The organism is Streptomyces fungicidicus (genome assembly GCF_003665435.1).
Taxonomy (GTDB): Bacteria; Actinomycetota; Actinomycetes; order Streptomycetales; family Streptomycetaceae; genus Streptomyces; species Streptomyces fungicidicus.
Genome location: NZ_CP023408.1, coordinates 283,252 through 339,542 on the forward strand (window position 1 = coordinate 283,252; position 56,291 = coordinate 339,542).

The 56,291-nt window shown below is 75.0% G+C and carries 53 protein-coding genes and 1 pseudogene (2 of these 54 only partly in view); 22 read left to right on the forward strand and 32 right to left on the reverse strand.

What is annotated here, in order from left to right; translation table 11 throughout:
- Both CNQ36_RS31510 and CNQ36_RS31515 read right to left on the reverse strand, forming a co-directional pair.
- Positions 1-38, reverse strand: the 5' portion of a protein-coding gene (locus CNQ36_RS31510) for a hypothetical protein (RefSeq protein ID WP_040905481.1). 493 nt of this gene lie to the left of the window's left edge; the window shows 38 of its 531 coding nt (coding positions 1-38); the start codon lies at positions 36-38; the stop codon falls past the left edge of the window.
- 166 nt (positions 39-204) lie between these two features.
- Positions 205-1,197 (reverse strand): fibronectin type III domain-containing protein, encoded by a 993-nt coding sequence (locus CNQ36_RS31515; protein WP_121548980.1) that lies wholly within the window; start codon positions 1,195-1,197, stop codon positions 205-207.
- Between the two features lie 421 nt (positions 1,198-1,618).
- Here CNQ36_RS31515 and CNQ36_RS31520 point away from each other — a divergent pair, with 421 nt between their 5' ends.
- Complete coding sequence (locus CNQ36_RS31520; RefSeq protein WP_420857179.1) at positions 1,619-2,470, forward strand: glycoside hydrolase family 75 protein; 852 nt, start codon at positions 1,619-1,621, stop codon at positions 2,468-2,470.
- Positions 2,471-2,482: 12 nt separating this feature from the next.
- On the opposite strand, the gene CNQ36_RS31525 is transcribed toward CNQ36_RS31520, so the two are convergent.
- Genes CNQ36_RS31525 through dhaK form a run of 3 tightly spaced genes read right to left on the reverse strand, consistent with a single transcriptional unit; the run spans position 2,483 to position 4,546 of the window.
- Positions 2,483-2,893: a PTS-dependent dihydroxyacetone kinase phosphotransferase subunit DhaM gene (locus tag CNQ36_RS31525; RefSeq protein ID WP_121548982.1), complete on the reverse strand. Its 411-nt coding sequence runs from the start codon at positions 2,891-2,893 to the stop codon at positions 2,483-2,485.
- Positions 2,886-3,503: a dihydroxyacetone kinase subunit DhaL gene (gene dhaL / locus CNQ36_RS31530; protein ID WP_121548984.1), complete on the reverse strand. Its 618-nt coding sequence runs from the start codon at positions 3,501-3,503 to the stop codon at positions 2,886-2,888. The genes CNQ36_RS31525 and dhaL overlap by 8 nt, the downstream gene beginning before the upstream one ends.
- A gap of 50 nt (positions 3,504-3,553) precedes the next feature.
- Positions 3,554-4,546: a dihydroxyacetone kinase subunit DhaK gene (dhaK, locus tag CNQ36_RS31535; protein ID WP_004922162.1), complete on the reverse strand. Its 993-nt coding sequence runs from the start codon at positions 4,544-4,546 to the stop codon at positions 3,554-3,556.
- A gap of 242 nt (positions 4,547-4,788) precedes the next feature.
- Between dhaK and CNQ36_RS31540 the strand changes: the two genes are divergently transcribed.
- The 5 genes from CNQ36_RS31540 to CNQ36_RS31560 are packed head-to-tail and all read left to right on the forward strand — an operon-like array spanning position 4,789 to position 9,553.
- Positions 4,789-5,949, forward strand: a complete 1,161-nt coding sequence (locus CNQ36_RS31540; RefSeq protein ID WP_420857180.1) for an NAD(P)/FAD-dependent oxidoreductase — start codon at positions 4,789-4,791, stop codon at positions 5,947-5,949.
- On the forward strand, positions 5,946-6,200 hold the full coding sequence (locus tag CNQ36_RS31545; protein WP_121548988.1) for a (2Fe-2S)-binding protein: 255 nt from the start codon (positions 5,946-5,948) through the stop codon (positions 6,198-6,200). Before CNQ36_RS31540 ends, CNQ36_RS31545 begins: the two co-directional genes overlap by 4 nt.
- Positions 6,193-7,656: an FAD/NAD(P)-dependent oxidoreductase gene (locus tag CNQ36_RS31550; RefSeq protein WP_121548990.1), complete on the forward strand. Its 1,464-nt coding sequence runs from the start codon at positions 6,193-6,195 to the stop codon at positions 7,654-7,656. The genes CNQ36_RS31545 and CNQ36_RS31550 overlap by 8 nt, the downstream gene beginning before the upstream one ends.
- Complete coding sequence (locus CNQ36_RS31555) at positions 7,653-8,549, forward strand: dihydrodipicolinate synthase family protein (RefSeq protein ID WP_121548992.1); 897 nt, start codon at positions 7,653-7,655, stop codon at positions 8,547-8,549. The genes CNQ36_RS31550 and CNQ36_RS31555 overlap by 4 nt, the downstream gene beginning before the upstream one ends.
- Before the next feature lie 2 nt (positions 8,550-8,551).
- Complete coding sequence (locus tag CNQ36_RS31560; RefSeq protein WP_121548994.1) at positions 8,552-9,553, forward strand: proline racemase family protein; 1,002 nt, start codon at positions 8,552-8,554, stop codon at positions 9,551-9,553.
- A gap of 123 nt (positions 9,554-9,676) precedes the next feature.
- Here the strand turns inward: CNQ36_RS31560 and CNQ36_RS31565 are convergent, their stop codons facing one another.
- The 4 genes from CNQ36_RS31565 to CNQ36_RS31580 form a co-directional block, all read right to left on the reverse strand.
- Positions 9,677-10,384, reverse strand: coding sequence for a GntR family transcriptional regulator (locus tag CNQ36_RS31565; RefSeq protein ID WP_121548996.1), 708 nt, complete (start codon positions 10,382-10,384; stop codon positions 9,677-9,679).
- A 121-nt stretch (positions 10,385-10,505) separates the two neighbouring features.
- A complete protein-coding gene (locus CNQ36_RS31570) occupies positions 10,506-10,742 on the reverse strand; it encodes a BON domain-containing protein (RefSeq protein WP_240659563.1) in 237 nt (78 codons plus the stop codon).
- Between the two features lie 404 nt (positions 10,743-11,146).
- Positions 11,147-11,356, reverse strand: coding sequence for a hypothetical protein (locus CNQ36_RS31575; RefSeq protein WP_040905476.1), 210 nt, complete (start codon positions 11,354-11,356; stop codon positions 11,147-11,149).
- Between the two features lie 132 nt (positions 11,357-11,488).
- A complete protein-coding gene (locus CNQ36_RS31580; RefSeq protein WP_240659564.1) occupies positions 11,489-12,205 on the reverse strand; it encodes a hypothetical protein in 717 nt (238 codons plus the stop codon).
- Positions 12,206-12,388: 183 nt separating this feature from the next.
- Between CNQ36_RS31580 and CNQ36_RS31585 the strand changes: the two genes are divergently transcribed.
- The 6 genes from CNQ36_RS31585 to CNQ36_RS31605 all read left to right on the forward strand — a co-directional run bounded on the left by CNQ36_RS31585 (position 12,389) and on the right by CNQ36_RS31605 (position 18,560).
- Entirely contained in the window at positions 12,389-13,288 is a 900-nt protein-coding gene (locus CNQ36_RS31585) for a universal stress protein (RefSeq protein WP_121548998.1), read from the forward strand.
- 100 nt (positions 13,289-13,388) lie between these two features.
- Positions 13,389-14,225: a universal stress protein gene (locus CNQ36_RS31590; RefSeq protein ID WP_121549624.1), complete on the forward strand. Its 837-nt coding sequence runs from the start codon at positions 13,389-13,391 to the stop codon at positions 14,223-14,225.
- A 45-nt stretch (positions 14,226-14,270) separates the two neighbouring features.
- Complete coding sequence (locus tag CNQ36_RS34880; RefSeq protein ID WP_163013450.1) at positions 14,271-14,408, forward strand: hypothetical protein; 138 nt, start codon at positions 14,271-14,273, stop codon at positions 14,406-14,408.
- Positions 14,409-14,431: 23 nt separating this feature from the next.
- Positions 14,432-17,251: a cation-translocating P-type ATPase gene (locus CNQ36_RS31595; RefSeq protein WP_338058027.1), complete on the forward strand. Its 2,820-nt coding sequence runs from the start codon at positions 14,432-14,434 to the stop codon at positions 17,249-17,251.
- Positions 17,248-17,907 carry a potassium channel family protein gene (locus CNQ36_RS31600; RefSeq protein ID WP_121549000.1) on the forward strand — a complete coding sequence of 220 codons (660 nt, stop codon included), beginning with the start codon at positions 17,248-17,250 and terminating at the stop codon, positions 17,905-17,907. The genes CNQ36_RS31595 and CNQ36_RS31600 overlap by 4 nt, the downstream gene beginning before the upstream one ends.
- A complete protein-coding gene (locus CNQ36_RS31605; protein WP_121549001.1) occupies positions 17,904-18,560 on the forward strand; it encodes a potassium channel family protein in 657 nt (218 codons plus the stop codon). Before CNQ36_RS31600 ends, CNQ36_RS31605 begins: the two co-directional genes overlap by 4 nt.
- Positions 18,561-18,575: 15 nt before the next feature.
- Here CNQ36_RS31605 and CNQ36_RS31610 read toward each other — a convergent pair whose 3' ends face one another.
- The 5 genes from CNQ36_RS31610 to CNQ36_RS31630 all read right to left on the reverse strand — a co-directional run bounded on the left by CNQ36_RS31610 (position 18,576) and on the right by CNQ36_RS31630 (position 22,432).
- Entirely contained in the window at positions 18,576-19,571 is a 996-nt protein-coding gene (locus CNQ36_RS31610) for an Acg family FMN-binding oxidoreductase (RefSeq protein WP_121549003.1), read from the reverse strand.
- 8 nt (positions 19,572-19,579) lie between these two features.
- The gene (locus CNQ36_RS31615; protein WP_121549005.1) at positions 19,580-20,047 is read right to left on the reverse strand and encodes an Hsp20/alpha crystallin family protein; all 468 of its coding nucleotides are present in this window, start codon (positions 20,045-20,047) and stop codon (positions 19,580-19,582) included.
- A 61-nt stretch (positions 20,048-20,108) separates the two neighbouring features.
- The gene (locus CNQ36_RS31620) at positions 20,109-20,393 is read right to left on the reverse strand and encodes a DUF1876 domain-containing protein (protein WP_004922130.1); all 285 of its coding nucleotides are present in this window, start codon (positions 20,391-20,393) and stop codon (positions 20,109-20,111) included.
- Positions 20,394-20,405: 12 nt separating this feature from the next.
- A complete protein-coding gene (locus CNQ36_RS31625) occupies positions 20,406-21,791 on the reverse strand; it encodes a nicotinate phosphoribosyltransferase (protein ID WP_121549626.1) in 1,386 nt (461 codons plus the stop codon).
- Between the two features lie 35 nt (positions 21,792-21,826).
- Positions 21,827-22,432, reverse strand: coding sequence for an Rv1733c family protein (locus CNQ36_RS31630; protein ID WP_121549007.1), 606 nt, complete (start codon positions 22,430-22,432; stop codon positions 21,827-21,829).
- Positions 22,433-22,708: 276 nt separating this feature from the next.
- Here CNQ36_RS31630 and CNQ36_RS31635 point away from each other — a divergent pair, with 276 nt between their 5' ends.
- The 3 genes from CNQ36_RS31635 to CNQ36_RS31645 all read left to right on the forward strand — a co-directional run bounded on the left by CNQ36_RS31635 (position 22,709) and on the right by CNQ36_RS31645 (position 26,263).
- On the forward strand, positions 22,709-23,575 hold the full coding sequence (locus CNQ36_RS31635; RefSeq protein WP_121549009.1) for a universal stress protein: 867 nt from the start codon (positions 22,709-22,711) through the stop codon (positions 23,573-23,575).
- A gap of 55 nt (positions 23,576-23,630) precedes the next feature.
- Positions 23,631-25,112, forward strand: coding sequence for a bifunctional aminoglycoside phosphotransferase/ATP-binding protein (locus CNQ36_RS31640; RefSeq protein ID WP_121549627.1), 1,482 nt, complete (start codon positions 23,631-23,633; stop codon positions 25,110-25,112).
- 104 nt (positions 25,113-25,216) lie between these two features.
- Complete coding sequence (locus CNQ36_RS31645; RefSeq protein ID WP_121549011.1) at positions 25,217-26,263, forward strand: alcohol dehydrogenase catalytic domain-containing protein; 1,047 nt, start codon at positions 25,217-25,219, stop codon at positions 26,261-26,263.
- A gap of 30 nt (positions 26,264-26,293) precedes the next feature.
- On the opposite strand, the gene CNQ36_RS31650 is transcribed toward CNQ36_RS31645, so the two are convergent.
- The 5 genes from CNQ36_RS31650 to acsA form a co-directional block, all read right to left on the reverse strand.
- Positions 26,294-26,539, reverse strand: coding sequence for an acyl carrier protein (locus CNQ36_RS31650; protein WP_040905474.1), 246 nt, complete (start codon positions 26,537-26,539; stop codon positions 26,294-26,296).
- Positions 26,536-27,900 carry a 2-oxo acid dehydrogenase subunit E2 gene (locus CNQ36_RS31655; RefSeq protein WP_121549013.1) on the reverse strand — a complete coding sequence of 455 codons (1,365 nt, stop codon included), beginning with the start codon at positions 27,898-27,900 and terminating at the stop codon, positions 26,536-26,538. Before CNQ36_RS31655 ends, CNQ36_RS31650 begins: the two co-directional genes overlap by 4 nt.
- 2 nt (positions 27,901-27,902) lie before the next feature.
- Positions 27,903-28,895: an alpha-ketoacid dehydrogenase subunit beta gene (locus CNQ36_RS31660; RefSeq protein ID WP_121549015.1), complete on the reverse strand. Its 993-nt coding sequence runs from the start codon at positions 28,893-28,895 to the stop codon at positions 27,903-27,905.
- A complete protein-coding gene (pdhA, locus tag CNQ36_RS31665; protein ID WP_206278603.1) occupies positions 28,892-29,836 on the reverse strand; it encodes a pyruvate dehydrogenase (acetyl-transferring) E1 component subunit alpha in 945 nt (314 codons plus the stop codon). Before pdhA ends, CNQ36_RS31660 begins: the two co-directional genes overlap by 4 nt.
- A 153-nt stretch (positions 29,837-29,989) precedes the next feature.
- On the reverse strand, positions 29,990-31,780 hold the full coding sequence (gene acsA, locus CNQ36_RS31670; protein WP_121549017.1) for an acetate--CoA ligase: 1,791 nt from the start codon (positions 31,778-31,780) through the stop codon (positions 29,990-29,992).
- 378 nt (positions 31,781-32,158) lie between these two features.
- Between acsA and CNQ36_RS31675 the strand changes: the two genes are divergently transcribed.
- Positions 32,159-33,040, forward strand: a complete 882-nt coding sequence (locus CNQ36_RS31675) for a universal stress protein (protein ID WP_121549628.1) — start codon at positions 32,159-32,161, stop codon at positions 33,038-33,040.
- 36 nt (positions 33,041-33,076) lie between these two features.
- Here CNQ36_RS31675 and CNQ36_RS31680 read toward each other — a convergent pair whose 3' ends face one another.
- From CNQ36_RS31680 to CNQ36_RS31700, 5 genes are all read right to left on the reverse strand, one after another.
- A complete protein-coding gene (locus CNQ36_RS31680) occupies positions 33,077-33,331 on the reverse strand; it encodes a LapA family protein (RefSeq protein ID WP_163013451.1) in 255 nt (84 codons plus the stop codon).
- A 51-nt stretch (positions 33,332-33,382) separates the two neighbouring features.
- A complete protein-coding gene (locus CNQ36_RS31685; RefSeq protein ID WP_121549019.1) occupies positions 33,383-34,264 on the reverse strand; it encodes a universal stress protein in 882 nt (293 codons plus the stop codon).
- Between the two features lie 24 nt (positions 34,265-34,288).
- Positions 34,289-35,170, reverse strand: coding sequence for a universal stress protein (locus CNQ36_RS31690; RefSeq protein WP_121549021.1), 882 nt, complete (start codon positions 35,168-35,170; stop codon positions 34,289-34,291).
- Between the two features lie 221 nt (positions 35,171-35,391).
- Complete coding sequence (locus CNQ36_RS31695) at positions 35,392-35,904, reverse strand: flavodoxin domain-containing protein (RefSeq protein WP_121549023.1); 513 nt, start codon at positions 35,902-35,904, stop codon at positions 35,392-35,394.
- A gap of 36 nt (positions 35,905-35,940) precedes the next feature.
- On the reverse strand, positions 35,941-36,624 hold the full coding sequence (locus CNQ36_RS31700) for a DUF4389 domain-containing protein (RefSeq protein WP_121549025.1): 684 nt from the start codon (positions 36,622-36,624) through the stop codon (positions 35,941-35,943).
- A gap of 203 nt (positions 36,625-36,827) precedes the next feature.
- On the opposite strand from CNQ36_RS31700, the gene CNQ36_RS31705 reads away from it, so the two are divergent.
- On the forward strand, positions 36,828-37,700 hold the full coding sequence (locus CNQ36_RS31705; protein WP_121549630.1) for a universal stress protein: 873 nt from the start codon (positions 36,828-36,830) through the stop codon (positions 37,698-37,700).
- A 57-nt stretch (positions 37,701-37,757) separates the two neighbouring features.
- A complete protein-coding gene (locus tag CNQ36_RS31710; RefSeq protein WP_121549027.1) occupies positions 37,758-40,157 on the forward strand; it encodes a glycoside hydrolase family 65 protein in 2,400 nt (799 codons plus the stop codon).
- A 38-nt stretch (positions 40,158-40,195) separates the two neighbouring features.
- Here CNQ36_RS31710 and CNQ36_RS31715 read toward each other — a convergent pair whose 3' ends face one another.
- Positions 40,196-42,559 carry a heavy metal translocating P-type ATPase gene (locus tag CNQ36_RS31715; protein ID WP_121549631.1) on the reverse strand — a complete coding sequence of 788 codons (2,364 nt, stop codon included), beginning with the start codon at positions 42,557-42,559 and terminating at the stop codon, positions 40,196-40,198.
- Between the two features lie 244 nt (positions 42,560-42,803).
- On the opposite strand from CNQ36_RS31715, the gene ppdK reads away from it, so the two are divergent.
- Both ppdK and CNQ36_RS35065 read left to right on the forward strand, forming a co-directional pair.
- A complete protein-coding gene (gene ppdK / locus CNQ36_RS31720; RefSeq protein WP_121549028.1) occupies positions 42,804-45,500 on the forward strand; it encodes a pyruvate, phosphate dikinase in 2,697 nt (898 codons plus the stop codon).
- Between the two features lie 462 nt (positions 45,501-45,962).
- Positions 45,963-47,915, forward strand: a complete 1,953-nt coding sequence (locus tag CNQ36_RS35065) for a PAS domain S-box protein (RefSeq protein WP_176119071.1) — start codon at positions 45,963-45,965, stop codon at positions 47,913-47,915.
- Positions 47,916-47,946: 31 nt separating this feature from the next.
- Here the strand turns inward: CNQ36_RS35065 and CNQ36_RS31735 are convergent, their stop codons facing one another.
- The gene (locus tag CNQ36_RS31735) at positions 47,947-48,774 is read right to left on the reverse strand and encodes a CBS domain-containing protein (RefSeq protein WP_240659565.1); all 828 of its coding nucleotides are present in this window, start codon (positions 48,772-48,774) and stop codon (positions 47,947-47,949) included.
- Between the two features lie 71 nt (positions 48,775-48,845).
- Positions 48,846-49,178 (reverse strand): annotated as a pseudogene (locus tag CNQ36_RS35885) (hypothetical protein); the annotation flags it as partial.
- Between the two features lie 47 nt (positions 49,179-49,225).
- Between CNQ36_RS35885 and CNQ36_RS31745 the strand changes: the two are divergent.
- The gene (locus tag CNQ36_RS31745; protein WP_420857176.1) at positions 49,226-50,116 is read left to right on the forward strand and encodes a universal stress protein; all 891 of its coding nucleotides are present in this window, start codon (positions 49,226-49,228) and stop codon (positions 50,114-50,116) included.
- 134 nt (positions 50,117-50,250) lie between these two features.
- Here the strand turns inward: CNQ36_RS31745 and CNQ36_RS31750 are convergent, their stop codons facing one another.
- From CNQ36_RS31750 to CNQ36_RS31765, 4 genes are all read right to left on the reverse strand, one after another.
- Positions 50,251-50,595 (reverse strand): hypothetical protein, encoded by a 345-nt coding sequence (locus CNQ36_RS31750; RefSeq protein WP_121549030.1) that lies wholly within the window; start codon positions 50,593-50,595, stop codon positions 50,251-50,253.
- 10 nt (positions 50,596-50,605) lie between these two features.
- Positions 50,606-52,339, reverse strand: a complete 1,734-nt coding sequence (gene ctaD, locus CNQ36_RS31755; protein WP_121549032.1) for an aa3-type cytochrome oxidase subunit I — start codon at positions 52,337-52,339, stop codon at positions 50,606-50,608.
- Between the two features lie 406 nt (positions 52,340-52,745).
- A complete protein-coding gene (locus CNQ36_RS31760; protein WP_121549034.1) occupies positions 52,746-53,522 on the reverse strand; it encodes a polysaccharide deacetylase family protein in 777 nt (258 codons plus the stop codon).
- A 47-nt stretch (positions 53,523-53,569) separates the two neighbouring features.
- A complete protein-coding gene (locus tag CNQ36_RS31765) occupies positions 53,570-54,472 on the reverse strand; it encodes a DMT family transporter (RefSeq protein ID WP_121549036.1) in 903 nt (300 codons plus the stop codon).
- Positions 54,473-54,712: 240 nt separating this feature from the next.
- Here CNQ36_RS31765 and CNQ36_RS31770 point away from each other — a divergent pair, with 240 nt between their 5' ends.
- Positions 54,713-55,855 (forward strand): MGDG synthase family glycosyltransferase, encoded by a 1,143-nt coding sequence (locus CNQ36_RS31770; RefSeq protein ID WP_420857177.1) that lies wholly within the window; start codon positions 54,713-54,715, stop codon positions 55,853-55,855.
- Between the two features lie 35 nt (positions 55,856-55,890).
- Here the strand turns inward: CNQ36_RS31770 and CNQ36_RS31775 are convergent, their stop codons facing one another.
- On the reverse strand, positions 55,891-56,291 hold the final stretch of the coding sequence (locus tag CNQ36_RS31775; RefSeq protein WP_121549037.1) for a ribonuclease BN. 412 nt of this gene lie beyond the right edge of the window; only the last 401 of its 813 coding nucleotides appear in the window; its start codon lies beyond the right edge, outside the window; it ends in the stop codon at positions 55,891-55,893.

Consider the following 56,291-nt stretch of genomic DNA (forward strand, 5'->3'; position numbering starts at 1 on the left):
GCCGGGCCGGAGCGGAGCAGGGTCGTGGAGTTGCGCATGTGGACTGCCTTCCGGCGGCACGGCCGGCGGAACATCCCTTGCGCCGCCGAGGTCGGGGAGCGCCCGTGCTGCCACGATGCCAGCCAACGGGCAGCCGGAGCGGCCCGCACTCCGGCGGCATCCGGGCAGGTGACGCCTTCCTCCGGGCGGCCGACGCGGGCCGGTTCAGCCGCCGCCCGTGGTCACCGCGCGCTCCGCCGAGAAACCGCCCCAGGTCCCGTCCGGCAGCATCGCCCGGATCCGCACCCGGTGGGTGACGCCCGGCTCCCGGCCGGCGTAGAAGCGGTACGTCGCCCGGTCGCGGGGTGCGTCACCGCCGTAGACGAGCGAGGTGGCGACACGGCCGTCCAGGCGCACCTCGTACTCCGTGACCACCCCGTCGACGCGCGGCGGCACCCAGTCCAGGACGAGGTAGTAGGCGCCGTCGGACTCCTCGCTCGCGGCGCGGAATCCGGTGGGCGAGGTGGCCCGGCCGTCCGCGCCGCCGGCGGTGGTGAGCCGGACGGCGGAGCCGGCCGGGGAGAGGTTGTCGGCCGCGTCCCGGGCCCGGACGGTGAAGGCGTAGCGGGTGCCCGGCCGCAGCCCCGTCACCACGGTGGCCGTCTGGTTCCCGCCGACACTGTGGATCTTCGTCCCGCCCTGGTAGACGTCGTACGACACCACGCCCCGGTCGTCGGTCGCGGCGGACCACGACAGCTGGGCCGCCCGGCTTCCGGCCGCCCGGCCCCTCAGGTCCGCCGGGCGGGTGGGGGCGGTGTCGTCGGCCGCGGCCGCCGCGGGCGTCGTCGCCCGCACCTCCCGGCTGCGCGGGCCGAGCCGCCCGTCGCGGTCCCGCGCCCGCACCGTGAAGACATGGCGGGTCCCGGGCCGGAGCCTGGTGACGTCGACCATGTGCTCCGAAGCGGGTACCTCCCCGACCTTCGTGCCGCCCCGGTACACCTCGTAGCGGCTCACCCGGGCGTCGGCGGCCGCGTTCCACATGACATGGACGCTGGTGGCGCTGCCGGCCTCGGCCGTGACACCGGTCGGCGCACCGGGCGGCCGTTCGCCGCCGTCCTCCTCGTCCGCTCCGCCCCAGCGGCACGAGGCGAGCAGCAGGAGGATCCCGCAGAGCGCGAGAAGGCGACGCGGGGACACGGCTGGGGGAACGCCACGCACGAGACTGCCTCCCGGGGCGGCACACGGGGACGCCGGAACAATGGTCCGTACCAATATGATGCCGCTGACGCGCTCACATCAAGAGGCTGGGTGCCTGGGAGTGTGCGGGCGGGTTACGTATCCTGAAGTCGTAACGGGTCGAACCGCCCATGGAGGCAAGGGAGTTCGGGCCCGAGGCGCGGACCGCTGTCGTCGCGGATCCCGCGCCGGTGCGGGCGGCCGGGTGGCCCGGGTCGACGCGGACCCGGACCCCGGCCCCCTGTCGCGGCCGCGCGCGCGGTCGTGCGCCGTCCGGCCCTGTCGTGGCCGCCACGCCGCCAAATCGAGAGGAAATGGGGCAAAGTGCCCGTGAGCGTGCGTCCCTGTCCCCGACGAGAGGCCTCCCTTGACCGTCTCCCGCGTCCAGTCGCTCACCCTGGCCATGGCCGGAGTCGCCATGCTGGCCCCCTCGGCGCCCCCCGCCCCCTCGGAGCCGGCCACCGCGCCCCCCGCCCCGCTGCCGCCGGCCGCCGCGCCCCAGCCGGTCACCGCTCCCGTGATGTCCCCGCCGGCCGTCGCGCCGCCCGCGGTTCCAGTGCCCCCCGTTCTGCCCCCCGTCACCGCGCCCCCCGTCACCGCGCCCTCCACCCCCGCGGCCTCCGGCACCGCACCCGCGCCCCGCACCGAACCGGGCGCGCGGCGCGCGGACGCCGTCTCGGCCGCCGACCTGCTGGCCAGGGTGCGCACCTGCACCCCGGTCTCCCGGGGCCGCTACCGCAAGGACCAGGGCGCCAAGGCCACCGTCCCGGTGTGCGGGACCCGCGGCGCCGTGTTCTGGAAGGCCGACATGGACATCGACTGCGACGGCCGGCCCGGTCCCCGCTGCAACTCCGGGACCGACCCGTACTTCTCCGCCTCCACCGCCTACGCGCAGTCCGACGGACGGCCGCTGAGCTCCGAGGAGACCCCCTACGTGGTGGTGCCCGCGCCCAGTGACGTGTGGAACCACCGGTCCCACGGCGTGCGCGGCGGATCGGTCGTGGCCGTGGTGTACCGCGACCGGGTGCGGTACGCGGTCGTCGGCGACACCGGCCCCGCGGACATCATCGGCGAGGCGTCCCACGCCACGGCCGAGTCGCTGGGCATCGACCCCGACCCGCGGGGCGGCGGCACCTCCTCCGGAGTCACCTACATCGTGTTCGAGGACAGCCGGGTGACGCCCATCGAGGACCACGACGCCGCGGTGACGGAGGGCAAGCGCCTCGCCCGCCGGTTCGTGGACGACGCCGGCTGAACCGCCCGCCCCTCACACCTTCCGGTACGTGTACGCCTCCACGGCCGCCGCCTCCACCGCCGCCAGGTCCGCCCCCGTGGAGGCCGTGACCACCGCGGCCACCGCGCCCTCCACGAACGGCGCGTCCACCAGCCTGGTCCGCTCCGGCAGTTCGTCGCCCTCGGCGAGCAACGCCTTCACGGTGAGCACCGCGCTGCCCAGGTCGGCCAGCACGGCCACCCCCGCCCCGCGGTCGACCGACGCGGCCGCCGCGGCGATCAGCTCGGCGCTGGTGCCGAGCCCGCCGCCCTCGGTGCCGCCCGCCGGCGCCACGGGCACCGAGTCGCCGGCGCCCGACAGGCCCTTCGCCAGCTCCGCCACCGACGCGGCCACCGCCGCGCTGTGCGACACCAGCACGATCCCCACCGGCTTCGCGTCACTCACCGCCGGCCTCCGTCTCCGCCGAGGCGTCGACGAGCGCGGCGATCAGCAGCGCCGACGACGTGGCCCCCGGGTCCTGGTGCCCGATGCTGCGTTCGCCGAGATAGCTGGCCCTGCCCTTGCGGGCCAGCATCGGCGTCGTCGCCACGGCGCCCTCCTCGGCGGCGTCGCGCGCCGCGGCGAAGGAGCCACCGAGGGCGTCCACCGCGGGCACCAGCGCGTCGATCATCGTCTTGTCGCCCGGCGCGGCACCGCCGAGCTGCCGCACCGCGTCCACCCCGGCGCCCAGCGCCTCGGCCAGTTGCCCCCGCTCCACCTCGGCCGCCTCGCCGAGCGCCTTGCCGGTGCGGCGCAGCAGGGTCCCGTACAGCGGACCGGAGGCGCCGCCCACCGTCGAGATGAGCAGCCGTCCGGCCCGGGTCAGCACCGCTCCGGGCGTGGCGGGCGGCTCCTTGTCCAGCGCCTCGCGCACCGCCCTGAACCCGCGCTGCAGGTTGCTGCCGTGGTCGGCGTCCCCGATCGGCGAGTCGAGGGCGGTGAGCCGCTCCGCCTCGCGCTCCACGGACGCGGCGGTGGCGGTCATCCAGCGGCGGAAGAACTCGGCGTCGAGCACGGGCACTCCTTGCGTGGTAGGTACTCCTGAACCCATGACCCCAGCGTCTCTCACACGCCCCAGCGCAGCCCCGGCGTACGCACCGGCGCGTCCCACAGCCGCAGCAGTTCCTCGTCGATCTGGCACAGGGTGACCGAGGCGCCCGCCATGTCGAGGGACGTGACGTAGTTGCCGACCAGGACACGGGCCACCGGGACCCCGCGCTCACCCAGCACCCGCTGCACCTCGGCGTTGAAGCCGTACAGCTCCAGCAGCGGGGTCGCGCCCATGCCGTTGACCAGGACCAGCACCGGATTGCGCGGGGTGAGGTCCTCCAGGACCGCGTCGAGCGCCGCCTCGGCGATCTCGCCGGACGTCATCATCGGCCGCCGCTCCCGGCCCGGCTCGCCGTGGATGCCGATGCCCAGCTCCAGCTCCCCGTCGGGCAGGTCGAAGGTGGGGGTGCCCTTGGAGGGGGTGGTGCAGGCGCTCAGCGCCACGCCGAAGCTGCGGGAGTTCTCGTTCACCTGGCGGGCGATCGCCGCCACCCGCTCCAGCGGCATGCCCTCCTCGGCCGCCGCGCCCGCGATCTTCTCCACGAACAGCGTCGCGCCGGTGCCGCGCCGGCCGGCCGTGTACAGGCTGTCGGTCACCGCCACGTCGTCGTTGACCAGGACCTTCGCGACCTGGATGCCCTCGTCCTCGGCCAGTTCGGCGGCCATGTCGAAGTTGAGCACGTCACCGGTGTAGTTCTTCACGACGAACAGCACCCCGGCCCCGCTGTCCACCGCCGCCGCGGCCCGCAGCATCTGGTCGGGCACCGGGGAGGTGAACACCTCGCCGGGGCAGGCCGCCGACAGCATCCCCGGCCCCACGAACCCGCCGTGCAGCGGCTCGTGCCCCGACCCCCCGCCGGACACCAGGCCCACCTTCCCGGCCACCGGCGCGTCCTTGCGCACGATCACCCGGTTCTCCACGTCCACCGCCAGCTCGGGATGGGCGGCCGCCATCCCGCGCAACGCGTCCGCGACCACGGTCTCCGGGACGTTGATGAGCATCTTCATGGGTACCTCCTGGGTGCTGGGCAGGCGGGTGGCGCACAAGGCTCACGCGGGACTCGGGTGAAGTGCCCGCTGTCGGCAGTATCTGCCTTGCGGCAGCGAAGGTCACGCGGAAGGACGTCCGTGGGCGTACCCCGGCGGGCGATCGGCACACGTCACGCGGAAGTCGCCGTTGTCCTCGGGGTGGTCGGGTGTATACGCTCCTGCATGTCATGTGACATTGCACAGAGGGGGAGCCGTTGACCCTGAAGGTCGTCGTCGTGGGTGCGGGCGTCGTCGGAGCGGCCTGCGCCTTCCACGCCGCCTCGGCGGGCATGGACGTCACGGTCGCGGACCGGGGCCCCGTCGGCGCCGGCACGACCAGTCGCGGGGAGGGCAACGTCCTCCTCTCCGACAAGGAACCCGGCCCCGAACTCGACCTGGCGCGGCTGAGCCGCACGCTGTGGGACGAGGCCGGCCGGGAGCTCGGGCCGGACTCCTTCGAACTCGAGTCCAAGGGCGGTCTCGTCGTCGCGAGCGGCGCCGAAGGACTCGTGGCGCTCCGGGAGTTCGCCGCCCGGCAGGAGGCGGCCGGCGTCCGCGTCGAGCCGGTCGGCCACGTGCGGGAGATCGAACCCCACCTCGCGCCCGACGTGCCCGGGGGCGTCCACTACCCGCAGGACGCGCAGGTGCAGCCGGTCCTTGCGGCGGTCGCGCTGCTGCGGGCCGCCGTACGGCGCGGCGCGCGCCTGGTCACGGGCGAGGCCGTCGGCGCGGTGACCGGCAGGGACGGCCGGGTCACCGGCGTCCGCACGGCCACCGGCGAGGTGCTGCCCGCCGACGCCGTCGTCAACGCCGCAGGGACCTGGGGAGGCGAGGTCGGCCGGCGGCTCGGCGCGCCCGTCGAGGTGCTGCCGCGCCGCGGCTTCGTCCTGGTGACCGAACCGCTGCCGCCGATGATCCGGCACAAGGTCTACTCGGCCGACTACATCGCCAACGTCGCCTCGTCCGACGCCGGACTGGAGACCTCCTGCGTCGTGGAGGGCACGCGGGGCGGCACGATCCTCATCGGCGCCAGCCGGGAACGCGTCGGCTTCGACACCACGATGAACACCGCCGTGGTCGCCAGGCTCGCGGCGCAGGCGTGCCGCCTCTTCCCCTTTCTGCGCGGCGTCCATCTGATCCGCTCCTACCGGGGTTTCCGGCCGTACTGCCCCGACCACCTCCCGGTGATCGGCCCCGACCCGCGGGTGCCGGGGGTCGTCCACGCCTGCGGTCACGAGGGGGCGGGCATCGGCCTCGCCCCCGCGACCGGCGCGCTCGTCACGGCCCATCTGCTCGGCCGCCCCTGGCGCGGCGCCGACCCGGCCGCGCACACCGCCCTTCTCCCCGACCGCTTCCTCGCCCCCGGAGGTGCGCAGCAGTGAGCGAGATCGTCGTCGACGGCGAGCCCCTGCCGTTCGTCGAAGGCCAGACCGTCGCCGCGGCCCTCGTCGCGGCCGGCCGGGTCGCCTGGCGCACCACCCGCGTGGGGCGCCGTCCGCGCGGCGTGTTCTGCGGGATCGGCGTCTGCTTCGACTGCCTGGTGACGCTCGACGGAGCCCGCGGGCAGCGCGCCTGTCTGGTGCCGGCACGTCCGGGCATGACCGTCACGACCGAGGAGGGCGACGATGAGTGAACCCGCGGACCTCGTCGTCGTGGGCGCGGGACCGGCCGGCATGGCCGCCGCGGTCACGGCACTGGCCGGCGGACTGCGCGTGGCGCTGGTGGACTCCGGGACCGCCGTCGGCGGCCAGTACTGGCGGCACCCCCCGGAGCACGCGCGGACGGCCGTCCCGACCGAGGACCTGCACCACGGGCTGCGCCGGTACCGCGCCCTGTGCGCGGCGTTGTCGGCGGGCCGGGCCGACGGCCGGCTCGATCTGCGCCTGGAGCATCACGCGTGGTCCGCGGTCCGCGAGGACGACGGGTTCGCGGTCCACGCGGTCGACCGCCGCGCGGCGCCGCAGGAGACCGCCGTCGTCCTGCGGGCGCCGAGGCTCCTGGTGGCCACCGGCGCCTACGACCGTCAACTGCCCTTCCCGGGTTGGGACCTGCCCGGGGTGCTCACCATCGGCGGTCTCCAGGCGCTGCTCAAGGGCGGCGGCGTGGCGGCCGGCAGCCGGGTGGCGCTGGGCGGCACCGGCCCGTTCCTGCTTCCGGTCGCCGCCGGCCTCGCGGCCCGCGGCGTCGAGGTGGTCACGGTGTGCGAGGCGGCCCACCCGGGGGCGTGGCTGCGGCACCCCGGCCCGCTGCTGCGCAACCCCGGCAAGTGGGCGGAGGGCGCCGGGTACGCCGCCACCCTCGCGCGCCACCGCGTCCGGGTCCGCCCGCGCACGGCGATCGTCGCCGCGGAGGGCCGCGAACGCGTGACGTCGGTGCGAATCGCCTCGCTGGCGCCGGACGGCAGCCCGCGCCCGGGAACGGAGCGACGCGTCGAGGCCGACGCGGTCGGCGTCGGCTGGGGCTTCGCACCGCAGCTCGACCTGCTCGTCCCCCTCGGCTGTTCCCTCACGGACTCGGCGGACGGCAACGCGGTGGTCGCCGTCGACGGGGGCCAGCGCACCACCGTCCCCGGTGTCTACGCCGCGGGGGAGACCTGCGGCATCGGCGGGGCGGCCCTCGCGGTGCACGAGGGCCGGCTGGCCGCGCGGTCGGTCCTCGCCGACTCCCGCGCCACCCCCGTACCGGCAGGCGGGCGCGGGGCCGCGCCGCTCTCGGCGGTGGCCCGGCAACGCGCCTTCGCCCGGGCGATGGCCCTGGCCCACCCGATCCCTCCGGCCTGGTCCTCGTGGCTGACCGACACGACCGTCGTGTGCCGCTGCGAGGAGGTGACCGCCGGTGCGATCCGGGCCGCCCGCGCCGACGGCGCCCACGACCACCGGCAGGTCAAGCAGTTGACCCGGGCCGGGATGGGCTGGTGCCAGGGGCGGATGTGCGGGCCCGCCGTGCACTGCCTCACGGCACGGGGACGGGCGTACGAGCCCGCGGAACGGCTCGTCGCGACGCCCGTCACCCTCGGGGCGCTCGCCGACCTCGACGAGGCACCGCCGGCATCGGCGGACCACGGTGAAACCGACAAGGAGTGTTCATGAGCGAGACCCGCAAGCCCTGGCACGGCGTCATCGTCGCGACCAGCCTGCCGTTCCACGACGATCTCTCGGTCGACTTCGGCGCGTACGGCGAGAGCGTCGCCCGCCTCGCCGCGGAGGGGATGCACGGCGTCGCCCCGAACGGATCGCTCGGCGAGTACCAGACCCTCACCCACGAGGAGCGCGACCGCGTCGTGGAGACCGCCCTCGCGCACGCCCCCGAGGGTTTCACCGTCATGCCGGGCGTCGGCGCCTACGGCGGCCGCGAGGCCGCGCGGCACGCCCGGTTCGCCAAGGACGCCGGCTGCCAGGCGGTGATGTGCCTGCCCCCGAACGCCTACCGCGCCGACGACCGCGCGGTCCTCGAGCACTTCGAGCTGGTGGCCTCGGCCGGCCTGCCCGTCACCGCGTACAACAACCCCATCGACACCAAGGTGGATCTGCGCCCGGACCTGCTGGCCAAGCTGTACGCCGAGGGGTTCATCGTCGGGGTCAAGGAGTTCTCCGGCGACGTCCGGCGCTGCTACGAGATCTCCGAGAGGGCACCCGGCCTCGACCTCATGATCGGTACCGACGACACCGTGCTGGAGGTCGGCATCGCCGGAGCCAAGGGCTGGGTCGCCGGTTACCCGCAGGTCTTCCCCCGCGCCTGCCTCGCGCTGTACGAGGCGTCCGTCACGGGTGACCTGGAGACGGCGCTGCCGCTGTACCGGCAGCTGCACCCGGTGCTGCGGTGGGACAGCAGGACCGAGTTCGTGCAGGCCATCAAGCTGGGCCAGGAGATGACCGGCCGCCGGGGCGGCGTCTGCCGTCCGCCGCGACAGCCGCTCGCCCCGGAGACGGAGGCAGTCGTGCGCGCCGCCACCCAGGCCCTCGTCGACGCCGGGGTGAACTGACGATGCGCTCGACGGTCTGCTACCACGCCGTCGACTCGCACACCGAGGGGATGCCGACCCGTGTGATCACTGGGGGTGTGGGCGTCCTCCCGGGTGCGACGATGTTCGAGAAACGGCAGCGGTTCGTCGCGGAGCGCGACCACCTGCGCACCCTGCTCATGTGCGAACCGCGCGGGCACGCGTCGATGTCGGGGGCCGTCCTGCAGCCGCCGACCCGGCCCGACGCCGACTACGGCGTGCTCTTCATCGAGGTCTCCGGATGCCTGCCGATGTGCGGCCACGGGACCATCGGTGTCGCGACGGTCCTGGTCGAGACCGGCATGGTCGAGGTGACCGAGCCGGAGACCCTGGTACGGCTCGACACCCCGGCGGGACTGGTCACGGCCCGGGTGCGGGTGCGCGACGGCCACGCCGAGTCGGTGACCCTGGAGAACGTCGCCTCGTACTGCCACGCCCTCGACCAGGTCGTCGACGTGCCGGGATACGGGGCGGTGCGTTACGACATCGCCTACGGCGGCAACTTCTACGCCTTCGTCCGGACCGAGGACCTCGGCATCCCCTTCGACCGGGCGGAGAAGCAGCGGCTGCTCGACGCCGGACTGGCCGTCATGGACGCGGTCAACAAGCAGAATCCGGTGTCCCACCCGGAGAATCCGGAGATAGACGTGTGCCACCACGTCTATCTCGAGGCCCCCGGATCGACCGCGGAGCACTCACGGCACGCCATGGCGATCCATCCGGGATGGTTCGACAGGTCGCCCTGCGGCACCGGCACCAGTGCCCGGATGGCGCAGTTGCACGCCCGGGGCCTGCTGCCGGTCGGCCGGGACTTCGTCAACGAGTCGTTCATCGGGTCCCGGTTCGTGGGCCGTGTGAGGGGGGAGACGACGGTCGGGGGCCGTCCGGCCGTCCTGCCGTCCGTCACCGGCCGCGCCTGGATCACCGGCACCGCGCAGTACCTGCTCGATCCCACGGACCCCTACCCGGCCGGATTCACCCTCTGAGCGGTCGGCCCGGGGCGGCGCCGCCCCGGGCTCGGTTCCGGCCGTGCTCGCGACGGGACTTGGCCGTGCGGCGGGAGAACTGCCCGGCCGGCGGCAGAGGAGAACGAGGAGCGGCCGGAAGTCCTACCGGCCGCCGAGCCGGAGAGCCGGCTCCCGCTCCGCGGCGTCCGCCCGGCCGTCCGCCCACAGGCTGCGGACGTGCGCGAGATGGCGGCGCATGCACTCCTCGGCCTCGCGGATCCGGCCGGCCACCATCAGATCCAGCAGTTCGACGTGCTCCTGCGCGGAAGCGACCAGCCGCCCCGCCTCGTTGAGGCTGCCCAGCCCGAACAGACGGGAACGCTTGCGCAGGTCGGACACCACCTCGACGAGATGCCGGTTGCCCGCCAGGGCCAGCAGTTCGAGATGGAACCGGTGATCGGCCTCGAGGTACTTGAGGACGTCGTGCTCCTGGGCCGCGGTGACGATCCGCTGCGCCAGCGGACGCAGGGACTCCAGCTGTTGGACGGCTGCCGTGGCGGCGACGCGTCCCACCGTGGGGACCTCGATCAGGGTGCGGATCTCGGTGAACTCGTCGAGGTCCTGCTCCGTCATCTCCGTGACGCGGAAGCCCTTGTTGCGCACGGCTTCGACCAGTCCCTCCCTGGCCAGGTCGAGCATGGCCTCGCGCACCGGGGTGGCGGAGACGCCGAGTTCGGCCGCCAGGGTGGGCGCGGAGTAGACGACACCCGGACGGAGCTCGCCCGCGATGAGTGCGGCCCGGAGCGCGTCGGCGACCTGGTCGCGCAGATGGGTCTGGACGGAGATCGCCCGGGATTTGAGATGAGACATCCGTGCTCCCGCGTCCGACCAGCCGATGACCTCCCACCATACAATGTCACGTTGTCCCGGTGGACCGGGGATGTTCCCCTGCCTGCCGCGGCGGCACGGCCGTTGTGCGGCTGGGCCGCCCTCACGGAGTGTGGCCGACCCGGTCCTCGGCGCGGAGGTGGTTCGTCACGTCGACGACTCCGTCGACGCTCTCGGACAGGCGTACCGCGACGGGGATCAGGTCCGCCCGGGGCAGGGTGCCGCTGAGCGTCACCCGTCCGTCGGTGACCTGCACGGTGACGGCGCCGGGAGCCAGTCCGAGGGTCCGGGACAGGACGTCCGTCGTGATCTCCTCGCCGATCGTGAAGTCCCGCCGCACGAAGCGGGCGACTCGCCCGTATAGAGAGCGAGTTCGTCGTCCAGACGATGCAGGGACTCGGCCCTGGCCGCCTGGTGCGCGCCGAAGCAGAAGCCGTCCAGGGCTCCGGTGAGTGCTTCCAGGAGGAACGACTTGCCCTGTCGCAACCGCCCCGACACCACACCGAGGCCCGGTCCGGGACGGGTGTCGCACGCGAACGCGACGAGCGCCTCCCACTCGGCGTCACGGTCGAAGACCACCGGCGGCTTCGCGGGACGGGGAACGTCGGACGGTGCCACGGCTGCTCCCATCGGTCGGCAGCACTCCTGTCACCAGTACAACCCCGATACGGGGGCGCCGCGACACACGCGGCGGACCGGCCCGGCCACCACGCCGGGGCTGTCCCGCTTCCCCGCCGCCGGGCGCTACAGGTGCTGGGCGAGCAGGAGTTCGTGCGCGAGCCGCGCGCACCGTGCCGTCTCCTCGGGAGGCACGTCCTTCGACGGGACGTCCTCGAGACCGCGGGCGAGTACCCGGACGGCCTCGGCCAGGGTCGCCACCTGCGCCTCCAGACGGTCCAGCCGGGCGTCCGGACCGACCGCGCCGCGTGCTTCCTCGGGTGGGTTCTGCGTCATGTCGCTCCTGCCCTCCGCGCCGGGTTGCGGGTCCGCTCCGGCAGCGCCCGCCTGCGGGGCACCCCTATGAGCCAGTAAACAACGGCCGGCCGGAGCCCGCAGGACGGCGCGGACGCGGCCGGGCGCCGCAGGTCAGCCGTCCGCGTCCGGGGATTCCGGCCGGGCCTCCCCGCCGACCCGGCCGCGCAGGTTGTGGAACTGGCGGATCTGCATGACGGCGTGCGCCGGTTCCCCCAGCAGCACGCCGAACGGACGGGTGAGCCACCGGGGCCGCCCCCGGCCGCGGGTGCGGACCACGAGCCGCGTGCCGCCCCGCGGGGCGGGCCGCAGGTGGAAGCCCCAGATCCCCGTCATGTACGCCCGGGGCAGCGGATCCCGGCCCGGGACGAAGGAGCGGCCCGAGGCCAGGTCCAGGTCCGAGCGCAGCACCAGGGTCCGCTGCGGCTCCAGGAGGGCCACCGTGAACCAGGACCGGCCGTCCGGGGTCGCGGTCAGCCGTTGCCCGGCCGTCAGGTGCTGCCACTCCGGCACGACGCGGTCCGCGCTGGGGATGCCGTACCGGTCCAGGCGGTCCCAGCTGTACCAGCCCGCGCGGTCGTACCCCATCTGGACCAGCCACGGCCAGACCTTTCCGGGCGGCGCGGGAAGCGTCGTCGCCATGACCGACGAACCGTTGGCCACGGGGAAGAGCTCGTCGCCGGGAAAGGCACGGCCGATCTCGTCCCCGGTCGCGCCCCAGGTCAGCAGCCGCGGCCGGATCCACAGCGCGTACGGCCCCGCAGCGGCGCAGACCGCGCCCGGCGCGAGGAGGCGGACCACCGGCCGCCGCCGGCTCTGCTTCGTGGACATCGGGTCCTCCCGTCCTCCCCGCCTCCATGCTGCCCCGGGCGGGCAGCCCCGGCAGCTCGTACGGCGGCCGCGGCGGCCGGTCATGGGGCCCTTCGGCCCACGGCCGGGGACCTGCGGTCTCTGCACGCCGACCCCCACCGTCGGCATCCTGGTACCGAGACCCCGACGCAGGAGGTGGATGTCATGTCCCGCACCATCACGGTGGGCTTCGACGGCTCGCTGGAGAGCCGTGCCGCCGCCGAGTGGGCGGCCCGCGAGGCGACGCTGCGCGGTGCGCGGCTGCTGCTGGTGCACGTCTGGGAAGGCGTCCCGGAGTTCATGGCCGAGACGCTGGGCGCGGACGCGCTCCGGCACAAGGGCGAGCGCCTTCCGCGCGAGGCGGCCGCGGGGCTCCGGGGCCGCCACCCCGGTCTGGACGTGGCCGTGGAACAGACGTCCGGGCACCCCATGGACGTGCTCCCGAGGATGGCGGAGGACGCCGGGATGCTGGTCCTCGGCTCCCGCGGACTGAGCGGAGTCGGCGGGTTCCTCGTCGGGTCCGTGGGCATGGTGGTGATCACCCGTACGGAGACACCCGTGGTGCTCGTGCGCTCCGGCGGGCACGCGGAGGGCGAGTACGAGAAGCAGCCGGCGGGCGCGCCCCCCTCGCCCGGCGCGTACCGGCCCGTCGTCCTCGGCCTGGACACCGACCACCCGCACGACTCGGTGATCTCGTTCGCCTTCGAGGAGGCGGCCCGCCGGGGCACCGCGCTGAAGGCCGTGCACGGCTGGAAGCTGCCGCCGTACTACGCCTACGCCCTGCCCGCGGACCCCCGGCTCGGCTCCGAACTGCACGGCCAGCAGGCCGCCGCCCTCGCCGAGACCCTGCTCCCGTGGCGGAAGAAGTACCCCGAGGTCGAGGTGATCGAGGAGTCCCGCTCCGGCAGCCCGGCCGACCGGGTGATCGACGCCTCCCGCGAGGCCTCGCTGGTGGTCGTCGGCCGCCGGATCCGCCGGGGCCCGCTCGGCGCCCGGATCGGCACCGTCACCCACGCCGTGCTGCACCACGCCACCGCCCCCGTCGCCGTCGTCGCCCACGACTGAACGCACCGCACGAGAGGAGTGAGGGACCGTGGACGCAGCGGCCGCACGGGACGCCGACGACAGGCCACTGGTGGTGGGCGTGGACGGCTCCGAGCCGAGCATGCGCGCCGTCGACTGGGCGGCCGACGAGGCAGAACTGCGCCAGGTGCCCCTGCGGGTGGTGTACGCCTGCCTCTGGGACCGGTACGAGGGGGCCGCGCTCGCCCGGGACGCCGGCCGTCCCGCCGGTCCGCCGTCGCCGCGGGAGATCGCGGACGCCGGCGCCCGGCGTGCCCGCGACCGCCACCCCGCCCTCCGGGTGAGCGCCGAGGTGGTGCCGGAGGAACCGGAGTACGTCCTGGTGCGCGCGGGCCGCGACGCCGCCGCGCTGGTCGTGGGCACCCGGGGCCGCAGTGGTGTCGCCGAGATGCTGCTCGGCTCCGTCAGCCTGACCGTCGCCGCCCGGGCCGACTGCCCGGTGATCGTGCTGCGCGGCAGCCACGACAACCAGGCCACCCCGCCGGTGCGCGGCCGGGTCGTGGTGGGCGTCGGCGCGGACGCCGGGGATCCGGTGGCCGTGCGCTTCGCCGTCGCGGAGGCGCGGCGCCGCGGCGTGCCCCTGGAGGCCGTACGGGCCTGGCGGTCCCCCGCGCGGGAGAACACCGACCATCCCCTGATGACCGGTGAGCCCGCCCGCCTGCACGAGGAACGCGCGGCGGAACAGCTCGAGACGGCGCTGCGGGACGTCCCGGAGGACCTGCGGGTGTACCGGCGCACCGTCGAGGGGTACGCCCGCCGGGTCCTGCTGGACGCCTCGTACCGCGCCGACCTGCTGGTCGTCGGCGCCCGGCGCCGGGAGGGACACCTCGGGCTCCAGCTCGGCCGGGTCGCTCACGGGGTGCTCCACCACTCCGCCTGCCCGGTCGTCGTGGTGCCGCACCGGGAGGACGACGCCTGACCGGCACGGATTGTGGCGTCACGGCACTGCCGCCACGATGAAGACATGGCTGTCACGCGTTCCGCCGGCCGTTGCGACGCCTTCCGGGCCCTCTCCGAACGGCGCGGGAAAGCCGGCGAACGGCTGATCGGGCGTCCCGCCCGGGCCCGGCGAGTCACGGCGGTCCGCGTGGCCGGCTCGTGACGGAGAAGGAGACCCGGCGTCCCGTGGCGGGCACCGGGACTCCCGTACGGGCCCCGGCGGACGGCCCCGGCGGACCGGCGGCCCCCTCCACCGTGGACGCCCCCGCCGTCCAGGCGCTGCCCGCCGGCGAGGTGTTCGCGGCGCTGCGCACCTCGCCGCGCGGACTGGCCCCGGCGGACGCCGCGGCGCTGCTGGCCGGCGTGGGCCCCAACGAACTCCCGGCGGCCCGCCGCAGGGGGCGGTGGCGGGAGCTGGCCGGCCAGTTCACCGATCTGTTCGCCGTCGTCCTGCTGGTCGCCTCCGCCATCACCTTCCTGGCGTACGGACTGCAGGACCCCCGGGACGCCGGCACCCTGCAACTCGCCGTCGCCATCCTGTGCGTGGTGGTGCTGAACGCCGCCATCGGCTTCGCCCAGGAGTACTCCGCCGAGCGCACGGCCGAGTCGCTGCAGGCGATGGTCAGACACACCTGCCGGGTGCTGCGCGACGGGGAGAGACGCGAGGTGCCCTCGCGGGAGGTGGTCCCCGGGGACGTGGTCGTCCTGGAGGCCGGGGACGCGGTGCCCGCCGACTGCCGGCTGGTGGAGGCGCACGAGGTCTCCGTCAACAACGCCGCGCTGACCGGGGAGAGCGACGCCGTCGGCCGTACCGCCCACCCGGTGGCCGCGGGACCGGTCCTCCAGGCCCGCAACTGCGCGTTCATGGGCACCGACGTGGTGGCCGGTTCGGCGAAGGCGGTGGTGTTCGCCACCGGTACGGCCACCGAGTTCGGCAGGATCTTCCGGCTGACCGCCGCGGCGCCCGGCCGGCGCACCCCGCTGCAGCGCCAGGTCGCCGTGATGGCCCGCAGGGTCGCGGGGACGGCGCTGGCGATCGGCGCGCTGCTGTTCCTGGTACGGCTGCCGACCGGACAGCCGTTCGTCGAGACCTTCGTCTTCGCCCTCGGCGTCATGGTCGCGCTCGTCCCCGAGGGCCTGCCCGCGACCCTGTCGGTGTCCCTGGCGATCGGCGTGCGGCGCATGGCCCGGCGGCACGCCCTGGTCAAGCGGCTGCTGGCGGTGGAGGCGCTGGGATCCACCACCGTGGTGTGCACGGACAAGACCGGCACCCTCACCCGGGCCGAGATGACCGTCGTACGGGTGTGGGCGGGCGGGACGGAGCACGCCGTGACCGGGGTGGGCTACGCGCCCGACGGCGAGGTCGCCGACCCGGAACCGGTGCGCGCACTGCTGCGCGCCGCCGCCCTGTGCTGCGACGCCCGGCTCGTGCCGCCCCCGGACGGGGCGGGCTGGCGGGTGCTCGGCGACACCACCGAGGGGGCGCTGCTGGTCGCCGCTGCGAAGGCGGGGCTCGACCCGGCCGCCGAGGAGGCCGCCGCGCCGCGCGTCGCGGAGCACCCCTTCGACTCCGGCCGCAAGCTCATGAGCACCGTGCACCGGGAAACCGGCGGCTACCGCGTGTACGTCAAGGGCGCGCCGCAGGAACTCCTCGACCGCTGCGTCGCCGCCGACCGGGCGGGGGAGCGCCGCCCGCTGACCGACGCGCTGCGGGCCGAGGCCGTCGCCGCGAACGACGCGATGGCCTCCCGCGGACTGCGGGTGCTGGCGGTGGCCCGACGGTCCGCGCCCGGCCCCCGCCCCGGCCGGGAGACGGCCGAGTCGGAGCTGACCCTGCTGGGGCTCGTCGGGATGACCGACCCGCCGCGGCCCGAGGTCAGCGACGCGGTCGCCGCCTGCCGGCGGGCCCGCATCCGGATCGTGATGGTCACCGGGGACCACCCGCTGACCGCCGAGGCCGTCGCCCGCAGGGTCGGCATCGTCACCGGCCCCGCGCCCGCCGTGGTGACCGGCGCCGCGTTCGAGGCGCTGGACGACGCCGGACTGGACGCGCTGCTCGACCGGCCGGAGGAACTGCTGCTGTGCCGGGTCAGCCCCGAGGACAAGATGCGGGTCGTGGGCGCCCTGCACCGGCGCGGCGAGGTGGTCGCCGTCACCGGCGACGGCGCCAACGACGCCCCGGCCCTCAAACACGCCGACATCGGCGTGGCGATGGGCGCCTCCGGCACCGACGTCGCCCGCGAAGCCGCCCTGATGGTGCTGCTCGACGACTCGTTCGCGTCGATCGCCGCCGCGGTGCGGCTGGGCCGGTCGGTCTACCAGAACATCCGCAAGTTCCTGATCTACCTCTTCAGCCACAACATCGCCGAACTCGTCCCGATCCTCGCGGCGACCTTCGCCGGCTTCCCGCTGGTGCCCATCAGCGCCGTGCAGATCCTCGCCATCGACCTCGGTTCGGACGTGCTGCCCGCGCTGGCGCTGGGCGCCGAGCCGCCCGAACCCGACGTCATGGACCGCCCGCCCCGGTCACGGAAGGAACAGCTGTTCTCCCGCGCCGTCATGGGCCGCATCCTCTTCCTGGGCGGCATCCAGGCCGCCGGCGTGACCGCGGTCTTCTTCTGGCACATCCACGCCTCCGGGATCCCGTACTCCCGGTTCACCGAGGACGACACCGTCTACCGGGAGGGGATCACGATGGTGCAGGCCGGAATCGTGGTCAGCCAGTTCTTCAACGCCCTCGCCGTGCGCACCGAACGGCAGAGCCTGTTCAGCGCGGGCCCCCTGTCCAATCCCTGGCTGCTCGCCGCCGGCTGCTCCGGCGTCGCCGTCATGGCGGCCATCAGCTATCTGCCCCCGCTCCAGGCGCTCTTCAACACCGCCCCGCTGGCCCCCGGCGACTGGGCCGTGCTCGCCGGCCTCGGCGTGCTGCTGCTGGCCGCCGAGGAGCTCAGGAAGGCCTGGCTGCGGCGCCGGGGCCGCACGGACCGGAAAGGAGGCACGCGATGAGAGTGATCATCGCCGGCTGCGGGCGGGCCGGGTCCCTGCTCGCCGCCCAGCTCGCCGGGGAGGGCCACGACGTACGGATCGTGGACCGCGCCGCCCGGGCCCGGGGGCTGCTGCCCGCCGGCTTCCCGGGCCGGTTCCACCAGGGCAGCGGCTTCAGCCGTACGGTCCTCGAGGCCGCCGGGATCGAGCACGCCGACGCGTTCGTCGCCCTCACCTCGGGCGACAACGCCAACATCGTCGGCGCGCGGACGGCCAAGGAGACCTACCGGGTGCCGATCGTCCTCGCCCACGTCCACGCCGCCCGCAGCGCCGACCTCTGCCGCGAACTCGGCATCCCCGCCATCGCCAGCGTCCGCTGGACCGTGCGGGAGATCCACCGGAGGCTGCTGCACCGCCACCTCACCCCGGAACTCGCCTTCGGCAACGGCGAGACACTGCTGATCCGCTCACGGCTGCCCGGCTACCTCACCGGGCGGCGCCTGGCCGAACTCGACGTCGACGGCGAGATCCGCGTCGTCGAGGTGACCCGGGCGGGCCGCTCGCTCGTCCCCGCGCACCACACCCCGGCGGAGCCCGGGGACCTGGTCACCTTCGCCGTCGCCGCCACCTCGCTCGGACGGCTGCGCGGCTTCCTGGACAAGGAGCTGGGGACGTGAAGGCGCTCATCGCCGGCGCCGGACGCCTGGGCACGCAGATCGCGCAGGTCCTCGCCGCCGCCCGCAACGAGGTCACCCTCGTCGACGTCGACGAGGACCGCGTCGCCGCGCTCGCGGGCCGGCTGCCCGTACGCCTGCTGGCCGGGGACGCCTGCGATCCCGCCGTCCTCGAGCACGCCGGGGCCCTCACCGCCGGCCTGCTCGTCGCCACCACCGGCGACGACGAGGACAACCTCGTCGTCAGCCTGCTCGCCAAACGGCGGTTCGCGGTGCCTCGCGTCGCCGCCCGCGTCAACGACGAGGAGAACACCTGGCTCTTCGACCACAGGTGGGGCGTGGACACCGCGGTCCCCGCCGCCACACCCCTGATCTCCCTCATCGAGGAGGCGACCGGCGCCACCGACACCGTCGCGCTGCTGCGGTTGAGCAAGGCGGGCGTGGACGTCATCGAGACCGCCATCACCCCCCGGTCCCGGGCCGCGGGCCGCACCCTCGCCGAGATCGCGCTGCCCGAGGGCACGGTCGTCGCGACCGTCGTCCGGGAGGGACGGCCCACCGTTCCCGCGCCCGGGATGCGGCTGCGGCCCGGCGACGAACTCCTCGTGGTCTCCCACACCGCCACCGAGGGGGAGATCCACGCGGCCTTCCAGTAGCCGCGGGCCGGGCGGTCAGGGCCGGATGTCGAGGATGTCCGGCACGGGGCGCCGCGGGGTGGCGGGGACTTCCGGGCCGTACCCGAGGCGCAGCACGATCTGCGCGTGCCCGGTCCCGGACACGGGGTCCCGGAGCGGCCAGCGCAGGTCGCTCCACTCGAGGGCCTGACTGGCGAACGAGGTCGACAGGCCCTCCAGGGTCGCCAGCAGCAGCACGCGCTCCATGGCCTGCCCGGCGCGCAGCCAGTCCTCCGGGCGGTCGTGCGCGGTGCTCAGGACGGCCAGCTGCGGGGACCGTTCGAACTCGGCCGCGGCGCGGCCGGCCACCGGCCTGTCCCCGGCGAAGTCCCGCATGGGCGCCTTGCCGCCCCGTTTGCGCGGTCCGAAGGCGTAGCCGGGCACTCCGTCGGGGGCCGCGCCCACCGGCGAGGAGTCGTCGGGACGGGTCCAGTCGGCCAGGTCCTGGCCACTGCCCCGGTCCGTGAGATTGCGCGCCTCGGCCTCCTCCAGCAGTTCCAGCACCTCCTCCAGGTGCCAGGAGGAGGGGAAGGCGAGCACGGCGCCCTCGCTGCCGGCGGCGTCGCCCAGCGCCGTGCGGATCCGTTCGGGGAGCCGCGTGTCGTCGAACGGGTAGCGGCTGCTGTGCCGTCGGTGGACCGCCGGGTACAGCGCCGCCAGCGCGCCGTCGGCGGTGCCGGGCCCGGCCGGACGGACGGTGGCGAGCAGACCGTGATCGGCGGGGTCGGGCAGCAGCCGGACCGCCGGGTGCCACCCTCCGCGCGCCAGCGCGACGCGCAGATTCAGCAGGGCGGCGCCGCAGCCCAGGTGGAGGGCGCGACGCTGCGGGTCGGCGTGCGGCAGCGCGCGGCCGGGATCCGCGCGCAGCTCGAACGTGCGGCTGCCGCGGAAGTGGCGGAAGCGCCACGGCTGCGCGTTGTGCAGGGACGGAGCGGCGGCGGCGTCCCGCACGAACTCCGCCGCCCGCTCGTCCGTCAGCGCCTGCCGGTCCACCGCGGGCCTCAGCCGCTGATCTCGATGCGGTGAGGCTGGGCCTGCTCGGCCTTCGGCACGCGCAGCGTCAGCACTCCCCGGGTCAGCTCCGCGGTGATGTGCCCGGTGTCGGCGTTCGGCGGCCGGCTGGTGCGGAAGTCGAACTGCCCGACGTGCCGGGTCTGCCTGCGGAGCACGCCCGTGCGTTCCTTCTCCTTGATCTCGCCGTGGACGTCGAGTTCGCCGTCCACGACCTGGACGGTGATCTCGTCCTTGTCGACGCCGGGGAGCTCCAGTTCCATCAGGTAGGCGTCCCCGGTGTCCTCGACGTCGGCGGGCGGCGCCCACGTCCGGCCCCGGCTCTCGGCGAAGCCGCTGCCGGGGAACGGGAAGGTGGCGTGCATGAGCTGGTCCATCCGCGTCCTGAGGTCCGCGAGTTCCCGGAGCGGGTCCCATCCGGAGACGGGCCCCCCGCCGCGGTGCACTGGATCCGTCATCGGTCGTCCTCCTCGTCTTCCTGGTCCCGCGGTCCGCGGCCCTGGCGGCCGCGGAGCGCGGTCACATCGGCCATCCGACGGCCGGGCGGGGCTCCGGCCGCGTCGCTCCGGTCACCCGGACGTCGCGCTCGGCGATGTCCAGCAGCTGCCGGCCCAGGTCCTGCAAGGCCCTGCCCGCCGCGAGTTCGTCGCCGATCTCCGGTACGTCCGGGTCCGCCGGGTTCCGGCGCGCGGCCCCGTGGCCGGTGAGCACCGTGGTCCCGGTGTCGACCATCGCGCGGGCCTTCGTGGTGCCGTCCTCCTCGAAGAGATAGAGGCGGGTCTTCCATTCCAGGGTGTGTGACATCTGCTCTCCTCCTCAACCGGGGACGGGCCCGTGGGCCGCGGACGCGGCTCGCGCGTGCCGTCCGGCGGGCGCCCCGGCGGTCCGCTCCGCGATGGGGCGCCGGACCGCGTCGGTGAGCGCGCCCAGCGGCCCCGAGGGCGTGGCCCGGGGCGGCACGGGACCACGGACCCGGCGGGCGGACGGCGGAAGGGCGGCCAGGTCCGCGGCGAGCCTCGCCCGGCACTCGCCGAGCCCGGCCCTGTCACCGGTGCGCCGTCCGTCCCGCATCACGGTCTCCAGCAGCGGCGTCCCGTCGTGCGGTGGCCGCTCGCCGGCGAGACCGATCACGTCGGCGCAGCCGGGGCGACGGAACACCTGTTTCGGTCCGGGCGCCGTCACCTTCGCCGAGGACAGCTTCATGACCGGTCGCCCGTCGTACTCCACCATTTTGTAGGCCGAGTCCAGATACGGCGCGTCGGCCGAGACCCCGACGCGGGTGCCGACCGCGTAGACGTCGACGGGCGCTCCGGAACGGACCAGGCGCTCGACGGCGTACTCGTCGAGACCGCCGCTGACGGTGATCCGCACGTCCGGCAGGCCCGCCCCGTCGAGGAGGGACCGGGCCCGTACGGCGAGGGCCCCCAGGTCACCGCTGTCCAGGCGCACGGCGCAGCCCGGCCCGCGGTCCAGGTCCCGCAGCACCCGTGCCGCGACGCGGACGCCCTCCTCGGTGTCGTAGGTGTCCACCAGGAAGGTCACCGGGCCCGGGTGGGTCCGGGCGAACGCGCGGAACGCCTCCTCCTCGTCCTCGAACGCCTCCACGTACGAGTGGGCCATCGTGCCGACGGCGGGGACGTCCAGGGCCGTGGCCGCGGCCACGTTGCTGGTCCCCGCGAACCCGGCCATCGCGCCGAGCCGGGCGGCCTGGAAACCCGCCCCGGGACCGTGGGTGCGGCGCAGGGAGAAGTCCACGACCGGGTGCCCGGCCGCCGCGAGCACACAGCGCACGGCCTTGGAGACGATCACCGTCTGATGGCTCAGCCGGTTGAGCACGTACGTCTCGGCCAACTGGGCCTCGGGGAGCGGAGCGGTCACCTCCAGCAGGGGTTCCCCGGCCAGCACCACCCGTCCCTCCGGTACCGCCCGCACGCTGCCGGTGAACCGCAGTCCGAGCAGGGGTTCGAGATCCCGCGGCGGGCGGTGCAGGGCGGCGGCGAAGGCGGCGGCGTCCTCCGGGCCGACCCGCAGGTCCGCCAGGTAGTCCAGGGCCGACTCCAGCCCCGCCGCGACCAGGAAGCCCCGTTCCGGCGGCAGATCGCGGACGAAGAGGCTGAACGTCGCGGGGGCGGTCATCCCCTCCCGCACATAGGACAGGGCCATCGTCACTTCGTACAGATCGGTGGTCGTCGCCTCGGACATCGCCACCTCCTCCATCCCGTCGTCGTTGCCGGGCGTCACCGGCGGAACCGGCCGGCCCACCGGGGCTCCACCAGTTCCCACTCGGCGTCCCACCGCGCGTACCTGCTGCGGTCCAGCACGAGGCGCACGCCCGCTCCCGTCAGGAAGACGCCGGCCGTCACGCTGAGCACGGTCATGCCTCCCATGAACCAGCCGTTCGCCACGGCCTGGTGGTTCGTCAGGGGCGGGCCGGTCACGGCGCCGTCCCGGTCCACCCACACCCGCACCGTGTCGCCCGCGGCGGCGTCCGGCTTCAGGAGGGCGGTCGCCGTGCGCACCGTGCCCGCGCCGTCGGTCCAGCGGACCCGCGCCCGTTCCTTCACCGTCTGTCCGACGTTCTCGGTGACCGACAGCACCCGGGCCCGGACCTGCTGCCGCTCGGCGGACTGGGTCCGCGCCGTGTGCAGCGACGACTCGTAGGCCGTCCTGCCCACGACGATCCCGGCCAGCGGCAGTCCCACGACGAGAACGGCCAGCAGCACGCGGCGCAGCCAGTACTCGACCCGGTCCGAACCGCGGATCAGCGGGTTCCGTCCCTGGTGCGCCGCCTTCCCGCCCGGTGGCGGCGGACCGGACGCGTGCGGTGAACTCCGGATGGTCATCGCCGGGCCTCCAGCACATCGCCGGCTGCTTCGCTTACCACGGTCGGACTGCGGCGGGCCCCGTTCACAGGGCCGAAGGTCCCTGAACGGGCGGTTTTCGGGCCCGGGCCCCGGTCCCCGCCGACGCGCCCCCGTTCCCCCGGGCCCGCGTGCGCGGCGGAAGGGGATGCGGTAACTCTCGAAGGGGCGGCGGGCACCGCGCGGCGTACCGACGCCTCCCGGGAGGCGAGCCCGTCACCGCCGTTCCCTGTTCCTTACGAGAGGGAGACAGGCGTCATGGAACCAGTGATCACCGTCGGCCTCGACGGTTCACCCGAGAGTCTCTCCGCCGCCCGCTGGGCCGCGGACGAGGCCGCCTGCCGCAGGGCGACGCTGCGCCTGCTGCACGCCTGGCCGATGCTCGCGCCGGAACCCACCCGGGTGCCCGCCGAGATCGACCAGAACTACTGGGCGAAACGGCTGGTGCACAACGCGCGGGCGGAGATCGTCAAGCGCCACCCGGATCTGGACGTCGCCGGCGACCTGGTCGCCGAGGACGCCCAGGAGGCACTGCTGCACGCGGCGTCGGAGTCCCTCATGACCGTGCTCGGTTCGCGCGGACTGGACCTCGCCGAGAGCTACTTCCTCGGCGACATCAGCATGTCCGTCGCGGCGCACGCCGCGCGGCCGGTCGTCCTGGTCCGCGCCGAGCCCCGCGCCGAGGCGTCACCCGCGGGGACGGACGGCGTCGTGGTCGCGCTGAAGCTGCACGGCCCCTGCGACAACCTGCTCGGGTTCGCCTTCGCCGCCGCCGCGGCGCGCGGTGTCCCGCTGCGGGCCGTGCACGGACGGAGCCTGCCCTTCCACGCCCACGTCCCCTGGGGGGTGGACCACGACGTCGCCGAGGAGATCACGGGGGACGTGCGGCAGCGGCTGGACGAGGTCCTCGCCCCCTGGCGCGAGAAGTACCCGCGGGTCGTGGTGACCGACGGCATCGGCCTGGAGAGCCCCGCCCGGGCGGTCCTGAGGTCCGCCGAAGGCGCCGGACTGCTGGTCGTGGGCAGGCGCGGGCACCACCGGGTCCCGGCGCGCCGGCTGGGTCCCGTCGCTCAGGCGGCCCTCCACCACGCACACTGCGCCGTCGCGGTCGTCCCCCATGACTGAGCCGGCCGGCCGGAAGGACACGCCGACGGCCGCGGACCGGTTCCCGCGCGCGGAGATGCACGAGACGCACACCGCGGTCGTGCTCCTCTTCGGCGAGCACGCCTACAAGATCAAGAAGCCGGTCGACCTCGGGTTCCTGGACCACACCACGCAGGCGGCCCGCGAAGCCACCTGCGCCCAGGAGGTGGCCCTCAACCGACGCTTCGCCGAGGACGTCTACCTGGGCGTGGGCGAGCTCCGCATGCCGCACACCGACGAGGCCGAACCGCTCGTGGTGATGCGCCGCATGCCCGCGGACCGCCGGCTGTCCCGGCTGGTGCGGGAGGGAGCCGACGTCGACGACGTCCTGCGGGCCGTGGCCCGGCAGCTCGCCGCACGCCACGCGGACGCGCCCCGCAGTCCGGAGGTGGACGCGCAGGGCACCCGCGACGCGCTCCTCTCCCGGTGGGAGGCGAGCTTCGCGCAGGTGCGCGCCCTGGACGGGGAGGTCCCCCTGCCCGACGGCCTCGACGAGACCGAGCGGCTGGTGCGCCGCTACCTCGCCGGCCGCGAGGCCCTGTTCGACACGCGGATCCGGGAGGGGCGGATCGTCGACGGGCACGGCGACCTGATGGCCGAGGACGTCTTCTGCCTCGACGACGGACCGCGGATCCTCGACTGCCTGGAGTTCGACGACCGTCTCCGCCACGTCGACGGCCTCGACGACGCCGCCTTCCTCGCCATGGACCTGGAACAGCTCGGCGTCCCGGAGTCCGCCGCCCACTTCCTCGCCCGCTACAGCGAGTACTCCGGGGACCCCGCGCCCCCCTCGCTGTGGCACCACTACGTGGCCTACCGGGCGTTCGTCCGCGCCAAGGTCTCCCTGATCCAGTCCCGCCAGGGCGCGCCCGGTGCCGGGGCGGCGGCCCGGCGGCTCGCCACGGCGACGCTGCGGCACCTGCGCACCTCCGCCGTCGGCCTCACCCTGGTGGGCGGGCTGCCGGGCAGCGGGAAGTCCACGCTCGCCGGAGCCCTGGCCGACCGCCTCGGGGTGACCCTGCTCAGCAGCGACCGCCTCCGCAAGGAACTGGCCGGCATCCCGGCGGAGCAGTCCGCGGCGGCCCCCTACGGCGAGGGCCTGTACACACCGGAGTGGACCGACAGGACCTACACCGAGCTGCTCGACCGCGCGGCCGCCCTGCTGTCCGCGGGGGAGCCCGTCGTCCTGGACGCCACCTGGTCGGACCCGGGCCGGCGCGAGGCGGCCCTGCGCACGGCCGAACGCACCCGCGCCGATCTGGTGGCCCTGCACTGCCGGGTCCCCGGCGAGGTGTCGCGGGCCCGCCTGACCACCCGCGCCGAGGGCGCTTCGGTGTCCGACGCGGACGCCGCGGTGGCCGCCGCCATGGCGGCGGGGGAGCCGCCGTGGCCCGAGGCCGTCCGGGTCGACACCGGCGGCCCCCTGGAGGCCGCGGTCGTCCAGGCGCTGGCGGCCGTGCACCCGTGGGGCACGGGCCGGGCCCCCGTCTTCCGCCGCCCCTACATGCGGCCGGACTGACCCGCGCGGGCGGGCCCCGGAAGCCGTGCGGACACCCCCGCCGTGTTGCCCGCGGGTCCCCCGGGGGCGACGGTGGAGAGGAGACGGCGAGTGAGGGAGCGGCCATGCGCGGACTCGTCTATCACGGCCCCGGACGGACCTCGTGGGACACGGTCCCCGATCCCGCGATCGAGGAGGACACCGACGCGATCGTGCGCGTCGACGCGACCACCGTCTGCGGAAGCGATCTGCACATCCGGCGGGGCGACCTCCCCGAGGTGGAACCGGGGACGGTCCTCGGCCACGAGGCCGTCGGCGAGGTGGTGGAGACCGGCCGGGGGGTGCACACCCGGCGCCCGGGACACCAGGTGATCGTGTCGTCCGTGTCGGCCTGCGGGCACTGCCCGCCCTGCCGCGACGCCATGTACGGACAGTGCCGGGGCGGCGGCGGATGGATCCTGGGCCAGCAGATCAACGGGACACAGGCCGAGTTCGTCCGCGTCCCGTTCGCCGACTCCTCCACCCACCGCCGGCCCCCGTACCTCCCGCTCGACGAGGCGGTCCTGCTCGCCGAACTCCTCCCGACCGCCTACGAGGTCGGGGTGCGCAACGGGCACGTGGGCCCGGGGGACACCGTCGTCGTGGTGGGCGCGGGTCCCGTGGGCCTCGCCGCGGTGATCCTGGCCCGCCTCTACTCACCCCGGCGGATCGTCGCGGTGGACCTCTCCCCGTCCCGACTGGCGTCCGCCACCCGTATGGGCGCCCATGCCGCCGAACTGCCCGGCCGGATGGTCGCCGACGTGTCCGAGGGACCCGGCGCCGACGTCGTCATCGAGGCCGCGGGCGACCCGGAGAGCTTCCTCCTGGCGACCCGCGTGGTGCGCGCCGGCGGGCACATCGCCAACATCGGCATGCACGGCGGGCCCGCCACCCTCCACCTCGAGGCCCTGTGGCGCAAGAACGTCACCATCAGCACCGGCCAGGTCGACACGTCCTCCACACCGTGGCTGCTCGACCTGCTGGCGTACGGACGTCTGACGGTCTTCCCACTGGTCACCCACCGGCTGCCCCTCGGGCACATGGAGGACGCCTACGAGGTCTTCGCGCACGGGCCGGAGACCGGCGCCCTCAAGGTGGTCCTCCACCGCGAGCTACCGGAACCGTCCGGGTAGCCGGTCCTCCGGTCCGCCCGGGCACACCCCTCACCTCACCCGGGCGACGAGGAAGTCGGCACTCCCGGAGAGCGTGGTGAGCAGCGGGGCGTCCGCGTCGTCGATGCGCACACCGGTGCGTTCGCCGAGGATCTCGATGTAGGAGAGGAAGTCGAGCGAGTCCATCTCCAGCGCGTCCCGGAACGTGTCGTCGGGACCCAGCGCGGCCAGGTCGGCGTCGGGGACGACCTGGGTGATCGTCTCCCTGACCACGGCGAGGGCGTCGGTTCGGTTCACAGCTCCTCCGGTTTCTGCAGGAGACGGTCGACCGCGGTGAGGTAGCGGGCCCCGACGGCGCCGTCCGTCGCCCGGTGGTCCGCCGAGAGGGTGACGGTGACGACCGGCCGCACACCCAGCAGCCCGTCGACCGCCCACGGCCGGTCGGCGACCCGCCCGAAGCCGACCAGGGCAACCTGCGGCGGATGGATGACGCCGAACACGGTCTCCACGCCCTGGTCGCCCAGGTTGGTGACCGTGAGGGTGGCGTCGGACACCTCGGAACCGCGCAGCCTGCCGGTGCGGGCGCGGGTGACCAGATCCTTGAGCGCGCCCATCAGCGCGGGCAGGTCCAGCGTGTCGGCCCCGTGCAGCACGGGGGCGATGAGCCCGCCGCCGCGCAGGGACACCGCCACGCCGAGATGGACGCCCTCGCCCGCGGTGAAACGGTCGTCGGTCCAGAAGCCGTTGAGCGCGGGCACCTCGCGCGCCGCGAGGGCGGCCGCCTTGAGCAGCAGGGCCGCCGGAAGCAGTCGTTCCGCCATCGGGCCGCGCCGGTTGTGGTCGTGGAGCCAGTCCATGGAGACCGCCATGTCGACGGTGGTGGACAGGTAGTAGTGCGGTATGTCCCGGTTGGCGCGGGTCATGAGCCGGGCGATCGCTTGGCGCATCCCCGGAGCCTGCTCCCCGGGAGGGCGGGAGGGGCGCACGGACGCCGCGGCCGGGGGAGGCGGCGGGGGCGGGGCGGCACCTCCGGGGGCCGCCCCGCCCACGTCCTCGGCGCGGATGACGGAATCCCTTCCGGTGCCGGTCACCGAGGCCAGGTCGACGCCCAGTTCGGCGGCTCGCCGGCGGGCCAGGGGGGTGGCCCGCACCCGTGGGGACCGGGCCGTGTCCGTCGCCGCCCGTTCGATGTCGGCCCGGGTGACACGCCCGGCCGGCCCGGTGCCGTGCAGGGCCGTGAGATCGACGCCGCGCCGTTCCGCGAGGCGCCGGATCAGCGGGCCCGTCCCGCCGACCTCGCCGTCCCCGCCGGCGGGTTCCGGTCCAGGGGCCGGCTCGGGCTCGGCTGGTTCCTGGGGTGCGGGAGGCGTGACCGGGTGTTTCTGCCGTTTCCCACGGCCCTCCGGTTCCCGGCGCGCTCCCTCCGCCGGTTCGATCAGCGCGAGCGGAGTGCCCACCGGCACCGTCGCGCCCGGTTCGACGAGCAGCCGTCCCATCGCCCCGCTCTCGAAGCACTCCACCTCGATCGTGGACTTCGCCGTCTCGACGACCGCGACCGGATCGCCCTTGCGGAGCGGGTCGCCGGGTGCCACGAGCCACTCCACGAGCGTGCCCTCGTCCATGTCGGCGCCGAGTGACGGCATGGTGAACTCGCCCATGGTCAGCCCACCGCCCGGTGTGCCGCCGCGACGATCCCGGCGGTCTGCGGCAGGGCGGCCTCCTCCAGGCGCCTGGCGTACGGAATGGGCACCTCGGCACCGCACACCCGCTCCACGGGGGCGTCCAGCTCGTAGAACGACTCCTCGGCGAGGCGGGCGGACAGCTCGGCGGCGACGCTCCCGGTGCGCCACGCCTCGTCGACGACCACCGCACGGTGGGTCCGGGCCACGGAGGCGGCGACGGTCCCGGCGTCGAGGGGCCGCAGCGTGCGCAGGTCGACCACCTCCGCGTCGACACCGTCGGCGGCCAGCTCGTCCGCGGCCGCGAACATCTTGGGCAGCGAACCGCCGTACGTGATGAGGGAGACGGCGTCGCCGGGCCTGCGGACCGCCGCGTGGTCCAGATCCACGGAGGCGGCCTGCGGGGCGAGCGGGCCGGAGGCGTTGTAGAGGCTGCCGTGCTCGAAGATCACCACGGGGTCGGGGTCGGCGAGCGCCGGGGCGAGCATGTGGCGCGCGTCCTCGAGCGTCGCCGGGGCGAGGACGCGGATGCCGGGAATGTGCGCGTAGAAGCTCTCCAGACTGTGCGAGTGCTGCGCCGCGAGCTGCCGTCCCGCGCCCGTCGTCATCCGGATGACCAGCGGGACGGGCAGCTGGCCGCCCGACATGTGCAGCAGGGTGGCGGCGTTGTTCAGGATCTGGTCCAGGGCGAGCAGACTGAAGTTGACGGTCATGATCTCCACGATCGGCCGCATGCCGGCCAGCGCGGCCCCGATGCCGGCGCCCACGAAGGCGGACTCCGAGAGCGGGGTGTCCCGGACCCGGTCCGGGCCGAACTCCTCCAGCAGACCGAGGCTGACCCCGAAGCAGCCGCCGTACCTGCCCACGTCCTCGCCCATGAGGAACACCCGGTCGTCGGAGCGCATCGCCTCCCGGAGGGCCTCGCGCAACGCCTCCCGGTACGTCGTAGTCTCCTGCGTTCCGGCTGTGCTCACTGCCGGTTCACCTCCCCGGCCCGCGCGCTGGTGACATGACGGAGCAGGTCCTCGACCGGCTCCTCGGGCGCCCGCTCGGCCGCGTCCACGGCATGGTCGATCTCGTCGGCGATCCGCCGTTCGATCCGGGCGAGCTCCTCGTCGACCGGCTCCCCGTCGTCGCGCATCCGCTCCGTCAGCCGGCCGATGGGGTCCCGGGACTTCCAGCGCTCGATCTCCGCCTTGTCGCGGTAGCGGTCCGGGTCGTACATGGAGTGGGCGCGGAACCGGTAGGTGCGCAGCTCCAGGAAATGCGGTCCGGTGCCCGCCCGGATACCCTCGACGGCCCGCCGGGCGGCCTGTGCGACGGCTTCGACGTCCATGCCGTCCACGGCCCAGGCGGGCATGCCGTAGGAGGCGGCGCGCATCGCCAGGTCCGTCTGCGCGTGCTCCCGGGCGAGCGCGGTGCCCATGGCGTACAGGTTGTTCTCGCAGACCAGCAGCAGGGGCAGATCCCACAGGGCGGCGAGGTTCGCCGTCTCATGGAACTCGCCCTCGGCGAAGGCCCCGTCGCCGAAGAAGCAGCAGGTGACGCGGGGCAGGCCGCGCAGGCGGTCGGCGAGGGCGAGGCCCGCGGCCGGCGGCAGCCCGCCGGCGACGATCGCGCTGCCGCCGTAGAAGCGCCGGCTCACGTCGAACAGGTGCATGGATCCGCCCCGGCCGCCGCTGCACCCGGTCGTCCTGCCGTACATCTCCGCCATGATGGCCTCGGGCGGGAGGCCGCGGGCCAGCGCATGACCGTGTTCGCGGTAGGTGGAGACGACGGCGTCCTCGGGGGACAGCGCCGCGTTGACGCCGACCGCGACGGCCTCCTCGCCGATGTAGAGGTGGACGAAGCCGCGGATCTTCGAGGCGCTGTACAGCTCGACGCACCGTTCCTCGAAACGCCGGATGCGGAGCATCGCCTCCAGCAGGCCGGTCCGCCGCCCGGGCTCGGCCCGGCCGGCCGGCCGGCGGGGGACCCGCGTGCTCCTTCCGCCTGTCCGTCGTGGTCTTCCTGCCGGGCTTCGGGGACGCGGGCTGCTTCCGGGGGCGGGCGGTGGGCCGGGCGGCTGTCATGCGGATCCCTCCAGGGTCGACAGGTCACCGGTGGGCAGGCCCAGTTCACGCGCGCGCAGCAGCCGGCGCATCACCTTGCCGCTGCGTGTCCTGGGCAGGTTCTGGTCGAACTCCATCTCCCTGGGCGCGACGGCCGGGCCCAGCCGCCGGCGGGCGAAGCCCAGCAGCTCGCGCCGCAGACCGGCGGAGGGCTCCACACCCGGGCGCAGCGACACGAAGGCCTTGACAACGTTCCCGGCCACGGCGTCCGGCCGTCCGATCACCCCGGCCTCGGCGACCGCCGGATGCTCCATCAGCGCGCTCTCCACCTCGAACGGGCCGATCAGATGCCCGGCCGACTTGATCACGTCGTCGGCGCGCCCCACGAACCAGTACCAGCCGTCCGCGCCCCGCCGCACCAGGTCGCCGGTCAGGTACCAGCCGCCGGCGAAGGCGGCGGCGTAGCGCTGCTCGTCGTGCAGATAGCCGCGGAACATCGACGGCCAGCCTGGACGCAGCGCCAGCTCCCCCTCCTCGCCGGCGCCCTCCACCGGGGTGACCCGGCCGTCCGTGACCCGGGCCCGGCCGTCCACACCGGTCCGCAGCACGGTCGCCTCGACACCGGGCAGCGGGCGGCCCATCGAGCCGGGACGGATGTCGCAGGCCGCGTAGTTCGCGATCATGATGCAGCCGGTCTCCGTCTGCCACCAGTTGTCGTGCACGGGCAGGCCCAGCACGTCCCTGCCCCACACCACCGCCTCGGGGTTGAGGGGTTCACCGACGGAGGCGATGAAGCGCAGCGCCGAGAGGTCCTGGGAGCGCGGCAGGTCGTACGGGCCCTGCCGTGGTGTCGCACGCATCAGCATGCGCAGCGCCGTGGGCGCCGTGTACCAGACGCTGACCCGCTGCCGCCCGAGGATTCGGTACCAGCGGCGGGCGTCGTAGTCGCCCTCGTCGACGACCACCGTCGCGCCGTGCGTCAGCGGGGCGATGACGCCGTACGACATGCCCGTGACCCAGCCGGGGTCGGCGGTGCACCAGTACACGTCCCCCGGACGCAGGTCGAGGGCGTACGCGGCCGTGGCGTGATGGGCGACCACCGCCTCGTGGACGTGGACCGCGCCCTTGGGGGTGCCGGTGGTGCCGCTGGTGAAGTGCAGCAGGGCCATGTCCCCGGGAGAGGTGGGGGGAATGGTGAAGGTGTCCACGGCGGCGGACACCAGCTCCTCGAAGGAGGCCGTGCCGGGCAGTTCCCCGGCGCCCGGTCCGACGATCAGCACGTGTTCCAGGCCGGGCAGCGCGTCCCGGCGGGCGGCCACCTTCTTGCGGTAGAGCGCCGCCGTGGTCACCAGGACCCGTGCGTCGCCGAGCCGCAGCCGCTGCTCCACGGGATCGGGTCCGAACGCGGAGAAGAACGGGCAGAGCACTCCGCCGCACTTCAGCGTTCCCAGCACCGCCGTGTACAGCTCGGGACACCGGCCGAGCAGGGTGAACACCCGGTCTCCGCGGCCGACTCCGAGCGTCCGCAGCGCATTGGCGAAGCGGGCGGTACGCCGGGCCAGCTCCGCGTACGTGACGTCGGTGACGGCGTCGTCCCTCCCGACGCACCGCAGCGCGGCCTTCCCCGCCCGGTCCGAGGCGGCGTGCCGGTCCACCGCCTCGTGCGCGATGTTCAGCCCGCCGTCCGGCAGTCCCGCCAGTGCCTCGCGCGCACGGGCCCAGGTGAACGCCGAGCGGGCCTCTTCGTAGTCGGTGAGGCGGGGTTCGACGGCCGGCGCGGTGTCCTTGTGGATCGTTTCCCAGTCCATGGGCGCTCCTCGCGGCGCTGCCCTTGATCTCCAGGGTCGCGGAGCACGGCACCGGTCGCACCTCGGGCCGCCGGCCCGTCCCGCGGGACGGGCGGCACCGCTGCCGAGGAGCCGGGGGCCGCCCGCTTCTTGCGGGCCCTCATCGCACGGTGCGCGGTCTCGCTCCGCTTCTCCGTGCCCCTGTGTGGCCCTCGGCTCCCTTCCATGACACCGCCGTCCGCCCTCCGGCGGTAGGGCCGGACGGCCCCGGCCGGGTGGGCCTTGCGGTACGGGGCCTGACGGCCCCGCGCGGGTGCCCCGGTGGCCCCTGCCGCCGGGACCGCCCACCGCGCGACGCTGAGGGCGGGGGAGAAGGCCTTTCTGGAGGTGTGGGTCATGGTGCTTTCGCCCGTGGTGGTCGGAGTCGACGGTTCCGCCGAGAGCCTGGCGGCGGCCGAGTGGGCGGCCGGTGAGGCCGTACGCCGCGGACGTCCGCTGCGGCTGCTGCACGTGCGCAACTGGCATCCGCGTCAGGGCGAGTCGGCGGCCGCGCTCGCCGCCGAGCGGCGCCTGGCGCGGCGGGCCCTGCGGGCGGCGGAGGACCGTGCCCGCGCCGCCCGCCCCGGGGTGCGGCTGGACGAGGAGCAGGTCGAGGGCCCGGCGACCGCGGCCCTGTTGAGGGCGGCGGCCGACGCCGAGCCGCTGGTGCTGGGCTGGCGCGGGCTGGGCCGGGTGACGGGACTGCTCGTGGGCTCGGTCGCGCTCGGGGTGGTGGCGAAGGCCACCGGACCCGTGGTCCTGGTACGGGCCGGTGACCCGGCCGCCGAGGCGCCGGAGGACGCCGGCACCGGTCGGCGGGACGTGGTGGTCGGCGTCGACGTCACGGAACCGTGCGACGAGGTGCTGGAGTTCGCCTTCGAGGCGGCGCGCCGGCGCCACACCCGGCTGAGGGCGCTGCACGCCTGGCGCACGCCCGACCCGTTCACTCTGGGACCGGGTGAGATCGGCCTGGTGAGCGCCCCCGACCGGGCCGGGGAGTGGCTGCGCTTCCTCACCGCGGTGCTCCAGGTGTGGCGCGACAAGTACCCCGACGTGGAGGTCCTCGAGACCGTCGTCGAGGGCAGGCCCGCGGGAGCCCTGGCGAAGGCGGCGTCCGGCGCGGAGCTGCTGGTCGTCGGACACCGGCTCACCGACCGCCCGACGCTGCCGCGCACCGGCCCGGTCACCCACGCCGTGATCCAGCGGTCCGGCTGCCCCGTGGCCGTCGTGCCGCACGGCTGACCCCGCGACGTCCGCGCCGGCGGCTCCGGGGAGCCGCTAGCGGCGGGCGCGCCGGTGGGCGACGAGCAGTCCGAGGGCCATGCCCACGAGGAGCGTGACCGTGAGGACGCTCCACAGCGGGAGCGTGACGGTCGGCACCCACAGCCTGATGGTGACCGACTTCGTGTTGGCGGCGATGAACCAGATGGCCAGGGCGGCGAGCACCAGGAAGCCGATGGTGCGGAGCCTGACGTCCCGCCCCTTGACCGTCACGGTCGACGGACCGTACGCGTTCGCGGATTTCCGGGCCATGATGCCCATTATCGGGCTGTTCGCCCCTGTTGGCGACCCATCACCGCCGGCTCACTCCCGGCCGTCCCTGACGACCGCGACGGGGCACCGCGCGTGGTGCAGGACGGCCTGGCTCACCGACCCCAGGAGCAGGCCCGTGAACCCGCCGCCGCCCCGCGCGCCGACCACGAGGAGCCGCGCGTCCGCGCTCGCCTCGACGAGGGTGTGGCGCACCCGCCCGATGACGGGCCGGCGGCGCACGGTCACCTCCGGGTACCGCTGCTCGCACCCGGCCAGCGCCGCGTCGAGCACCTGCTCCGCGTGGTCGCGCAAGTGGCCCCTGTCGTACGTCACGAAGGGCGGGTCCGCCGCTCCGTCGTAGGCGTCCGCGCTGCCCGGCCGGCACACGTGCACCGCCGTGAGAGGGGCGCCGTGAAGTCGCGCCTCGGCGAAGGCGAAGCGGACGGCCGGGGCCGACGCGGGCGCGTCGTCGACGGCGAGCAGCACCGGACCGCCGGCGCGCCCCGCCTCCCGCACGACCAGCACCGGGCAGTGGCCGTGGGCCGCCAGCTGCCCGGCGGTCGACCCGAGCAGCAGACCCGCGACGGTTCCGCGGCCGTGGCTGCCGACCACCGTGAGCGAGGCCGTGCGCGAGGCGAACACCAGGACCGCCGACGGATCGCCCGCCGCGACGTCCCGGGCGAGCTCCACGCCGGGAGCCGCGTCGCGGGCCCGCCGTTCGGCCTCCGCGAGGGTGCCGTCGACCAGTTCGCGCACCCCCGCCCCGGCCGGACTCCACGGCGGCCCGGAGCGGGGAACGTGCGAGGACGTCCGGCCGAAGGCGTGCACCAGCCGCAGCCCCACGCCCCGCACCGCGGCCTCGCGGGCCGCGGTCTCCACCGCGTCCAGGCTCGACGGCGACCCGTCGACCCCCACCACCATCGGCTGTCCCATGACGGCGCTCCCTGCCGGAGCCCGCTACCGGGCCCGCTCGCGCGGGACCAGCAATACCGGGCAGTGCGCGTGGTGGAGGCTGCCCTGGCTCACGGAGCCCAGCAGCATGCCGCGGAAGCCGCCCCGCCCGCGTGTGCCCACCACCAGGCCGAGCGCGTGAGCGGAGGCGTCCGTCAGCTCCCGCACCGGATGCCCCTTCACCACCTCGTGGTGCAGCTCCACCTCGGGACGGGCGGCGGTACGCCCGGCCACCGTCTCCGCCAGCAGCCGGCGGCACTCCCGCACCGCCGCGTCCTCGTCCAGCGCCCCGAGCAGCGGGGCGTGCCAGACGTACAGCGCGCGCAGGGACGCACCCCTCAGGGACGCCTCTTCGAAAGCGAGGTCGACGGCGGCGGCCGAGTGCGGGCTGCCGTCGACGCCGACGACGAAGTACGGCGGCTGCCCGGAGGTGTGCTCCGCCTCCCGCACCACGACCACCGGACACGCCGCGTGGGCGGTCAGCGGCAGCGCGACCGCGGCCGAGCCGAACAGCTCGCGCGCGGCGCCGAGATGCCAGGAGCCGACCACGACCAGCGAGCCCTGGTGGGAGTGCTCGGCCAGCACCCACGCCGGGTGCCCTTCGGCCAGCACGGCCGAGACGTCCACGTCCGGACGGCGCGACTCGACGAAGGCGACCGCCCGTTCCAGCACCTCGTTGCCCGCCGTGTGCAGGTCGTCCCGCCACTTCTCCCACGACGGGGGGCTGCCCTCCAGCCGGTATCCGGGCACGGGCCCGCCCTGGGTGTGCACGAGGGTCAGGGGGAGGCGGCGCCGGTCCGCCTCGTCGGCGGCCCAGGCGAGAGCCGCCAGTCTTCCGGGGTCGGGATCGACACCGACCACGACAGGACCGCGTCCGTCGGCGCGCATGGTCACCACCTCCTGCGGGGGGCCGTCCCGGTTCCGCCGTCCGGCGGCCGGGCCGCTCCGCGCTCGTCCCCGCGCCGGACGGTCCCGCGCGACCCGAGTGGGCCGGGCCACCGGATTTCAAACGCGCCGTCCGACGGGGCCCGCGGGCCTCCTCCGGACGGCAGGGGCACCGCGGGCCGAGCGGTCGCCGGGTGGCCCCGGCCCGCCAGGAGGCCCCCGGGTCAGAGCTCCGCACGGAGTTCCCCGGCGATGCCGGCCGCCCAGCCGTCGACGGCCGCCCAGTCCCGGAAGTCGCCGAACCGTCCGCCCACCAGCCGGAAGAACACGCGTCCGGCGCGGGGGAGCTGGTCCCGCCGGACGACCCCGGAGAACAGGCGGTGACCGCGGAACCGCAGACCCGGCGTCAGGCCCTCCTCGATCACCGGCAGCTCCCTGGGGGCCATACGGCGCCACGGTCCGCGCAGCGCGGCGGGCATCCCGACGCTGAAGATCCACACCGGGCGGGCGCCGAGCACGTCCAGATTGTCCCGCACGAACTGCCTGGCCGGAGGCAGCCACTCCTGCCCGTGCACGGCGCTGCCGAGGACGAACGCCCGGTAGGCGCCGGCGTCCCCGACCTCCGCCAGCGGTCTGGCCTCGGCCGTCAGACCCGCCCGGCCCAGCACGGCGGCCGTCCGTTCGGCGATCGTCCGGGTGGAGCCGTGGGCGGTCGCGTAGCCGACGAGGACGTCCACGGGAGCACCTCCTGGCGGAGTGAACGGGGGCCGCCGTCACGTCGGCACGCCGGGTTCCCGGCCGCCCTGGTCGAGCCGGAACGGCGGGTACACGTCGGTGAGCAGCGACGCGTACGCGGCCACCCGCAGCACCCAGCGGTTGAGCCCCGTCACCAGGTCGAAGACGCCGCGCGGATAGCGCCCGGTCACCGCGAGCGCCACACCGGCGAACAGCGCCAGCAGCCCGATGAGGCCGCCCGAGAACCAGGCCAGGCGCGCGCCGCCGACGAAGAAGCCCAGGAGCAGGTAGTGCGGGACGGCCAGGAGCCACCACTTCACCAGGACGAGTCCGCGGGACAGCTCCTCCGGGTACGCCAGCTCGAAGCGCGCCGGGTAGCCGGGGACGTCGGCGAGGGTGAACGGCGGATAGCGATCGGTGCCCAGCGTGCCGTAGGCGTAGTACGCCACCCGCCAGTTCCAGCGCAGCACGCCGGTGGCGAAGTCGAACAGCGGCCGTGGATAGCGGCCGGTGAAGAGGACGGCGAAGAAGGCCACCACGCTCACCACCGCGAACGCCACCCACAGGAAGGCGAGGACGACGTAGTGGGGGAGGGCGAGCAGCCATTTGACCAGCCACAGCCAGCGGGACAGCGGAGCGTCGAGGACGGCCGTCACCCGCGCGGGGTGGGGCGGCGCCACCCCGGCGGGCGGCACGGACGGCGGCTGGGTGTGCGAGCTCATGGTGACCGCTCCCTTCGGTTTCCGGAGACGATCCGGGCACCGGAACCCCCTGGATTCCAGCGTCCGCGGGACGGGCGCGGCGGGCAAACCGGCCGGACGGGGCGGCGGACCCGGGGTGTGCGGAGGTCGCGGCGGGCCGTGGGCGGTGCGACGGTAAGTGCAGGGACTCCGGTGAGCGGCAGGAGAGGAAGGCGGTGGCGACCATGGAACTCCCGCTGGTGGTGGGGGTCGACGGTTCGGATCCCAGCCTCGCGGCGGTGGACTGGGCGGTCGACGAGGCGGCGCGGCACGGCCTGCCCCTGCGGCTGGTGCACGCCTCGCTGTGGGAACGGTACGAGGGCAGGGTCCCGTCGTTCGCGCGGGAACGTCCCCCCGGAGAGGTCCTCGCCCAGCACATCGTCGCCTCCGCGGCGGAACGCGCCCGGCAGCGCGGGCCGGGGACCGAGGTGTCGGTCGACGTGCTCCCCGACGACCCCGTGTCCGCGCTGCTGGCGGCGGGCCACGAGGCGTGGGCGCTGGTCATGGGGTCCCGCGGGCGGGGCGAGCTGGCCGGGCTGCTGCTGGGGTCGGTCGGCCTCGGCGTGTCCGCCCGCGCGATGTGTCCCGTCGTCGTGGTCCGCGGCGGGGAGCGGAACCTGCGGGGAGCCTTCGGACGCGTGGTCGTCGGGGTCGGCGACCTGCCGCACAGCCTGGGCGCCGTGCGGTTCGCCTTCCGGGAGGCCGAGGCGCGCGGCGCGATCCTGCACGCCGTGCGGGCCTGGCGCACCCCGGCTCCCGGGCACGCGGCCGGCCGCCCCACGGACGACGGCACCTCCGCGCACGAGGAACGCGCGTCCGCCGGCCTCGCCGAGGCGCTGACCCAGGCCGTACAGGAACACCCGGACGTCGACGTGCGGCGCACACCCGCCGAGGGCCCCGCCCACAAGGTCCTCCTGGAGGCGGCGGCCGACGCCGACCTGGTCGTCGTCGGAGCCCTGCGGCGGCACGGCCACTCCGGTCTGCAGCTCGGCAGGGTCGCCCACACCCTGCTGCACCACGCCGAGTGCCCGGTCGCCGTCGTCCCGCAACGGGTCTGAGGGCGAGGCGCGCCGCGCCCCCGCACGGTCCGGCCAGGAGAAGGGCGAGGGCGGCCGATGCCGGAGTGGACATGGGAGTACGACGGGTACGACCCCGCCGCCGAGCGGCTGCGGGAATCCCTCTGCACGCTCGGCAACGGCTACTTCGCCACCCGCGGCGCGATGCCCGAGTGCCGGGCCGGCCTGGTGCACTGCCCGGGCACCTACGCGGCCGGCTGCCACAACCGCCTCGAGTCGGACGTGGCCGGGCGCCGGGTCGTCAACGAGGACATGGTCAACCTCCCGAACTGGCTGCCGCTGCGCTTCCGGCTGCGCCCCGCGGGCGGCACCTGGGGCCGGTGGCTCACCCCGGACTCCCCGGCCCTCCTCGGCCACCGGCAGGTGCTGGACCTGCGCCGGGGCCTGTTCGTCCGTGAGTCGCGCTACCGGGACAGGGCGGCCGGAGCCCTCCGTGTGGCACAGACGCGGCTGGTGCACATGGGGGACCCGCACCTGGCCGCGCTGCGGACGGTGCTCACCGCCGAGGACTGGTCGGGGGAGGTCGAGGTCGAGTCCGCCCTCGACGGCGAGGTGACCAACACCAACGTCCACCGCTACCGGGCCCTGGACCGGCACCACCTGACCCGCGTACGGACCGGTGCGCGGGAGCCCGGCACGGCATGGCTGTGCTGCCGGACCAGCACCTCCGGCATCGGGATCGCGCTGGCCGCCCGGACCGTCGCCGTGGGGCCAGCGCCGTCCTCCGAGCGGCTGCGCCCCGACCGGCGCCGCGCGGTCCACCGCCTGGTGGTCCCCATCGCTCCGGGCCGGCCCGTCGAGGTGCAGAAGACCGTGGCGCTGCACACCTCCCGCGACGCCGCGATCAGCGACCCGCTCGGCGCGGCCGTGGACCGGGTGACCGAGGCCCCGGACTTCGCCGCCCTGCTGCACGCGCACACCGACGCCTGGCGGCGGATCTGGCGGCGCGCCGACATCCGCATCCCCGGCCGGGCGGGCCGCATCCTGCGGCTGCACCTCTTCCACGTGCTGCAGACGCTGTCCCCGCACACCGCCGACCTCGACGTGGGGGTGCCCGCGCGGGGACTGCACGGCGAGGCGTACCGGGGGCACGTGTTCTGGGACGAGCTCTTCGTCCTGCCCTATCTGAACCTGCACTTCCCCGACGTGTCGCGGGCCCTGCTGACCTACCGGTACCGGCGCCTGGACCGGGCCTGCCGGGCCGCCGCCGCCGTCGGCCGGACCGGGGCGATGTACCCGTGGCAGAGCGGCAGCGACGGCCGGGAGGAGACCCAGGAGCTGCACCTCAACCCCCGCTCGGGCCGCTGGCTGCCGGACCGTTCACGGCTCCAGCACCACGTCGGCTCGGCGGTCGCCTACAACGTGTGGCAGTACTGCGAGGCCACCGGCGACACCGAGTTCCTGTACACCAAGGGCGCGGAGACGCTGGTGCAGATCGCCCGCTTCTGGGCGGACGGCGCGGTCCTGGACCCCGCGCTCGGCCGCTACCGCATCCGCGGCGTCGTCGGCCCCGACGAGTACCACGACGCCTACCCGGGAGCTGTTCGGCCGGGACTGGACGACAACACGTACACCAACGTCACCGCCTCCTGGGTCATCGCCCGCGCGCTGGACCTGCTGCGCCGGCTGCCCGCCTGGCGGCGGCAGGAGCTGATGGAGCGCGTCGCGCTGGACGAAGGCGAACTCCCGAAGTGGGAGGACGTCTCCCGGCGGCTGCACGTGCCGTTCCACCGGGGCGTCATCAGCCAGTTCGAGGGCTACGACGACCTGGCCGAGCTGGACTGGGACGCCTACCGGGCGCGGTACGACAGCATCCGGCGGCTGGACCGGATCCTGGAGGCCGAGGGGGACACGGTCAACCGCTACAAGGCGTCCAAGCAGGCCGACGTCCTCATGCTCGGCTACCTCTTCCCGCCCGCGGAGCTGCGCGGCCTGTTCCGGCGGCTGGGCCACCACCTGGACGACGAGGTGTGGAGCAGGACCGTCGACTACTACCTGCGCCGCACCAGCCACGGCTCCACCCTCAGCGAGCTGGTGCACGGCTGGGTCCTCGCCCGGGTACGGCGCGCCGACGCCTGGCAGTACTTCCACGAGGCCCTCGAGTCGGACATCGCCGACGTCCAGGGCGGCACCACCGGCGAGGGCATCCACCTGGGAGCCATGGCCGGCACGCTCGACCTGGTCCAGCGGGGACTGACGGGACTGGAGACCCGCGGGGACGCCCTGCTGCTGGACCCGGTGCCGCTGCCGGTCCTTTCGGAGTACGGATTCACCCTGCGCTACCGCGGTCACTGGGGCATCTCCCTGCGGCGCCACAGCGGACAGCTGGAACTCGGCATCCCGGACTCGGAGGAGTCGCCGGTCCGCGTGGTCCTGGCCGACCGGACCGTGACCGTCGCCCCCGGAGAGACCCGCACGTTCCGGCTGCCCCCCGCCTGAGGCGCGCCCCCGGCCCGGCACCCGCACGGGCCCGCCGGTCAGGGCGCCAGGGAGAAGTAGTTCTCCTCCTCCTGCGTGAAATGCAGCCGCAGCACGGTGTGCAGGCCGTACAGACAGGCACGCAGGTCCTCGAGCTGCTCGGCCTCCAGCGCGCCCTGCGCCTCGGCGAGCGCCAGATGGGTGGCCACCCGCCCGGCGAGCCGCTCGATCTCGGCGTGGGCGCGGCTCATCGTCGCCGTCGCCTCGGGGCCGCCGAGCGTCGGTCCGAGCGCCGGATAGAGCTCGTGCTCCTCGGCGTACTCGTGCGGCAGCAGCCGCTCGGTGAGCAGCCGGTTCACCTCGCGCACCGACTCCAGGGCCTGCCCGTCCCCGCCGGGGGCCGAGAGCCGGGCCGCGGCGTCGCGCACGGCCTGCAGCACGTCCTGCAGGTCCTCGTGCTCGGCCGCGAAGCGGTGGATCAGGGCCTCCGCGGCGGGCTCCAGGACCGGCCGGGCCCCCGGGGCCACGCGCAGCGCCCGCAGCGCGTTGAGGATGACCGCCACGTCGATGCCTTCCTGCAGCAGCGCGCCGGCCGCCGGCGGGAGCAGCCCCACGGCGGCCGCGCCCATCGCCGCCAGCGACAGGAGCATGCCGCCCAGGGCGCTCTGCACGGCGATGCGCCGCGACCGCACGGCGATCGCCGTGGCGTCGGCCAGCCGGTCCACCCGGTCCGTGGTGAGGACGATGTCGGCGGCCTCGGAGGACGCGGTGGAGCCCCGCGCCCCCATCGCCACGCCGACGTCCGCGGCGGCCAGCGCGGGCGCGTCGTTCACGCCGTCGCCGACCATGACGGTGACCGCGCGCCCGCGTTCCGCGCGGACCGCGGCCACCTTGTCGGCGGGTGTCAGCTCGGCCCGGACGCCGTCGAGCCCGAGGACCGCGGCGATCTCGCGGGCGGGTTCGGGCCGGTCGCCGGTGAGCATCACGATGCGGTCGATACCGGCCGTGCGCAGCCTTCTCAGGGTGCGGGGCGCGTCGTGGCGCAGCGGATCGCGCAGCATCACGGCCCCCACCGGGGTCCCGTCGACGGTGAGCCAGGCGACGGCGGAGCCGTCCAGCAGGGCCCGGTTCTCCGCCGCCCGCGCCCAGTCCGGGACCGGCGTGCCGGGCTGGAGACGGCCGACGGCCGTCCTGCGGCCCCCGACCGTCCCGACCGCGCCCCGCCCGGCCTCCTCCGACACGTCCGTCGCCTCCGACGGCTCCAGCCCGCGCTCACGGGCCGCGTCGACGATGGCGCGGGCCAGGACGTGCGGCGAGTACTGGTCCACGGTGGCCGCCAGCCGCAGCACCTCGGCGGGCCGCCGTCCGGGAGCCGCGGTCACGTCGGCGACGCGCGGGCGGCCCCCGGTGAGCGTGCCGGTCTTGTCGAGCAGCAGCGTGCGGGCCCGCCCCAGGCGCTCCAGCGCGCCACCGTCGCGGACCACCACACCCAGCCGGGACGCCCGGGACAGACCGGAGACGATCGCCACCGGGGCGGCGAGCAGCAGCGGGCAGGGGGTGGCGACCACCAGCACCGCCACGGCCCGCACCGCGGAACCGCTCAGCAGCCAGGCCAGTCCCGCGACCGCCACCGAGAGGGGCAGGAACCAGGCGGCGTAGCGGTCGGCCAGCCGGACGACCGGGGCCGCCTCCGCGCCCGCCTGCCGGGCCAGCCGCACGATCCCGGCGTAGGTGCTGTCCCGCTCGGTCGCGGTGGCCCGCAGGTCGAAGGCCCCGCCCGCGTTCACGACCCCGCTGCGCACCGACTGCCCGGGCGGCCGCTCCACCGGCGCGGACTCGCCCGTGAGCACCGACTCGTCGAGGACGGCCGCCGGTCCCGCCACCTGCCCGTCGACGGGGACGACCTCGCCCGCCCCGACGACCAGCAGGTCCCCGACGGCGACCTCGGAGACGGGTACCGGGCGGACCTCGGCGCCGCGGCGCAGGCGGGCGGTGCGGGGCGTGTGCGCGAGCAGCGCGCGCAGGTCGTGGGAGGCACGCCGCTGGGCGGCGGCCTCCAGGACGCGCCCGGTGGCCAGCATCAGGGCGATCAGCGCCCCGGCGAGATACTCGCCGACGGCGAGGGTGCCGCCGAGCGCCAGGACCGCGATGAGGTCCACGCCCGCGTGGCCGCGCCGCAGCGCGGCCACCACCCAGCCGACCGCCGGCACGACGGCGGACACGGTGCCCAGCGCCCAGCACAGGCCGGCGGCGTCGTCGTGGCCCAGCAGCCAGAGGACGCCCCCCGCCGTCAGGGACGCGGCCGTGACGGCCAGCAGAGCGGGTTCGAGCCAGGACCCCCCGGTGTCTTCCCGGCCGGGTCCTGGCAGCGGTTCCTCCGTCGTGGGCCGACGCGTCCGGTCGGCGGGGTCGGCGTGCGTCATGGTGATCCTCACCGTCGGCGGTTCGCGGAGGTCACGGCGGCCGGAACCGTCGCCGTCCGGACGGCCGTCCCCGAACCGGCCGCTCGTGCACTCCCCTTTGCCTCGCGTCCAGGGTCCGTCGGACCGCCCCCGCGGGTCCAGGGCCGCATGGCCCACGGGCCGGGTCGGCCGGCACCTCGCGCCGGAAGCGCTCCGGCCCGACCCTGGAGATGTCAGGCCGCCCCGAGCGGAGGAGCACGGCGCCATGGTCCGTTACGTGTACGACTTCACCGAGGGCGGCCGCGAGATGGCCGGCCTGCTCGGCGGCAAGGGCTCGAACCTCGCCGAGATGACCCGGCTCGGGCTTCCCGTCCCGCCGGGTTTCGTGATCACCACCGAGGCCTGCCGGGCCTTCCTCACCACCGGCGGGGAACCCCCGGGCATGTCGCGGGAGGTCTCCGACCACCTGGCGGCCCTCGAGGAGGCGGCGGGCCGGCGGCTGGGGCAGCGCGACGATCCGCTGCTGCTCTCCGTCCGCTCCGGGGCGCGCTTCTCCATGCCCGGCATGATGGAGACGATCCTCGACATCGGACTCAACGACGACTCCGTCAGCGGTCTGGCCAAGGCCTCCGGCAGTGAGCGCTTCGCCCGGGACTCCTACCGCCGTCTCGTCCAGATGTTCGGCGCCACGGTCATGGGTGTCGACGCCGCCCTGTTCGAGCGGGCCATGACGGACCTCGAGGAAGTGCGCGGGGCCGGCGACGATCTGCGGCTGGACGCCCGCGACCTGGCCGGGCTGGTGGAGACGTACAAGACGGTGATCCGCCGGGAGACCGGCGAGGACTTCCCGCAGTCGCCCGCCGAGCAGCTGCGCCGGGCGATCCTGGCGGTGTTCCAGTCCTGGAACGGGGAGCGGGCACGCCTGTACCGGCGGCGCGAGCACATCCCCGACGACCTGGGCACCGCCGTCAGCGTGCAGCGCATGGTCTTCGGCAACCTCGGCGCCGACTCCGGCAGCGGCGTCGCCTTCACCCGCGACCCGGCCACCGGACGCCCCGGGCTGTACGGCGACTACCTGCCCGACGCCCAGGGCGAGGACGTCGTCTCCGGCATCCGCAACACCGTGCCCCTGAGCGAACTGGAGCGCCTGGACGCCGCGTCCTACACCGGGCTGCGGGCGCACATGGAGACGCTGGAGCGGCACTACCGCGACCTGTGCGACATCGAGTTCACCATCGAGCGCGGCACCCTGTGGATGCTCCAGACCCGGGTCGGCAAACGCACCGCGGAGGCGGCCTTCGCCCTCGCCGCCGCCCTCGCCGACGAGGGACTCATCACCCCGGACGAGGGCCTCGCCCGGGTGAGCGGCGAGGGCCTGGCCCGGCTGATGTTCCCGCGCTTCGACACCTCGGGCGACGGAGAGCCGCTCGCCCGCGGCCTCCCGGCGTCCCCGGGCGCCGCGGTCGGGGCGGCCGTCTTCCACTCGGCGGACGCGGTACGGCGTGCCGCGGCCGGCGAGAAGGTGGTCCTGGTCCGCCAGGAGACCAACCCCGACGACCTGCCCGGCATGATCGCCGCACAGGCGGTGCTCACCGGCCGCGGCGGCAAGACGAGCCACGCGGCCGTCGTCGCCCGCGGCATGGGCAAGGTCTGTGTGTGCGGCGCCGAGGAACTCACGGTGGACACCGGGGCCCGGCGGTTCACCGCCCCGGACGGCACGGTCGTGGAGGAGGGCACGGTCGTCTCCGTCGACGGCTCCACCGGGGCCGTGTACGCGGGGGCGGTGCCCCTCGTCGACTCGGAGGTCATGCGGTTCCTGGAGACCGGGGAGACCGGCGAGGGGGCGGGCGGGCTGGTCGACGCGGTGGCACGTGCCCTGGGCCGGGCCGACACGGTCCGCCGGCTGGAGGTACGGGCCAACGCCGACACCCCCGAGGACGCCGCGCGGGCCCGCCGGTTCGGCGCGCGGGGGATCGGTCTGTGCCGTACCGAGCACATGTTCCTCGGTGAGCGCCGCAAGCTCGTCGAGGAGATGATCCTGGCGGATTCGCGGACCGCGCGCGACCGGGCCCTGGCGGCGTTGCTGCCGCTCCAGCGACAGGACTTCGCCGGCATCCTCGAGGCGATGGACGGACTGCCGGTCACCATCCGCCTGCTGGACCCGCCGCTGCACGAGTTCCTGCCCGACCGTACCGCTCTCGCGGTGCGGGTCGCCGCCGCCGAGGCACGCGGCGACCTGCCGGCCGCCCGCGACACGCAGCTGCTGGCCGCGGTGAACCGGATGCACGAGGAGAACCCGATGCTCGGGCTGCGCGGCGTGCGCCTCGGCCTGGTGGTGCCCGGACTGGTCGCCATGCAGGTGCGGGCCATCGGGGAGGCCGTCGCCGAACGTCTCCGGGCCGGCGGCGACCCCCGGGCGGAGATCATGGTCCCGCTCGTCGGGGACGCGCGGGAGCTGAGCATCGTGGGCGAGGAGGTGCGGCGGGTGCTCGCCGAGGTCTCCGAGGCGGCCGGCACGCCCGTCGGCTGCCCGGTCGGCACGATGATCGAGCTGCCCAGGGCGGCGCTGACGGCGGGCCGGATCGCCGCGGAGGCGGAGTTCTTCTCCTTCGGCACCAACGACCTCACCCAGACCACCTGGGGGTTCTCCCGCGACGACGTCGAGGCGGAGTTCTTCTCCGCCTACCTCGACAAGGGCGTCTTCCCCGCCTCTCCGTTCGAGACCATCGACCGGGACGGAGTGGGCCGCCTCGTCGGGATCGCGGTCGCCGAGGGCCGCGCCGCCCGGCCGGACCTCAAGATCGGCGTGTGCGGCGAGCACGGCGGCGACCCGGACTCCGTGCACTTCTTCCACGCCGCCGGCCTGGACTACGTCTCCTGCTCGCCGTTCCGCGTCCCGGTGGCACGGCTGGAGGCCGGGCGGGCCGCGCTGCGCGACACGGGGGCGAGCGACAGCCGGTGACCCGACCTGACCGGAGGGGCCGGCGGGGTCCCGCCCGGCGGAGGCGGATCACCTCCCGGACGGATCGCCCGCCTCCCGCACCGGGACGCGCCACACGAGCGCGGCACCGCCGCCGGCACGGTCGCCCGCGGGGATACCACACCGTCTTCGGGTGCACAGCCTGCTCGGGGCGGTGCTGTCGGTCGGCCGAGAACTGGACTCGCCGCGTCCGGCCTGAGCTGCGGCAGCCGCCCCCGGGCCCGCCGGGCGTCCTCGGAGCCGGTCAACGTGATCCTCCTGCCGTCCGGCTCGGAGCCGGCCACCGTTCGCCTCGCCGCCGCAGGCGCCCCAGCCGGTCGCGAGCGGTGCACCGAGGGGTCAGGCGCGACCCGATAACGACAGTTGGGGACAAACGCAGGCGTGCCGCGCCGGGGTGCGCTGGGATGGCCGGAAACCACTGGCAGCGGCGCGGCTGGGACGGACATGAAGAACGAGACCGGTACACAGGACACGTGCCCCATCGCGGCTCCCGGACCGGGCACGCGTACGATACCCGCGCGGGCGGGCAGGCCCGGAGCCGCCGAGGAGCGGTTCCGGGGACTGCTGGAGGCGGCGCCGGACGCCATCGTCATCGTCGACGACACCGGAACCATCCGGCTCGTCAACGCCCAGACCGAGGCCCTCTTCGGCTACCGGCGCGAGGAACTCCTCGGCCAGGCCGTCGAACTGCTCGTCCCGCGGAGACTGCGCGGACACCACACCCTGCACCGCAACGCCTACGCCGCGAACCGGCAGGTACGCCCCATGGGGGCGGGGCTGGACCTGCACGGGCTGCGCCGGGACGGGAGCGAGTTCCCGGTGGAGATCAGCCTCAGCCCGCTGGAGACCGCCGACGGGCTGCTGGTCTCCGCGGCGGTCCGAGACGTCAGCGACCGCAAGGCGGCGGAGGAACGCATCAGCGAGCTGGCCGCGCTGGTGGAGTCCTCCCAGGACGCCATCCTCGCCAAGACGCTCGACGGGCACATCACCTACTGGAACGCCGCCGCCCAGCGGCTGTACGGCTACACGGCCGCCGAGGTCGTGGGCCGGCACATCTCCCTCCTCGCCCCGGACGACCGCCACGACGAGATCGCCATGCTTTTGGAGCGGCTCCGGCTCGGCGAGAAGGTGGAGCACTTCGAGACGCTGCGCGTCACACGGACCGGCGGGCTGCTGGACGTCGACGTCACCGTGTGGCCGAGGCGGGCCCCGGACGGCACGGTCATCGGGGCGTGCGCCATCGTCCGCGACATCAGCGACCGCAAGCGGGCCGAGGCCGAACTCACGGCCCTGTACGAGCAGCAGCGCCACGTCGCCCTCACCCTGCAGCGCAGCCTGATGGGCACCCCGCCCGCCGTGCCCGGCCTGGTCACCGCCAGCCGGTACCGGCCCGCCACCCAGGGAGCGGGTGTGGGGGGTGACTGGTTCGACCTGATACCCCTCGGCGCGGGCCGGGTCGGGGTGCTGATCGGTGACGTGATGGGCCGCGGCCTGGAGGCGGCCGCCGTGATGGGCCAACTGCGCTCCGCGGCACACGCGCTGGCCAAGACGGGCATGCAGCCCCGGCGGCTGATGCAGGCCCTGGACACCTGCGTGGCCGATCTGGACGTGCCGGATCAGCTGGTCACGTGCTGCTACCTCGTCGTGGCCGCCGACGAGGCGGAGGTGACCCTGTGCTCCGCCGGCCACCTCCCGGTCCTGGTCGCCGTACCCGGCGAAGGGGCACGGCAGCTCTCCGCCCCGGTGAACGCGCCGCTCGGCGTGGGCGACGTGCTGTACGAGCAGTCGTCGGCGGCGGTGCCGCCGGGCGCCACCCTGGTGCTCTACACCGACGGCCTGATCGAGACCCCCGGCTGCGACATCGAGGACAGTCTCACCGCGCTCACGGCCACCTGCGGCGCCCTGTTCACCGCCGAACCGCCCGGCCTGGACATCGCGGCGGACCGCATCCTGACCGCCCTGCGGCCGGACGCCGAGGGCCACGACGACGACGTGACCCTGCTGCTGGCGCGGCTGCCCGCCGCACCACTGGCGTCCGTCACGGCCACGCTGCCCACCCGGCCCGAGTCCGTGCCCGAGGGCCGCACCTTCCTCAGCAAGGCCCTGGCCGCCTGGGACTGCCACGCGCAGGCCGACGACGCACGGCTCCTCCTGTCGGAACTCCTCACCAACGCCGTGCAGCACGCCCAGGGCCCCGTCACCGTGCACGTGAGCCGCACCGCCGCGGAACTCACCGTCGAGGTGGGCGACGGCAGCTCCCACACCCCGGAACCGCGGCGTGCCGACGAGGACGAGGAGTCCGGACGGGGACTCAACCTCGTCCGGGTGCTGGCCGACAGCTGGGGCGTGCGCCCCACCGACGACGGGAAGACGACCTGGTTCACGCTGCGGCTGTGACCCGGTGAGGTGCCGTGAGCGCCGGGCCGGCTCACCGCCGGTCCAGGTGGTCGCGCACCTCCACGACGTCCTCCATGGACGCGACCTCGGCGAGCAGCCCGGTCGCGGCGTCCCCGGCCAGCGGGCCGCTCAGTCCGACGACGCCTCCGTGCACCTCCACCCGCACGGCGTGGGCCGCGCCGGCGCCTGCGACCACCGTCAGCAGGTGGCGCACCTCCCGTTCGATGCCCGCGTCGTCGCGGATCAGCGCGCGCAGCAGAGCGCTACGCCGCACCGTCCCCACCAGGCGCCCGTCGTGGTCCGTGACGGGCGCCCGCTTCAGCCGCGACAGCGCCACGAGCCAGGCCGCTTCCGCGACGGTCATACCGGGCAGGACGGTGATCGCCGGGCTCGTCATGAGGGCCTCCGCCGTGCCGCCGCGCGCCTTCTCCAGCAGCTTGCGCTCCCTGACCCGGGTCAGCGCGCCGCCCGGACGGGGCCGCGTGGCCTCGACGGCCGCCTTGGCCAGGAGGTCGGACTCCGAGACCACGCCGACGACATGGTCGTCGTCGTCCACCACGGCCAGGGACCCGGAGTCCTCGCGCGCCAGCGCCCGCGCGACCTCCTGGAACGGGAGGTCCCAGGGGACGGAGGGCGCCGGAACCCGCATGACGTCCCGGACGAGCAGGGCCGGGGCCGCCGCGTCGGCGGCAGGGGACGCCGTCGCCCGGCCCGCGGCTCCAGTGGGGCCGCGGGGCGCGCCCCGCCGGGACGAGACGGCCGACATCGCGCTGAGGTGACGCAGCAGCGTCTGCTCGTGGGACGTCCCGGCCGCCTCCGGTGTCCGGGCCGGGGCGGCGTGTCCTCGCTTCTCCTTCACGGCAGCCTCCCGCGCTCCTGGGCGACCCCCCTCCCCATCTTCCACCCGCGCGGAGCCCACCGGGGCCGTCCGGCCCAGGCGGCCCCCGCCCAGCCGTGGAACGTGGACTCCATCGGGCCGACGGCCACCGAGCCCAGGAAACCCTCGGTGGGCGATCCGCCGTCCATCCAGGCGCTGCCGCCCCGCGTGGCGTAACCGAGGCCGACGGCCTTGTCGAGGAACGCCCAGAGGAAGACGAACCCGGTCAGCAGACGCAGCCCCGCGAAGACGTACGTGTGCGCAGCGGTGCGTCCGAAGGTCTTCCGATCTCGTTGCGCTTTCAATCTCCCGCGTCCGGGGGCTCCCCCGCAGGGGCCGACGGGCCCGGACCGTGGTCCGAACGTCCCCTGGCACCGGGACCTCACGGGGGCGAGGCTGGAGGGGAACGGGAAACGCTGCGGACGAGGGAGACATGGTGGGCGGTTCGGTGATCGTCGGGGTGGACGGGTCGGAGTCGAGCCTCGCCGCGGTGGAGACGGCCGCGCGGGAGGCCGGGCTGCGGAAGGCCGCGCTGAAGGTGGTGCACGCCTTCCTCTGGCCCGCCATGCACGTTCCGCTGGGCCCCTCGCCCCTGGGACCGGCCGACGGCGGGATGCGGAACATGGTCGAGCGCCTGGTGGCGGAGGCCGTGGAACGGGCCATGGCGGTGGCGCCGGAGGTGGAGGTGTCGCACGCGGTGGTGACGGGGGAGCCGTTGACGGTGCTGGAGGCGCAGTCGCGCGCGGCCGAACTGGTCGTCGTCGGGTCCCGCGGCATGGGCGGCTTCGTCGGGCTGATGGTGGGCTCGACGGCGGTGCACCTCGCGGCGCACGGACGCTGCCCCGTGCTGGTCGTCCGGGAGGAAGCCGGGCCCGACGGTCCCGTCGTGGTGGGAGCCGACGGCTCCGCCGCCGGGGACAGGGCGGTCGAGTTCGCCTTCGAGGAGGCAGAGCTGCGCGGCACCGGCCTGGTCGCGCTGCACGCCTGGACCACGTGGAACGCGCCGCTGCCCGCCCCGCAGGAGTCGTCCGAGCCGTACGCCAACCCGCCGGGCGTGCTTGGCCGGGAGGAGGAACGCCTGCTGGCCGAGGCGCTCGCCGGGCACCGCGAGCGGCACCCGGACGTGGCCGTGGAACACAAGGTGGTGCACGGCCGCACCCGCGAGGCGCTGATCGAGGAGAGCCGGACCGCAGGGCTGGTGGTGGTCGGGGCCCGCGGACGGGGCGGCTTCGCCGGCCTGCTGCTGGGCTCGGTCAGCCAGGCGCTGCTGCATCACGCCCACTGTCCGGTCGCCGTGGTGCGCGGAGCGGACGCGAGTCGCTGAGGGCGGTTCCCGGCCCGGGCCCCCGGAGGGCGTGCCCGGGCCGGCGCGTACGCCTGCGAGCGCGTCGCCATGGCGCCGCACGATCACCCGGTGCACCGCTTCACGGCGTGCGGCATCGCCGGCCCGTCGGTGGGTCACAGCAGCAGGCGTGACACGAAGACGGTCGCCGCGAACCCGGCCAGGGTCCAGGCGAGCAGCCGCGCCTTCAGCGTGGCGTACCGGTCCTCGTACTCCTCCCGCAGCTCCCGCGCCCGGCGCGCGGTGCGTTCCAGATGCCGCCGGGACAGGACCAGCTGCCGCTCCGCGAAGCAGGCGACGACGGCCTCGCGCTGGGCCCCGGTCAGCCAGTCCAGCCGGTCCGCCGTCTCCTCGGCGTCGGCCCGCGCCCGCGCCACCTCCGACTGCCACAGCAGGTACCCCTCCAGCCTGCGCATGCCGACGTCGACGGAGTCGCCGTCACCCTCTTCCGGGACGGCCATGGCGGGGCCGCTACTCGGAACCGTCGTGCGGGGGCCGGTGCGCCCGGCCGTGCGGTTCCGGCTCGACGGCGTCCCGCCGGCCGGCGTTCTCCTCCTGGTCGATCCTCGACAGACCGGGGTGGCGGAGGTCGAAGGTGGGGGATTCGCTGCGGATCCGCGGCAGGGTGACGAAGTTGTGGCGCGGGGGCGGGCATGCGGTCGCCCATTCCAGGGAGCGGCCGTAGCCCCACGGGTCGTCGACGCCGACCGGCCTGCCGTACTTGGCGGTCTTCCAGATGTTGTAGAGGAACGGCAGCATCGACAGGCCCAGGAGGAAGGACCCGATGCTGGAGACGGTGTTGAGCGCGGTGAAGCCGTCCGAGGCGAGGTAGTCCGCGTAGCGGCGCGGCATGCCCTCGGCGCCCAGCCAGTGCTGGACCAGGAAGGTGCCGTGGAAGCCGACGAACAGCGTCCAGAAGTGGATCTTGCCGAGACGCTCGTCGAGCATCTTGCCGGTGAACTTCGGCCACCAGAAGTAGAAGCCGGCGAACATCGCGAACACCACGGTGCCGAACACCACGTAGTGGAAGTGCGCCACCACGAAGTACGAGTCGGAGACGTGGAAGTCCAGCGGCGGCGAGGCCAGCAGAACGCCGGTCAGACCGCCGAAGAGGAAGGTGACCAGGAAGCCGGCCGACCACAGCATCGGCGTCTCGAAGGAGAGACTGCCCTTCCACATCGTGCCGGTCCAGTTGAAGAACTTCACTCCGGTCGGGATCGCGATCAGGAACGACATGAACGAGAAGAACGGCAGCAGCACCCCACCGGTCACGAACATGTGGTGGGCCCACACCGTCACCGACAGACCGGCGATCGTGATCGTCGCGCCGATCAGACCCATGTAGCCGAAGATCGGCTTGCGGGAGAAGACCGGGATGATCTCGCTGATGATGCCGAAGAACGGCAGCGCGATGATGTAGACCTCGGGATGCCCGAAGAACCAGAAGAGGTGCTGCCAGAGCAGCGCACCGCCGTTGGCCGCGTCGAACACGTGCGCACCGAACTTGCGGTCCGCCTCCAGCGCGAACAGCGCCGCCGCCAGCACCGGGAAGGCCAGCAGGACCAGCACACCGGTCAGCAGCACGTTCCAGGTGAAGATCGGCATACGGAACATCGTCATGCCGGGCGCGCGCATGCAGATGATCGTGGTGATGAAGTTGACCGAGCCGAGGATGGTGCCGAAGCCGGAGAATCCCAGACCCATGATCCACAGGTCACTGCCGATATTGGGCGAGTGCTCGGCGTCGGTGAGCGGTGAGTAGGCGAACCAGCCGAAGTCGGCCGCCCCGTTCGGGGTGAGGAAACCGCCCAGCGCGATCAGCGAGCCGAACAGGAAGAGCCAGTAGGCGAACATGTTCAGCCGGGGGAACGCCACGTCCGGGGCGCCGATCTGCAGCGGCATGATCCAGTTCGCGAACCCGGCGAACAGCGGCGTCGCGAACATCAGCAGCATGACCGTGCCGTGCATCGTGAACGACTGGTTGAACTGCTCGTTCGACACGATCTGCAGACCCGGCCGGGCCAGCTCGGCCCGGATCACGAGGGCCATCACCCCGCCGATGAGGAAGAAGGCGAACGACGTGATCATGTAGAGGCTGCCGATGGTCTTGTGGTCCGTGCTGGTGAGCCAGGCGACCACGACGTTCCCCGGCTTCCTCGGGGGTGGTTCGATCGTGGTGCGGATGGGCTGGTCGACTGCGGTCACGGGGTTCTCTCTTCTGGAACGGTCACCGATGGAGTGCTGGCCGGCTCCGGGGCCGGGCCAGTGAACGGGCGCGGCCGGATATTCGGCCGGCCGTCGGTGCGGTGAACCGGCCCGTGCGACCGGTGGTGTTCCAGCGGCCCGCCGAGCAGCGGCCGGACCGGACAGGGCGCTCCTCGGCGCCCGGCGTGCGCGTCATGGGCAGGGGCCCTTCTGGGCGTGTGTGTGCGGCGGCAGTTTTTCAGGGCCCGCGCCGCCGGCGCCGGGTGCCACGCCGCCGCCCGCGGTTCTCCCCCCGTACGGGTGTCCCCGCCGGCCCGCACGCGGCGGGCAGGTGGGCGTCGGGGGCCGGGGACAGGCCTCGAACGGCCGCGGAACCGGCCCCGGACATCCCACGGCACGGCGGAGATCACCGGCGGGACGCGCGGCGGCCGGCGGGTCCCGCGGGGGGCAGCCCGTGCTCGGCGAGCGGGCCCACCGAAAGGCCCGCGGCGCGGCAGCCCTCCACCACGGCGGGCAGCGCGCCGAGCGTCGCCCGCCAGCAGCCCGGGGCCGACATCCGGTCCGTGTCGTGCAGGAGCACCGTGCCGCCCCCGCGCAGTCCGGCCGCGACGGCCGCCTGCACCGACGCCGGGGTCGCCCCGGCCGTCCAGTCCCGGCCCCAGGCGGTCCACAGCACCGGCCGCAGGCCCGCCGCACGGGCGGCCGCCCACCGCCCGGAGGTGAGGATGCCGTAGGGCGGGCGGTACCACAGGGGACGCCGCCCCGTCAGCTCCCGGACCGCGCCGGCGGCCCGCAGCACGGCACGCGCGTCGTCCGCCGGGGCGGGCAGCCAGGGCCGGTCGTGGCTCCAGCCGTGCACGGCCAGTTCGTGCCCGCGGAGTACGGCCGCCCGCGCCACGGAGGGATGCCGTACGACCCCGTCGCCCAGCACGAAGAAGGTCGCCCGGACCCCGAGCGCCTCCAGCGCGTCGAGGAAACGCGGCGTGGACTCCGGATCGGGCCCGTCGTCGAAGGTCAGGGCCACATGCCCGGGGTGTCCCACGCCGGCGAGGCGCGGGAGACGGCGGCGCACCACGGGCAGCCAGGTCGCCGCCGGGGCGATGTGCGCCGCGGCGACGGCGGCGAGCGGGGTCAGCACGGCCGCCGCGCGCCGGGCTCCGGCGGGACCCGCGGATACGGCCATCGGCCTGCCCTCCTTCCCGGGTGGGGTGCCCCGCCCGCGCGGGACTCCTACGGCACCGGCCGCGCCGGGCCGGCGCCCGGGAGCCGCGACGCCGCGTCCCAGTCGCCCGCGACCGACGGGGCGCGGGCCAGCCCCGCGGTGCCCGCTCCCATCAGCACCACGCCGGTCAGCGCGGGCACCACCCGTACACCGAGCGTGATCTGCTCCCCGAACAGCGCCCAGCCCAGCGCCACGCTCGTCAGCGCGTCCCCGAGGGTCAGGGCCGGCTGGGAGACGGCCAGCGTCCCCGCCCGGAACGCGCCCTGCAACAGCAGGAAGGCGACCGCTCCGACGGCGGCGGTGGCGTACACGGGCCACGACGCCAGCAGGGCGCCCAGCCCGTCCGGGAGCCTGCCCGTCACCTCCTTGAGCAGCGCCGCGGTCAGGGCGAAGGACATCGCCGACGCCAGCCCCAGCAGCGCCGCCCGCGGCGCGCCGCGTACCGCGCGGGCCGTCATCACCAGCACCGTCACGGCGCCCAGGACCACCGCCGCGGCCACCGCCCACCGCCCCAGAGGCGCCGTCGACCGGCCGGCGGCCGGAGCGGCCGAGGTCAGGAACATCGCCAGCCCGCCGGCCAGCGCGGCGAACGCCAGCCATGTCCTGCGGTCCGGACGGCGGTGGAACACCATGCTGCCGACCACCAGGGTGAACAGCAGTTCGGCGGCCATGAGCGGCTGCACCAGCGCCAGACTGCCCAGGCCCAGGGCGGCCGCCTGCAGCACGGTCGACAGCGCGAGCATCCCGGCGCCCACGATCCAGTGCGGCCGGCGCAGCACGCGCCCGAGCCAGCGGACGGCCTGGCCCATCCCCGCGCCGGTCTCCGGTTCCTCCGCCGCGGCCCGCCGCTGCAGCACCGAGGCGGCGGCGTTGGACAGCGCCGCCAGCAGGGCGAGGACGACCACCAGCACGCCGTACCACCGTCATCCGGCGGGCGCCGGGCGCGTCGTGACCGGGAACGGTGCGCCGGGGGCGCCGGCACGGAAGGCGTGGGACATGGGCTGCACCTCGGCTGCGAGGGTGAACACCGGGGAGCCGCCGTCCGCGGCCGCTCCCGGGGTTCGGCGGGCACCCGTGGGTATCCCGGACGCGGCCGGTGAAACGCGGCCGGGCGGGTTTCACCGAGGCGGCGGGCGGAGACCCGGCACCGCGTGCACTCACCGTCCTCGCCGCCCCGCCGGTACGCGCCGGCGGACGGCGGACTGCGACTGCTGATCGTCAGCGCGAGCATGGGAGCCGGCCACGACACGGTGGCCGGCGAACTCGCCCGCCGCGCCCGAGAACAGGGCCACGACGCACGCGTCGTCGACCTGCTGCGGCTGCTCCCGCACGGCCTGGGCACCGAACTGCGCCTCTTCTACCAGTCGTCGATACGGCACTACCCGTGGGCGTACGCGGGTGTCTACCACGCGCTGCTGCGGCCCGGTCCGCGCCACCGTCCCAGCGGCATCCCGCTCGCCCGGCTGGCGGGCGGCCGTCTCACCGAACTCGCGGAGCGCTCCGGCGCCGACGTGGTCGTGCCCGTCTTCCACCTGGCCGCGCAGCTGACCGGTCACCTCAGGCGACGGGGGCGGCTGCGCGCCCCGAGCGCCGTCTTCGTGACCGATTTCGCCGTCCACCGGCAGTGGCTCCATCCCGGCAACGACCTGTACCTCTGCCTCACCGACGAGGCCGCGCGGGAAGTCGGCGGGAGCATCGCCGTGCCCGTGGAGACGACCGGACCGGTCGTGGCGCCCGGCTTCTTCGCACCGACCTCCGGAGCCGGGGCGTGGCGGAGCCTCTTCGAGCGGTACGCCCCCGGACGCCCGCCCGTCGTCCTCTCGGCCGGCGCCTGGGGCGCGGCTTCGGAGCTGGACGGGACCGCCCGGCTGCTCGCCGGCGCCGGCTTCCTCCCGGTGGTGCTCTGCGGCCGCAACGACCGTCTGCGGGCCGCCATGGCCCAGGTTCCCGGCGCCCTCGTACCGGACTGGGTCACCGACATGCCCGCCCTGCTCCGCGCGACCCGCGTCCTGGTCGACAACGCGGCGGGCCAGACCGCGGTGCAGGCCCTCGCCTCCGGGCTGCCCGTGGTCGGCTACCGCCCGCTGCCCGGTCACGGCGCGCAGGGCGTGCGGCGGATGGCGGCGCTCGGCGTCTCGGAGATCGCCCCGGACGCCGCCGTGCTGCCCGCCGCACTGCGGCGCCTGGCGGCTGACGGCGCCCACCGGGACCGCAGGATCGCCCGCGGGCGGGAGCTCTTCCGGGGAGACGTGCTGGCGCCCGTGGCCGCGCTCGCCGCCCGGCATCCCGTGTGACCGGGCGGTGTCCTCCGGGACCGGCGACCCCGGGGTCACCGGCCGGGCGGCGCCGGCAGGTCCTCGGTGAACCGGTGCCCGTGGTGGTCCAGGAGCCAGCGGCCGAACAGGGAGCCGCCGAAGATGACGAACCCCACGCCGATGAGCCAGGACTCGACGATGAGGACGACACCGACCGTGCCGTAGCTGATCGCGTTGTCGATGATCAGCGGGGTGAAGACGAAGTAGGAGAACCCCCGCAGTCCGATCAGGCCCGTCATGGTGGCGATCGCGCCCGGCAGCAGGTGCCACCAGCCGATCTGGCCGCCCAGCAGGAAGCGCTGCCCCCACCAGAAGAACAGCACGCCGGTCACGAGTGAGAGGGTGATCCGCTCCGGCCCGTACATCGCGTCCCGGGTCAGGACCTCCTGGTAGAGGTACGCGGTCAGCACGCACA

Bases quoted from the DNA above. Each gene is read 5' to 3' on its own strand.
- CNQ36_RS31520 (WP_420857179.1), top strand. From the start codon at position 1,619: ATGGCCGGAGTCGCCATGCTGGCCCCCTCGGCGCCCCCCGCCCCCTCG.
- dhaK (WP_004922162.1), bottom strand. From the start codon at position 4,546: ATGAAGATGCTCATCAACGTCCCGGAGACCGTGGTCGCGGACGCGTTG.
- CNQ36_RS31550 (WP_121548990.1), top strand. From the start codon at position 6,193: ATGAGTGAACCCGCGGACCTCGTCGTCGTGGGCGCGGGACCGGCCGGC.
- CNQ36_RS31555 (WP_121548992.1), top strand. From the start codon at position 7,653: ATGAGCGAGACCCGCAAGCCCTGGCACGGCGTCATCGTCGCGACCAGC.
- CNQ36_RS31560 (WP_121548994.1), top strand. From the start codon at position 8,552: ATGCGCTCGACGGTCTGCTACCACGCCGTCGACTCGCACACCGAGGGG.
- CNQ36_RS31565 (WP_121548996.1), bottom strand. From the start codon at position 10,384: ATGTCTCATCTCAAATCCCGGGCGATCTCCGTCCAGACCCATCTGCGC.
- CNQ36_RS31575 (WP_040905476.1), bottom strand. From the start codon at position 11,356: ATGACGCAGAACCCACCCGAGGAAGCACGCGGCGCGGTCGGTCCGGAC.
- CNQ36_RS31580 (WP_240659564.1), bottom strand. From the start codon at position 12,205: ATGTCCACGAAGCAGAGCCGGCGGCGGCCGGTGGTCCGCCTCCTCGCG.
- CNQ36_RS31585 (WP_121548998.1), top strand. From the start codon at position 12,389: ATGTCCCGCACCATCACGGTGGGCTTCGACGGCTCGCTGGAGAGCCGT.
- CNQ36_RS31590 (WP_121549624.1), top strand. From the start codon at position 13,389: ATGCGCGCCGTCGACTGGGCGGCCGACGAGGCAGAACTGCGCCAGGTG.
- CNQ36_RS34880 (WP_163013450.1), top strand. From the start codon at position 14,271: ATGGCTGTCACGCGTTCCGCCGGCCGTTGCGACGCCTTCCGGGCCCTC.
- CNQ36_RS31600 (WP_121549000.1), top strand. From the start codon at position 17,248: ATGAGAGTGATCATCGCCGGCTGCGGGCGGGCCGGGTCCCTGCTCGCC.
- CNQ36_RS31615 (WP_121549005.1), bottom strand. From the start codon at position 20,047: ATGACGGATCCAGTGCACCGCGGCGGGGGGCCCGTCTCCGGATGGGAC.
- CNQ36_RS31620 (WP_004922130.1), bottom strand. From the start codon at position 20,393: ATGTCACACACCCTGGAATGGAAGACCCGCCTCTATCTCTTCGAGGAG.
- CNQ36_RS31625 (WP_121549626.1), bottom strand. From the start codon at position 21,791: ATGTCCGAGGCGACGACCACCGATCTGTACGAAGTGACGATGGCCCTG.
- CNQ36_RS31630 (WP_121549007.1), bottom strand. From the start codon at position 22,432: ATGACCATCCGGAGTTCACCGCACGCGTCCGGTCCGCCGCCACCGGGC.
- CNQ36_RS31635 (WP_121549009.1), top strand. From the start codon at position 22,709: ATGGAACCAGTGATCACCGTCGGCCTCGACGGTTCACCCGAGAGTCTC.
- CNQ36_RS31640 (WP_121549627.1), top strand. From the start codon at position 23,631: ATGCACGAGACGCACACCGCGGTCGTGCTCCTCTTCGGCGAGCACGCC.
- CNQ36_RS31645 (WP_121549011.1), top strand. From the start codon at position 25,217: ATGCGCGGACTCGTCTATCACGGCCCCGGACGGACCTCGTGGGACACG.
- CNQ36_RS31655 (WP_121549013.1), bottom strand. From the start codon at position 27,900: ATGGGCGAGTTCACCATGCCGTCACTCGGCGCCGACATGGACGAGGGC.
- pdhA (WP_206278603.1), bottom strand. From the start codon at position 29,836: ATGCTCCGCATCCGGCGTTTCGAGGAACGGTGCGTCGAGCTGTACAGC.
- acsA (WP_121549017.1), bottom strand. From the start codon at position 31,780: ATGGACTGGGAAACGATCCACAAGGACACCGCGCCGGCCGTCGAACCC.
- CNQ36_RS31680 (WP_163013451.1), bottom strand. From the start codon at position 33,331: ATGGCCCGGAAATCCGCGAACGCGTACGGTCCGTCGACCGTGACGGTC.
- CNQ36_RS31685 (WP_121549019.1), bottom strand. From the start codon at position 34,264: ATGGGACAGCCGATGGTGGTGGGGGTCGACGGGTCGCCGTCGAGCCTG.
- CNQ36_RS31690 (WP_121549021.1), bottom strand. From the start codon at position 35,170: ATGCGCGCCGACGGACGCGGTCCTGTCGTGGTCGGTGTCGATCCCGAC.
- CNQ36_RS31700 (WP_121549025.1), bottom strand. From the start codon at position 36,624: ATGAGCTCGCACACCCAGCCGCCGTCCGTGCCGCCCGCCGGGGTGGCG.
- CNQ36_RS31705 (WP_121549630.1), top strand. From the start codon at position 36,828: ATGGAACTCCCGCTGGTGGTGGGGGTCGACGGTTCGGATCCCAGCCTC.
- CNQ36_RS31710 (WP_121549027.1), top strand. From the start codon at position 37,758: ATGCCGGAGTGGACATGGGAGTACGACGGGTACGACCCCGCCGCCGAG.
- CNQ36_RS31715 (WP_121549631.1), bottom strand. From the start codon at position 42,559: ATGACGCACGCCGACCCCGCCGACCGGACGCGTCGGCCCACGACGGAG.
- ppdK (WP_121549028.1), top strand. From the start codon at position 42,804: ATGGTCCGTTACGTGTACGACTTCACCGAGGGCGGCCGCGAGATGGCC.
- CNQ36_RS35065 (WP_176119071.1), top strand. From the start codon at position 45,963: ATGAAGAACGAGACCGGTACACAGGACACGTGCCCCATCGCGGCTCCC.
- CNQ36_RS31745 (WP_420857176.1), top strand. From the start codon at position 49,226: ATGGTGGGCGGTTCGGTGATCGTCGGGGTGGACGGGTCGGAGTCGAGC.
- CNQ36_RS31750 (WP_121549030.1), bottom strand. From the start codon at position 50,595: ATGGCCGTCCCGGAAGAGGGTGACGGCGACTCCGTCGACGTCGGCATG.
- CNQ36_RS31760 (WP_121549034.1), bottom strand. From the start codon at position 53,522: ATGGCCGTATCCGCGGGTCCCGCCGGAGCCCGGCGCGCGGCGGCCGTG.